The sequence below is a fragment of the Mycolicibacterium sp. HS_4_1 genome (assembly GCF_054515875.1).
In genome coordinates this window covers 3,989,818-4,046,451 of the sequence record NZ_CM137261.1, presented here as the reverse complement: position 1 = coordinate 4,046,451, position 56,634 = coordinate 3,989,818, and the positions used below count along the sequence as shown (strand labels likewise).

Annotated in this window: 54 protein-coding genes (2 of these 54 cut by a window edge); 18 read left to right on the top strand and 36 right to left on the bottom strand. The window is 63.9% G+C overall.

Annotated elements, in window-relative coordinates; translation table 11 throughout:
- The 3 genes in view from ACX12F_RS19525 to ACX12F_RS19515 are tightly spaced (at most 5 nt apart) and all read right to left on the bottom strand, a layout consistent with a single transcriptional unit that may run on beyond the window.
- Positions 1–2,174, bottom strand: the 5' portion of a protein-coding gene (locus ACX12F_RS19525; protein WP_459366135.1) for a CaiB/BaiF CoA-transferase family protein. It extends 226 nt beyond the left edge of the window; the window shows 2,174 of its 2,400 coding nt (coding positions 1–2,174); its start codon is at positions 2,172–2,174; its stop codon lies beyond the left edge, outside the window.
- Between the two features lie 5 nt (positions 2,175–2,179).
- Positions 2,180–3,373, bottom strand: a complete 1,194-nt coding sequence (locus ACX12F_RS19520; RefSeq protein WP_459366134.1) for an acyl-CoA dehydrogenase family protein — start codon at positions 3,371–3,373, stop codon at positions 2,180–2,182.
- Between the two features lies 1 nt (position 3,374).
- A complete protein-coding gene (locus tag ACX12F_RS19515) occupies positions 3,375–4,478 on the bottom strand; it encodes an acyl-CoA dehydrogenase family protein (RefSeq protein ID WP_459366133.1) in 1,104 nt (367 codons plus the stop codon).
- 231 nt (positions 4,479–4,709) lie between these two features.
- Here ACX12F_RS19515 and ACX12F_RS19510 point away from each other — a divergent pair, with 231 nt between their 5' ends.
- Complete coding sequence (locus tag ACX12F_RS19510; protein ID WP_459366132.1) at positions 4,710–6,182, top strand: acetyl-CoA acetyltransferase; 1,473 nt, start codon at positions 4,710–4,712, stop codon at positions 6,180–6,182.
- 19 nt (positions 6,183–6,201) lie between these two features.
- Here the strand turns inward: ACX12F_RS19510 and ACX12F_RS19505 are convergent, their stop codons facing one another.
- Positions 6,202–7,317, bottom strand: coding sequence for an Rv3169 family protein (locus ACX12F_RS19505; protein ID WP_459366131.1), 1,116 nt, complete (start codon positions 7,315–7,317; stop codon positions 6,202–6,204).
- Positions 7,318–8,475, bottom strand: a complete 1,158-nt coding sequence (locus ACX12F_RS19500) for a phosphotransferase family protein (protein ID WP_459366130.1) — start codon at positions 8,473–8,475, stop codon at positions 7,318–7,320. It lies immediately after the preceding gene.
- Between the two features lie 44 nt (positions 8,476–8,519).
- Here ACX12F_RS19500 and ACX12F_RS19495 point away from each other — a divergent pair, with 44 nt between their 5' ends.
- Positions 8,520–9,128, top strand: coding sequence for a TetR/AcrR family transcriptional regulator (locus ACX12F_RS19495; RefSeq protein ID WP_459366129.1), 609 nt, complete (start codon positions 8,520–8,522; stop codon positions 9,126–9,128).
- 327 nt (positions 9,129–9,455) lie between these two features.
- Here ACX12F_RS19495 and ACX12F_RS19490 read toward each other — a convergent pair whose 3' ends face one another.
- The 4 genes from ACX12F_RS19490 to ACX12F_RS19475 all read right to left on the bottom strand — a co-directional run bounded on the left by ACX12F_RS19490 (position 9,456) and on the right by ACX12F_RS19475 (position 13,238).
- Positions 9,456–9,959: a hypothetical protein gene (locus tag ACX12F_RS19490; protein ID WP_459366128.1), complete on the bottom strand. Its 504-nt coding sequence runs from the start codon at positions 9,957–9,959 to the stop codon at positions 9,456–9,458.
- 62 nt (positions 9,960–10,021) lie between these two features.
- Complete coding sequence (locus ACX12F_RS19485) at positions 10,022–11,155, bottom strand: matrixin family metalloprotease (RefSeq protein WP_459366127.1); 1,134 nt, start codon at positions 11,153–11,155, stop codon at positions 10,022–10,024.
- A gap of 218 nt (positions 11,156–11,373) precedes the next feature.
- On the bottom strand, positions 11,374–12,609 hold the full coding sequence (locus ACX12F_RS19480; protein ID WP_459366126.1) for a hypothetical protein: 1,236 nt from the start codon (positions 12,607–12,609) through the stop codon (positions 11,374–11,376).
- Between the two features lie 2 nt (positions 12,610–12,611).
- Positions 12,612–13,238 carry an MspA family porin gene (locus ACX12F_RS19475; protein ID WP_138231645.1) on the bottom strand — a complete coding sequence of 209 codons (627 nt, stop codon included), beginning with the start codon at positions 13,236–13,238 and terminating at the stop codon, positions 12,612–12,614.
- Positions 13,239–13,596: 358 nt separating this feature from the next.
- Between ACX12F_RS19475 and ACX12F_RS19470 the strand changes: the two genes are divergently transcribed.
- The 5 genes from ACX12F_RS19470 (at position 13,597) to ACX12F_RS19450 (ending at position 16,740) form a co-directional block, all read left to right on the top strand.
- The gene (locus ACX12F_RS19470) at positions 13,597–14,268 is read left to right on the top strand and encodes a Crp/Fnr family transcriptional regulator (RefSeq protein WP_459366125.1); all 672 of its coding nucleotides are present in this window, start codon (positions 13,597–13,599) and stop codon (positions 14,266–14,268) included.
- 297 nt (positions 14,269–14,565) lie between these two features.
- The gene (locus tag ACX12F_RS19465; protein WP_459366124.1) at positions 14,566–15,144 is read left to right on the top strand and encodes a hypothetical protein; all 579 of its coding nucleotides are present in this window, start codon (positions 14,566–14,568) and stop codon (positions 15,142–15,144) included.
- A gap of 34 nt (positions 15,145–15,178) precedes the next feature.
- Entirely contained in the window at positions 15,179–15,652 is a 474-nt protein-coding gene (locus ACX12F_RS19460; RefSeq protein WP_459366123.1) for a hypothetical protein, read from the top strand.
- 34 nt (positions 15,653–15,686) lie between these two features.
- A complete protein-coding gene (locus tag ACX12F_RS19455; RefSeq protein WP_459366122.1) occupies positions 15,687–15,971 on the top strand; it encodes a hypothetical protein in 285 nt (94 codons plus the stop codon).
- A gap of 244 nt (positions 15,972–16,215) precedes the next feature.
- Positions 16,216–16,740: a hypothetical protein gene (locus ACX12F_RS19450; protein WP_459366121.1), complete on the top strand. Its 525-nt coding sequence runs from the start codon at positions 16,216–16,218 to the stop codon at positions 16,738–16,740.
- A 155-nt stretch (positions 16,741–16,895) separates the two neighbouring features.
- Here ACX12F_RS19450 and ACX12F_RS19445 read toward each other — a convergent pair whose 3' ends face one another.
- Positions 16,896–17,522, bottom strand: coding sequence for a PaaI family thioesterase (locus ACX12F_RS19445; RefSeq protein WP_459366120.1), 627 nt, complete (start codon positions 17,520–17,522; stop codon positions 16,896–16,898).
- 254 nt (positions 17,523–17,776) lie between these two features.
- Between ACX12F_RS19445 and ACX12F_RS19440 the strand changes: the two genes are divergently transcribed.
- Complete coding sequence (locus ACX12F_RS19440; RefSeq protein ID WP_459366119.1) at positions 17,777–18,445, top strand: helix-turn-helix transcriptional regulator; 669 nt, start codon at positions 17,777–17,779, stop codon at positions 18,443–18,445.
- A gap of 12 nt (positions 18,446–18,457) precedes the next feature.
- Here the strand turns inward: ACX12F_RS19440 and ACX12F_RS19435 are convergent, their stop codons facing one another.
- The gene (locus ACX12F_RS19435) at positions 18,458–20,197 is read right to left on the bottom strand and encodes a 3-ketosteroid-delta-1-dehydrogenase (RefSeq protein ID WP_459366118.1); all 1,740 of its coding nucleotides are present in this window, start codon (positions 20,195–20,197) and stop codon (positions 18,458–18,460) included.
- Positions 20,198–20,329: 132 nt separating this feature from the next.
- Here ACX12F_RS19435 and ACX12F_RS19430 point away from each other — a divergent pair, with 132 nt between their 5' ends.
- The gene (locus ACX12F_RS19430; RefSeq protein WP_459366117.1) at positions 20,330–21,478 is read left to right on the top strand and encodes a 3-ketosteroid-9-alpha-monooxygenase, oxygenase component; all 1,149 of its coding nucleotides are present in this window, start codon (positions 20,330–20,332) and stop codon (positions 21,476–21,478) included.
- Positions 21,479–21,662: 184 nt separating this feature from the next.
- On the opposite strand, the gene ACX12F_RS19425 is transcribed toward ACX12F_RS19430, so the two are convergent.
- On the bottom strand, positions 21,663–22,595 hold the full coding sequence (locus ACX12F_RS19425; RefSeq protein ID WP_459366116.1) for a hypothetical protein: 933 nt from the start codon (positions 22,593–22,595) through the stop codon (positions 21,663–21,665).
- A 260-nt stretch (positions 22,596–22,855) separates the two neighbouring features.
- On the opposite strand from ACX12F_RS19425, the gene ACX12F_RS19420 reads away from it, so the two are divergent.
- Positions 22,856–23,470 (top strand): TetR/AcrR family transcriptional regulator, encoded by a 615-nt coding sequence (locus tag ACX12F_RS19420; protein WP_459366115.1) that lies wholly within the window; start codon positions 22,856–22,858, stop codon positions 23,468–23,470.
- A gap of 113 nt (positions 23,471–23,583) precedes the next feature.
- Here the strand turns inward: ACX12F_RS19420 and ACX12F_RS19415 are convergent, their stop codons facing one another.
- From ACX12F_RS19415 to ACX12F_RS19365, 11 genes are all read right to left on the bottom strand, one after another.
- Entirely contained in the window at positions 23,584–24,366 is a 783-nt protein-coding gene (locus ACX12F_RS19415) for an SDR family NAD(P)-dependent oxidoreductase (protein WP_459366114.1), read from the bottom strand.
- Positions 24,367–24,386: 20 nt separating this feature from the next.
- A complete protein-coding gene (locus tag ACX12F_RS19410; protein ID WP_459366113.1) occupies positions 24,387–25,463 on the bottom strand; it encodes a hypothetical protein in 1,077 nt (358 codons plus the stop codon).
- A complete protein-coding gene (locus ACX12F_RS19405; protein ID WP_459366112.1) occupies positions 25,450–26,487 on the bottom strand; it encodes an alpha/beta hydrolase in 1,038 nt (345 codons plus the stop codon). The genes ACX12F_RS19410 and ACX12F_RS19405 overlap by 14 nt, the downstream gene beginning before the upstream one ends.
- A gap of 1 nt (position 26,488) precedes the next feature.
- The gene (locus ACX12F_RS19400) at positions 26,489–27,352 is read right to left on the bottom strand and encodes an SDR family oxidoreductase (RefSeq protein WP_459366111.1); all 864 of its coding nucleotides are present in this window, start codon (positions 27,350–27,352) and stop codon (positions 26,489–26,491) included.
- On the bottom strand, positions 27,349–27,840 hold the full coding sequence (locus ACX12F_RS19395; RefSeq protein ID WP_459366110.1) for a nuclear transport factor 2 family protein: 492 nt from the start codon (positions 27,838–27,840) through the stop codon (positions 27,349–27,351). The genes ACX12F_RS19400 and ACX12F_RS19395 overlap by 4 nt, the downstream gene beginning before the upstream one ends.
- Before the next feature lie 156 nt (positions 27,841–27,996).
- Positions 27,997–29,058 (bottom strand): acyl-CoA dehydrogenase family protein, encoded by a 1,062-nt coding sequence (locus ACX12F_RS19390; protein ID WP_459366109.1) that lies wholly within the window; start codon positions 29,056–29,058, stop codon positions 27,997–27,999.
- Positions 29,055–30,212, bottom strand: coding sequence for an acyl-CoA dehydrogenase family protein (locus tag ACX12F_RS19385; protein ID WP_459366108.1), 1,158 nt, complete (start codon positions 30,210–30,212; stop codon positions 29,055–29,057). The genes ACX12F_RS19390 and ACX12F_RS19385 overlap by 4 nt, the downstream gene beginning before the upstream one ends.
- Positions 30,209–30,985: a crotonase/enoyl-CoA hydratase family protein gene (locus ACX12F_RS19380; RefSeq protein WP_459366107.1), complete on the bottom strand. Its 777-nt coding sequence runs from the start codon at positions 30,983–30,985 to the stop codon at positions 30,209–30,211. Before ACX12F_RS19380 ends, ACX12F_RS19385 begins: the two co-directional genes overlap by 4 nt.
- Complete coding sequence (locus ACX12F_RS19375) at positions 30,982–32,406, bottom strand: aldehyde dehydrogenase family protein (protein WP_459366106.1); 1,425 nt, start codon at positions 32,404–32,406, stop codon at positions 30,982–30,984. Before ACX12F_RS19375 ends, ACX12F_RS19380 begins: the two co-directional genes overlap by 4 nt.
- Before the next feature lie 16 nt (positions 32,407–32,422).
- Positions 32,423–33,529, bottom strand: coding sequence for a zinc-binding dehydrogenase (locus tag ACX12F_RS19370; RefSeq protein ID WP_459366105.1), 1,107 nt, complete (start codon positions 33,527–33,529; stop codon positions 32,423–32,425).
- Between the two features lie 14 nt (positions 33,530–33,543).
- Complete coding sequence (locus ACX12F_RS19365) at positions 33,544–35,130, bottom strand: fatty acyl-CoA synthetase (protein WP_459366104.1); 1,587 nt, start codon at positions 35,128–35,130, stop codon at positions 33,544–33,546.
- A gap of 103 nt (positions 35,131–35,233) precedes the next feature.
- On the opposite strand from ACX12F_RS19365, the gene ACX12F_RS19360 reads away from it, so the two are divergent.
- Together ACX12F_RS19360 and ACX12F_RS19355 are read left to right on the top strand one after the other, a co-directional pair.
- Positions 35,234–37,156, top strand: a complete 1,923-nt coding sequence (locus ACX12F_RS19360; protein ID WP_459366103.1) for a flavin-containing monooxygenase — start codon at positions 35,234–35,236, stop codon at positions 37,154–37,156.
- Complete coding sequence (locus ACX12F_RS19355) at positions 37,153–38,040, top strand: SDR family NAD(P)-dependent oxidoreductase (RefSeq protein ID WP_459366102.1); 888 nt, start codon at positions 37,153–37,155, stop codon at positions 38,038–38,040. The genes ACX12F_RS19360 and ACX12F_RS19355 overlap by 4 nt, the downstream gene beginning before the upstream one ends.
- 10 nt (positions 38,041–38,050) lie before the next feature.
- On the opposite strand, the gene ACX12F_RS19350 is transcribed toward ACX12F_RS19355, so the two are convergent.
- Positions 38,051–38,656: a Dabb family protein gene (locus ACX12F_RS19350; protein ID WP_459370432.1), complete on the bottom strand. Its 606-nt coding sequence runs from the start codon at positions 38,654–38,656 to the stop codon at positions 38,051–38,053.
- A 483-nt stretch (positions 38,657–39,139) separates the two neighbouring features.
- Here ACX12F_RS19350 and ACX12F_RS19345 point away from each other — a divergent pair, with 483 nt between their 5' ends.
- Entirely contained in the window at positions 39,140–40,363 is a 1,224-nt protein-coding gene (locus tag ACX12F_RS19345; RefSeq protein WP_459366101.1) for an NADH:flavin oxidoreductase, read from the top strand.
- Positions 40,364–40,383: 20 nt separating this feature from the next.
- On the opposite strand, the gene ACX12F_RS19340 is transcribed toward ACX12F_RS19345, so the two are convergent.
- Positions 40,384–41,208: an IclR family transcriptional regulator gene (locus ACX12F_RS19340; protein WP_459366100.1), complete on the bottom strand. Its 825-nt coding sequence runs from the start codon at positions 41,206–41,208 to the stop codon at positions 40,384–40,386.
- A 316-nt stretch (positions 41,209–41,524) separates the two neighbouring features.
- On the opposite strand from ACX12F_RS19340, the gene ACX12F_RS19335 reads away from it, so the two are divergent.
- A complete protein-coding gene (locus ACX12F_RS19335) occupies positions 41,525–41,959 on the top strand; it encodes a hypothetical protein (RefSeq protein WP_459370431.1) in 435 nt (144 codons plus the stop codon).
- A 25-nt stretch (positions 41,960–41,984) separates the two neighbouring features.
- Here the strand turns inward: ACX12F_RS19335 and bphC are convergent, their stop codons facing one another.
- The 3 genes from bphC to ACX12F_RS19320 all read right to left on the bottom strand — a co-directional run bounded on the left by bphC (position 41,985) and on the right by ACX12F_RS19320 (position 45,270).
- Positions 41,985–42,893, bottom strand: a complete 909-nt coding sequence (bphC, locus tag ACX12F_RS19330; RefSeq protein WP_459370430.1) for a biphenyl-2,3-diol 1,2-dioxygenase — start codon at positions 42,891–42,893, stop codon at positions 41,985–41,987.
- 6 nt (positions 42,894–42,899) lie between these two features.
- Complete coding sequence (locus tag ACX12F_RS19325) at positions 42,900–44,081, bottom strand: acyl-CoA dehydrogenase family protein (RefSeq protein WP_459366099.1); 1,182 nt, start codon at positions 44,079–44,081, stop codon at positions 42,900–42,902.
- A gap of 109 nt (positions 44,082–44,190) precedes the next feature.
- Positions 44,191–45,270: a 2Fe-2S iron-sulfur cluster-binding protein gene (locus ACX12F_RS19320; protein ID WP_459366098.1), complete on the bottom strand. Its 1,080-nt coding sequence runs from the start codon at positions 45,268–45,270 to the stop codon at positions 44,191–44,193.
- Positions 45,271–45,501: 231 nt separating this feature from the next.
- Between ACX12F_RS19320 and ACX12F_RS19315 the strand changes: the two genes are divergently transcribed.
- Complete coding sequence (locus ACX12F_RS19315) at positions 45,502–46,338, top strand: mycofactocin-coupled SDR family oxidoreductase (RefSeq protein WP_459366097.1); 837 nt, start codon at positions 45,502–45,504, stop codon at positions 46,336–46,338.
- Positions 46,339–46,422: 84 nt separating this feature from the next.
- Here the strand turns inward: ACX12F_RS19315 and ACX12F_RS19310 are convergent, their stop codons facing one another.
- The gene (locus ACX12F_RS19310; RefSeq protein ID WP_459366096.1) at positions 46,423–46,803 is read right to left on the bottom strand and encodes a hypothetical protein; all 381 of its coding nucleotides are present in this window, start codon (positions 46,801–46,803) and stop codon (positions 46,423–46,425) included.
- Positions 46,804–47,014: 211 nt separating this feature from the next.
- Between ACX12F_RS19310 and ACX12F_RS19305 the strand changes: the two genes are divergently transcribed.
- Positions 47,015–47,854, top strand: coding sequence for an IclR family transcriptional regulator (locus tag ACX12F_RS19305; RefSeq protein WP_459366095.1), 840 nt, complete (start codon positions 47,015–47,017; stop codon positions 47,852–47,854).
- Positions 47,851–48,774: a LipP1 family hormone-sensitive lipase gene (locus ACX12F_RS19300; RefSeq protein WP_459366094.1), complete on the top strand. Its 924-nt coding sequence runs from the start codon at positions 47,851–47,853 to the stop codon at positions 48,772–48,774. The genes ACX12F_RS19305 and ACX12F_RS19300 overlap by 4 nt, the downstream gene beginning before the upstream one ends.
- 144 nt (positions 48,775–48,918) lie before the next feature.
- On the opposite strand, the gene ACX12F_RS19295 is transcribed toward ACX12F_RS19300, so the two are convergent.
- The 3 genes from ACX12F_RS19295 to ACX12F_RS19285 form a co-directional block, all read right to left on the bottom strand.
- Positions 48,919–49,563, bottom strand: coding sequence for a twin-arginine translocation pathway signal (locus tag ACX12F_RS19295; protein WP_459366093.1), 645 nt, complete (start codon positions 49,561–49,563; stop codon positions 48,919–48,921).
- Positions 49,560–50,345, bottom strand: coding sequence for an Rv1363c family protein (locus ACX12F_RS19290; protein ID WP_459366092.1), 786 nt, complete (start codon positions 50,343–50,345; stop codon positions 49,560–49,562). The genes ACX12F_RS19295 and ACX12F_RS19290 overlap by 4 nt, the downstream gene beginning before the upstream one ends.
- Before the next feature lie 153 nt (positions 50,346–50,498).
- Positions 50,499–50,909: an Rv2576c family protein gene (locus tag ACX12F_RS19285; protein WP_459370429.1), complete on the bottom strand. Its 411-nt coding sequence runs from the start codon at positions 50,907–50,909 to the stop codon at positions 50,499–50,501.
- Positions 50,910–51,213: 304 nt separating this feature from the next.
- Here ACX12F_RS19285 and ACX12F_RS19280 point away from each other — a divergent pair, with 304 nt between their 5' ends.
- Positions 51,214–51,726 carry an Rv2253/PknI dimerization domain-containing protein gene (locus ACX12F_RS19280; RefSeq protein WP_459366091.1) on the top strand — a complete coding sequence of 171 codons (513 nt, stop codon included), beginning with the start codon at positions 51,214–51,216 and terminating at the stop codon, positions 51,724–51,726.
- A gap of 64 nt (positions 51,727–51,790) precedes the next feature.
- Here the strand turns inward: ACX12F_RS19280 and ACX12F_RS19275 are convergent, their stop codons facing one another.
- The 4 genes in view from ACX12F_RS19275 to ACX12F_RS19260 are tightly spaced (each overlapping or abutting the next) and all read right to left on the bottom strand, a layout consistent with a single transcriptional unit that may run on beyond the window.
- Positions 51,791–53,347 carry an MCE family protein gene (locus ACX12F_RS19275; protein ID WP_459366090.1) on the bottom strand — a complete coding sequence of 519 codons (1,557 nt, stop codon included), beginning with the start codon at positions 53,345–53,347 and terminating at the stop codon, positions 51,791–51,793.
- The gene (locus ACX12F_RS19270) at positions 53,347–54,531 is read right to left on the bottom strand and encodes an MCE family protein (RefSeq protein WP_459366089.1); all 1,185 of its coding nucleotides are present in this window, start codon (positions 54,529–54,531) and stop codon (positions 53,347–53,349) included. The genes ACX12F_RS19275 and ACX12F_RS19270 overlap by 1 nt, the downstream gene beginning before the upstream one ends.
- The gene (locus ACX12F_RS19265; protein ID WP_459366088.1) at positions 54,528–55,994 is read right to left on the bottom strand and encodes an MCE family protein; all 1,467 of its coding nucleotides are present in this window, start codon (positions 55,992–55,994) and stop codon (positions 54,528–54,530) included. The genes ACX12F_RS19270 and ACX12F_RS19265 overlap by 4 nt, the downstream gene beginning before the upstream one ends.
- A protein-coding gene (locus tag ACX12F_RS19260; protein WP_459366087.1) for an MCE family protein crosses the window boundary here: on the bottom strand, positions 55,994–56,634 show its 3' portion. The gene runs 439 nt beyond the window's last position; only the last 641 of its 1,080 coding nucleotides appear in the window; its start codon lies beyond the right edge, outside the window — the gene reads right to left on this strand; it ends in the stop codon at positions 55,994–55,996. The genes ACX12F_RS19265 and ACX12F_RS19260 overlap by 1 nt, the downstream gene beginning before the upstream one ends.

The following is a 56,634-nucleotide window of genomic DNA, read 5'->3' as shown; positions in this document are numbered from 1 at the left end:
AACGCGCGGCGCTCCACGTAGTAATCCCAGGTGGGGACCTCGACGGCGTGCAGCACGGCCCCGGCAGGCACGCCCGCGGCCTGTAGCTGCGTCATCGCGTCCACCGGGGTGCGCTGAGAGGTCCATGTGCGCAGTGCCTCATCGATCCGTGCGCGCTGGCGGTCTCGCCCGACGCGCGATCCCAGCTCGGCATCGGCGCCGAGGTCGGGCCGGTCGATCACCGCGCACAGGGCTGACCAGTCGGCGTCATCGCGGACCGTCACGGCGATCCAGGTGTCGTCACTCGCGCCCGGAAACAGGCCCCATGGCGCGTCGTGGGCCGGCTGGTCGTCGGGAACATGACCACGCCTTGTCAGCACCTCGCCGGCGATGTCGTCGGCGAGGTGACTGAGCATCACTTCGGCCTGGGCAATGCTCGCCGCGCCACCGCCGCCGCTACGTTCGCGGCGCAGCAGCAGCGCAAGCGCACTCAGCGCGCCGATGCGCGCAGCCACGTGATCGGGGTACACGGTGACGGTGTCGCAGAAGGCATCCGGATCGTCAGGGTACGTCCACAACTTGGTGAAGCCTGCTGCGGCGCGGACCAACGGTCCGTAGCCGAGTCGTTTGGCCCACGGCCCGGTGGGTCCGTACGCCGAGCTGTCGACGACCACGATGGCCGGATTGATCTGCTGCAGCGTGGCGAAGTCCATGCCGAGTGCTGCCGCCACGCCGGGTTTGAAGTTGCTCAAGACGAGGTCGGACTGCGCGACCAGTCGGTGCGCCAACGCCCGGCCTTCGTCGGACCGCAGGTCGATGCCGATCGACCGCTTGTTCCGGTGGCCGGCGGCGTAGGCCTGTGTCATGCGGGTGAGGCTGATCCGCAGCCCGTCCGGAAAGGCAGAATTCTCGATTTTGACCACGTCCGCGCCGAGATCGGCGAACAGACGACCGGTGTCACTGCCGACGACGATGACGCCGAGGTCCAGCACGCGTAGCCCCTCCAGGGGCAGGCCCAGGCCGGCGCGGCCGCGCGCGGTGAGTGTGGGTGCGTCACGAAGGGGGTGGTACGACGGCGCGCCGCTGGTCAAACTGCGGGCGGTCAGGCTGCTGGCCCGGTGCCCGTCGATCTCGACCACGCCGACCGGTACCGGTGCGCTCAGACCAGGGGAGAGCTCTGTCTCGCGGAAGAAGCCGCGCGCTGCAACCTGTTCCGTGGACAGCGACTCGGCCAGGCTCAGTACCGCCGCCGTCGGCACACCGTGCCGTTGGCCGGCGAGTTCCAGTTCCGCGCGGGTCTTGTCGGAACAGAACTGCTCGATGGCCCCGAGCAAAGTCGCGGATGCGAAACGCTCGCGGAGACTGTTGAATTTCGGATCGGCGAATTCTTCTGGGCGCCCCATCCATTCGAACATGCCCTGCCACTGGCGCTTTGCTAGGACACAGATGCGGACGTGGCCGTCCTTGCATTTGATGATCGGGTAGCGCTGCTGCTCGGCGATCCAGTCCCGTTTCTGTTCGCTGATCGGTACCCCGGCGGCGGCGCTGCCCGCCGTACCGAAGGGCGGGTCGAGGGTCTGCATTGCTCCTTCGATTACCGAGAAATCGATGAGATCGCCTGTGCCCGTGTGCAATCGGTCCAGAAACACGCAGAGTGTGAAGAAGGCGGCCTGGGCTGCGGCGACGTGATAGGGCAGGTCCGCGCTCGGCGGCACCAGCGGTGCCTGTCCCGGGATGCCCGAGCGGGACAGCTCGCTGGTCAACGCGTGCAGCACGGGCGTGGTGGCCTGCCAGGCGCGATAGCGTGTGTCGCGCCCGAAGTCGCTGATGGACAGGATGACCAAGGACGGATGGTCGGCATGGATCTGCTTGACCGACAACGACTCTTCGGCCGCCGACCCGGGACGCGTGTTCTCGATGAGGACGTCCGCGGTCGCCAACAGCTCCGCCCATGACTGCTGTCCGGCCGGTGTCGATGGATCGATCTCGATCGTGGGGATGCCGTGACGGTTGATGGCGGTGCCGATGGGCACCCCATCGATGCACGGTCCGGTGGTGTCTGCCGCGGTCACGCCGGCCAGATGAACTGACGTCACGTGGGCGCCGAGATCGGCCAGCAACCGGCCGACGGCTGTGATGGGTCCGGCGGTCAGATCGACAATCTCGATCCCCGACAGCGGTGGGTCGTAGGGCATGTTGGTCAACTGCGTCGCGCCTGCCGGAACGGGATGTCTCGGTCGGGTTCGGGTTCCTTCGCCAGTCCCAGTACGCGTTCGCCGATGATGGTGCGCTGAATCTGGTCGGTGCCGCCGCCGATCGAGGTGAAGAACGCGTTGAGGGACAGGAAGTTGACGTCGTCGGCCTCAGGATTGTCGGGGCCCGCCAACAGCGATTCGGTGCCGATGATTTCGGTCTTCAACGCCGCCTCGGAATGCAGGATTCGCGACATCGCGAGTTTGCCCAGCGACATGATCGAACTCGACGTGCCCTGGCTGGTGGCCGCTTTGGCGCGAAGGTTGTTGAGCCGGTTGAGTTCCCGAAGTGCCAGGACGTTCGCCAGCTTCTCCCGCAGGGCGGCGTCATCGAGGCAGCCGTGTTCCCGTGCCAGTTCGACCAGGCTGTCGGCCTTGGACTTGTTGCGTGACCCGCGGCCGCCGTCGCCCATGATGGAGCGTTCGTAAGCGAGAGCGGTCTGCAGAACGCGCCAGCCGTTGCCCTCTCCGCCGATGAGATTGGCGTGCCGCACCGTCGCGTCAGAGATGAAAACCTCGTTGAAGTGCGCCTCGCCGGTGATCTGGACCAGTGGCCGCACCTCGATGCCGGGCTGGCGCATCGGGATGATGAAGTAACTCATGCCCTTGTGCTTGGGCACATCCCAGTCGGTGCGCGCGATCAGCAGACCGTACTCGGATGTCGCCGCGCCCGAGGTCCACACCTTCTGGCCGTTGACCACCCAGCGGTTACCGTCGCGCACCGCGGTGGTGCTCACCCCGGCCAGGTCGGATCCGGCGCCGGGCTCGCTGTAGAGCAGGCAGGTGCGAGCCGCTCCGGTCAGAAAGTCGCGCAGCAGTTCGTGTTTCAGCTCGTCAGACCCGAACGTGAACAGCGTATTGGCCGGGATGTTGTGCTTGTCCTGGCAGGCGCCGGGCGCCTTGACGGCGCGAAACTCCTGGTGGATGACGGCTGCCAACTTGCTCGGGTAGCCGCGCCCGAACCATTCGGCCGGGTATGTGGGTACGGCGTAGCCGGCATCCAGAACCTTTTCCCGCCAGGCGATTTCCTCGGGAGAACTGACCCAGGGATCGTCCGATGGCGGCAGTGCGGTCCAGTTCTGCGCGAGCCAGTCACGCACCTCGCTGCGCAGGGTGTCGGACGTTGGTGCGGTGAGAGTCATGTCAGGCACCCTTCGAGGCGAGGTAGCGCTCACGATGATCACGAGAGCTGCCGAACAGTTGACGGCCGGTGCGCGCCCGGCGCAGGAACAGGTGGGCGGGGTGCTCCCAGGTGAAGCCGATGCCGCCGTGCATCTGGATCGATTGCATGGCTGTGGTGTGATAGGCCTCCGCGCAAGCGAATCCGGCAAGCGCGACGGGACCGTCGGCGCCCGCCGGGTCGGCATCGAATTGCGCGGCGGCGTACTGCGCGGCCGAGGTGGCGGATTCGACTTCGAGCAGCAGGTCGGCCGCCGTGTGCTTGATCGACTGGAAGCTGCCGATGGGCCGGCCGAATTGGATACGGGTCTTGAGGTATTCGACGGTGATGTCGAACAGCCGGCGAGTGCCGCCGACCTGCTCCCCGGCGAGCGCAATGACCGCAAGTGACAAGGCGTGTTCGACGGAGGCCCAACCGCCCCTGCCGATGCGACGTGCCGGAGTTTGACTGAAGACATAGGTCGACAGGCGGACCGTGGGATCGAAAGCCGTTGCGGCGGTCCGGTCGAATCCGGCTGCATCGGCGGCAACTTCGAAGAGCGCGATGCCGTCATCTGCCTTTGCGACGACGATGACAACATCGGCAATCTGCCCGTCCAGCACGTAATGCGCGCTGCCGGTGAGCCGGTATTCCGCAGCGTGCTGGACCGCCTGCACCGCGACACCATCGGGCGCCCACGTGCCACGGGGCCCGGTGGTCGCCACGGTTCCGATCGAGGACCCGTCGGCCAACCCAGGCAGGAGTCGCGCCTTGTCGTCGTCACTGCCGGCGGCCTGAATCAGTGCTGTGGTGAAGACTGCACTCGATAGGAACGGGGCCGGCAGCAAGGCTGCGCCGGTCACCTCGGCGACAGCCTCCAACTCCTGCGCGCCCAACCCCACGCCGCCGTATTCGGGGTCGACGATCAACCCTGCCACGCCCTGGGCGGCCAGTTTGTGCCAGAGATCGCGATCGAACCCCTCGTCAGTGCGCATGACGCGGCGGACATCGGCTTCGGTGCAATGTTCACTGAGCAGGTCTTTCACGGCCGCGGCGAGTTCGGCGCGTTCGGCCACGCTCATCGTCATGTGTTCACCCTTCTGCATGTCTGGTCTATGCAATGTCGTCGCCGCCGCCCTGTAAATCGCATTGTGCGACACCTGTACGTTTCCGTTGGGGACATCTGCGACACCGGACGGCCACTCGATGTCCCGAACGCTCATGTGTGGGTTTCCGGGCTGGTCGTTTACAGCGCCGCCCGGATGCCGCCATGGTGGATATATCCCGGAGAAGGTCCGGCGGCAGAAGAGGAAGTATCAGTGTCACTTGATCCCAAAACCCCGGTGCTCGTCGGCTATGGCCAGGTCAACCAGCACGACGAGAACCCGGGTAGTGAGCCGGTCGACCTGATGGAGGCGGCGGCCCGTGCCGCCGCGGATCCGCGCGTGCTCGAGGCGGTCGACGCCGTCCGGATCGTCAACCTGCTGTCGGTGCGCTACCGGGATCCCGGTCTGCTGCTGGCTCAGCGCATCGGCGCACCAAACGCTGTCACGCGGTACACCCCGGTCGGTGGCAACATTCCGCAGTCGCTGGTGAACCAGGCCTGCCTGGACATCCAGCAGGGCCGCACCGACGTGGTGCTGATCGCCGGTGGCGAAACCTGGCGTACCCGCACCCGCCTGAAGACCCGCGGCGAGCGACTGACCGGCACCGAGCAGCCCGAGTCCGTCCCGCCGGCACCTAGCGACCCGGAGTTCACCATGGCCGGCCCCGCCGAACTGCGGATCGGGCTGGTGGCGCCGTCGCACGTGTACCCCATGTTCGAGCAGGCCCTGCGGATCGCCGCGGGGGAGGCCCCAGACGAGCATCGCCGCCGGATCGGCGAGCTGTGGTCGCGGTTCAGCCAAGTGGCCCAAGGCAATCCGCATGCTTGGAGCCGGGACGCGGTTTCCGCGGAAGAGATCTGGCAGGCCGGCCCGGCCAACCGGATGATCAGCTGGCCGTACACCAAGCTGATGAACTCCAACAACATGGTCGACCAAGGGGCGGCTCTGGTCCTCACTTCCGTGGGCAAGGCCGAGGAACTGCAGATACCGAAGGACCGCTGGGTGTTCCCGCACGCCGGCACTGACGCTCATGACACCTATCTGATCGGGGAGCGCGCGAGTTTCTCGGGATCACCGGCTATTCGCATCGCGGGCCGTCGGGCGCTGGAACTGGCCGGGCTCGGCATCGACGACATCGACGCGGTGGACGTGTACTCGTGCTTCCCGTCGGCGGTGCAGGTGGCGGCCGGCGAGCTTGGCCTGGCGCTCGACGATCCGGCACGTCCGCTGACCGTGACCGGCGGTCTGACCTTTGCCGGCGGGCCGTGGAACAACTACGTCTCGCATTCCATCGCCACCATGGCCGAACGGCTCGTCGCCAATCCGGGCCAGGTCGGGCTCATCACCGCCAATGGCGGGTACCTTACCAAGCACAGCTTCGGCGTTTACAGCACCGAGCCGCCTGCGCGCGAATTCCGTTGGGAGGACGTGCAATCGGAGGTCGATGCGGAGCCGACGGTGATGGCAGAGGCCGACTGGTCAGGTACCGGGACCATCGAAACGTGGACGACGCCGGTGACGCGCGAGGGCGCGCCCGAGAAGGTGTTCGTCGCCGTCCGCACCCCGAGTGGCGGCCGCGCGCTGGCCGTCATCACCGATGCGTCGCAGGCCGAGGCCAGCACCCGTGAGGACCTCGCCGGCGCCGCCGTGACGGTCAAGCCGGACGGCACCGCCGGGCTGGAGTAAGCCGAGGCGGACTCCAAAGCTAGGGGGCCATGGTCAGCCAGTCCGGGAAGCCTGACGGATCGTGCCGGCCCAGCGCGCCGTGCTCGAACAGACCCCAGCCTTCGGCCGGTGGCTTTGTGCCCTCATGGCACACCGCGCGGCCGACATGGTCGATGACGCCGAAGCCGGAGCGGGCGATGATCCCGGGGTCGGTCATGTCGTAGGTGAGCCGTTCGGTGAACTTGCCGCCCTTCCACGTGCCATGCAGCCAGTCGGAGTCGCCGCCGTAGCCGCCGCCCACGTGAATCGGCACAGGCAGCTTGGATTCCACATCGAAGCGGACAGGCGTGCCGTCCAGCGCCGTCGCCTCGATGGTGGCCCCGGTGGGGATGCGGGTACCGGAGACGTAGTGGATCTTCACGCGCGGCCAGCCCAGCTGCTCAACCCGGCCGTCCTTCCAGACGCGGGTGCAGTCGTTGAGCGAGCGGAAGCCGTCGGGGGCCTCCTGGATGATCATCACGAGCGAGAACTCCTCGAACGCGAGCGGCACGTACAGCCACCACATGCCCTCGAACGGCGGATCGGCCGGCCGGCCGGCGGGCTCGGCCTCACCGACCGGGCGGATACCCCAAGAGCGGTCCCTCGAGCCGATCCACGTGTCGGGGCTGACCTTGATCTCTTGGCCATCGATGGCGAGAGAGCCACTCCAGGAACCCAATTGGGCGAAGCGCTGAGCATTCAGTGTCACTCGGTTGCCCTGGCGCATGAGGTGCGGCTGCTCCTGCACGACATCGAACAGGCCGTTCCAGGTCAGGTCGGCAGCGATGCCCTCGGTCTCGTCGAGCACGATGCGTACCTTGTGCAGCGGCTCGGTGACCTCGATGCGGTAGCCCACGACGTGCTGGTTCAGCCGGTCCTGGTCGATGGCGTCGGACAGGTGCACGGCGGTCTGGGTATCACCGCGGCGGACCAGGAAGTAGGCGTCCTTGACCCCGAGGTTGGGGTAGTAGCCCATGCCGGTAATGACGAAGATGTCGCCGGTGCGGTCGTGGGCGTTGAAGTAACAGCGGTCGTAGAAGTTCCGGTCGCTGGTTCCCGGCCAGGCGATGGGCTGGGGGACCTGGTGGATCGGATATTCGTCCATGGGGCCGAGCATTTAGGCGGTTCCTTCCAGGAGCTTCTCCAGCAGTGACTTGTGGTAAAAGAGCGACTCGATGTCGTCGGGCGGTTCCATCTCGCCGAAGTGCACCCGTCGCGCACCGGTGCGCATGAACACGCAACACCAGACCGCGGCGGAGTAGATGTAAAACCAGTGCAGGTCGCCGACCTCGACGCCGGTGAGGCCCTCGTAGGTGGCGCGCACGTCCTCTTCGCGCAGCACGTCCGGCAGGCCGGGCAGCCCGGCCAGGCCGCACAGTTCCTGGAACACCTTGTGTGCGAAGATGATCCACGACACGTCGAACTCGCGCGGGCCGACCGTCGCCATCTCCCAGTCCAGTACCGCGGACGGCCGGAAGTCCTGGTACATCACGTTGCCGATGCGCGAATCACCCCACACCAGAACCGATTCCGACGCCGCCACGTCCTCGGGGAAGTTCTCCTCCAGCCAGACGAGAGCACGCTCGACCAACGGCGACCGGCCGAGGCCCGACGCCGCGAACTGGTACCAGTCCTTCAGCCAGCCGAAGTGGCGGCGCAGTGCGGTGTCGCCGGGTGGGTCGATCTCTTGGAGGAAACCGAAGGTCTTGTCGGCGTCGGGGATCGCGTGCAGCTTGGCGATGGCCTCGACGGTGCTGTCCTGCAGCGTGCGCTGCTGCTGCGGGGTGGCGTCGGCGAACCAGTTGCCGCCGAAGGTGTACGGCATCACGTCCGGCGGGACCACGCCGTCGACGCAGTCCATCAGGAAGAACGGGGAACCGAGCACCTCACCGGTGTTCTCCAGCCAGCGGACGCGGGGGACCGGGACGTCGGTGAGCTCGGCGGCCAGGCGCATGACATCGAACTGGTGGTCCAGACGGTAGGACGAGAAGACGGGCACATCCTCGGTGGTCGGCGCGACCCGAGCGACCCACTTCTGCTCCACCGGCGTGCCGTCCTCGGTCCAGCGGCCCGTGAGAATGATTGTCTCGGAGGACATTCCGTTGGAGTCCACACCGCTCTCGACCGTGATGTCAGGTTTGATGCCGCCTTCCATCACGGTGGACAGCCACTGTGACAGGATGTCCGGAACTGTTGTCACGTCGCGGCTGGAGCGCTGAATATGATCGACGTTCGTTTCGACCGTGACGGAGCCTTCCGCCGGTTGGTTCGGCACTGAACCTTCCTTCCCGAGGTAATTACGATACGATGCGTAGCGTTATGAAATCAGACCTGCAACCGCTTGACAAGCCCTCTGGCGCAGGGCGTCCTCGTGATCCGCGGATCGATGCCGCGGTGCTGGCTGCCGCCGCCGCACTGCTGCCTGAGGTGGGCTACGCCAACCTCACGATGGCGGCGATCGCCGAACGCGCGGGAACCACGAAGACGGCGCTGTACCGCCGCTGGTCGAGCAAGGCCGAGTTGGTGCACGAAGCGGCGTTCCCGACGACCCCGACCGCGCTCGCCACCCCGGAAGGGGACATCGTCGGCGACATCCGCGCCATGATCGCGGCAGCGCGCGACGTGTTCACCAGCCCCGCCGTCCGGGCCGCGCTTCCGGGGCTGATGGCGGACATGAGCGCCGACGAGGAGCTCAACGCGCGGGTCGTCGCACGCTTCCACGGGCTGTTCGACGTGGTGCGGGTCCGGCTGGAGCACGGCATCGAGCGCGGCGAGGTCCAGGCTGACGTCAAGCCCGAGCGGCTAATCGAAATCATCGGTGGCGCAACGATGTTGCGGATGCTGCTGCATCCGGAGAGCGAACTCGACGAGTTGTGGGTCGATGAGACGGCGGCCATCGTGACGCACGGTGTGATCAACGGAGATTGACGGTTCGCCTGGAAGTCTCGTATCGAATCCCAGGCCGCGCAGTGGAGTCCAGCCGAGAAGGCGCTGTGGCGATCTTAACGGGGCGAGTGGTCCGATCGCGGCCAGACCGGAGGCGCACCCGAACACTGCGGCGGTGCCCTCGCTACGAGGGTGCCGAGCGAGACGAAGTAGCCAATCGTGATGTGCCGTCGATCGAGACTCGTTGCCACCTGGCCTTCCTACTTCGGATTTCAGGCTGTCTCGATGTTGGCCAATTCGCCGACGTCTCGCTATCAACCGCGGCAAATGGGAATCGATCTGTTGCGCTGCGGACCTAGACGATCCGCGTCACGCCTTGCCGATGGCGGTGCGAAACTCAGCAACGATGGGTGGTTCTTGCCCACCTGAGGTGAGCGCGGCGGCCTCGGCATCGCTTAGGCGGATATCGCCCAATCGTGCCGCGAGGATGAAATGGATGTTGAGGTCTTTCGAGTACTGCGTCGTGAATATATAGGTAGCATTCTCCGACAAAATGGGATCGCTGTTCATCAGGCATTGCTTGCCGAACACAGACCCGCCGATTTGGCTTACTGTTACAGTGCCGGCCAGGTTCCCCTTGAGGTTCTGAATAACCTTAACGTCGAACAGTGAGTAGAGTTCCCTGTCTTCGACGTGCTGGCCCGTCTTTCTGTCAACATGACCGACGAAAACGTTGTCGGCGATGTTGACAAACGACTTCCGGTCTAGCATTTCCGGCTTGTACATCGCTTCGCGGGTGCATTTAGCGGTGACTTCCGCTGCCGTCTCACGTACCGTATCGCAGCCAGCCGCCAGGGCAGCGAGCACGGTCATGCTCGCGACCATGTAAGGAAGCTTTCGTCTGTTGCGTGTCATCGCGTCCTTCTGGGTTTAGCCTACGGCCAGATGAGGTTAAACATCTTGACGTCCATCGGTTCGGGCCCAATGCTCACGAACGGCTTGTTCAGACCGTAGTTCATCAGAGCGCCCCTGCAACTGTGGTCGAGTCCGAGGGCATGGCCGATTTCGTGAGCGAATACCGAAACACGCTGCACCGACGTCATGCTATCCAAGGCCTTGGCGTTGGTCGTGATGGAGTCTTGGAAGCCGAGCCAATCAAAGGCCTGGTCCCAAGTCGCCAAAGAGGAGCTGTTTCCCCCCACCCAACCTTTGTCACTGGGATGCCACTGGTCTACGACCGTCAAATTTGCACCTTTGTTCTCGCCGACCTCTACGAACTGGACTTTCGATTCTCCGACCATGTATTTCCAGTTGCTGATGGCCGTTCGAAAGTCATCAGTCCACTTTGTGTGCACCTCGTAGATCAGCTTCCTATCCTTTACGGAGTTCGTCCCGCTTCCATGTAGTCGGAATGGCTCAGGGTCCTTGATGGTTACGTCTCCGGCACCGTCGGTAGACACGTTGCCCTGACAATACTTGTCGTTGTCCTGGTCCGACTCACTCGAATCCCGAGAATTGTGAGTCTGGTTGCTGTCCTGGTTGCTCTGGGTATTGCCTTGATTGCCCTGGCTGGGTTCTTGCGATTGTTGGTTCGGGCTCGACTGCGATGGGGGCTGCTGTTGTGGAGCTTGACCGTTGGCGGGCTGCTGTCCCGCTGCCTGGTTATCACTCTGCACTAGCTGTGACGGCGCTTGCTGTGGGGCCGTTGGCGCCGGCTGCGGGGTTTGCAACGTGGCGTCATAGTCCGGGGGCTGGGTCCCGTTGGCGGGTTGGAGTTGTTGCGGATAGTTGGGGGCCTGGTTGTATCCGCCCTGATTGCCGCCCGGGGCTTGCGCTCCGGTTTGGTAGATATCGATTCCCCAGGACTGGTCCGGCGCAGGATACGAGCCACTGTTGTAAGCGCCTGGGCCGCTGGGCATTTCGGGTGGCTGCATGGGGAACGGCGGTTCACCCATACCGCCACCGGAGCCGCCGCCGGTGGGACCAGTCGGTGCTGGCTGGGCAGCAGCCTGCGGAATCGTATCGAGCGAGTTTGGCGAAGTGACCGTGACCGTGACGCCGGCGGCCACGACGGCGCACACCGCCCCGATCGCCGACCAACGCCGCCACTGACCCAAGATCAGTGGCCGCGCGCTCGGTACTGCCGGCAGCAGTAGCTCGTTCCCGGCCCGTCGCCGTCGTGGCTTGCCCCGGTCACAATGTTAGTCACTGTCTGGCCGTCCTTCCGGCGAGCAGGTCATCCAGTTGGAAACTGGCCAATGCTGTTGCGTTAGGGCGCGTGATCCGGTCATTCCGGTCCGCCGGCCATGGTGGCCTTGGCCCAGTCGACTTCGTCGGACGCGGAGCGGATGCAGGCGTCGTAGTCGTCGCCGGTTTGGCCGAACACCGTCACGCAGGAGATGGACATATGCGCGAGTAGGCGGTCGTTGCAGGAGTCCACCGACGTCCGGGTGGGAGTGCTTGCGAGACAAAGCTGTTGGGTTTGGCAGGCGGCCACGAAGTTCGCCGCACGTCCGTCGCTGCTGGTGTAGGTGTCGGGGCCGCCTTGGCAGTGCCCGGAGTGGCGCTGCGCATAGACGGTGGGGTCAACGCCGTCGGGTCGGTGCGCGCCGGTCGGGTCGGTCACGTACCCGCTGGGAACTGGGGGAGTGACCGCGGCGGCGGGTGTTCCGGGCGGCAGACCGGCCCAGTTCGGGGCCGGCGCGCCCGTGGTTGCGGCGTCGGAGGCTCGGTACGAAAGGGTGATGGTGACGGGGAACGCGAAAATGCTTGTCGGGCCGAGATCGATGGTGAGGTTGGATTGTCCGGGTGGGAAGCCCGGTCCGAGCGTGGGTGTGACCCCGACCAGGGCTTGGTTGGCGTCGGTGGCGGCAGGGATGCTGAAAGTGCCGATGACGCGGGCCGGATTGCCTGGTGCGGCATCGGTTTCCACCAGCACCACGTTGTTACCTTGCCGAAGATGCGTGGCTGCGGGCATCTTCACACCAAAGGGGATCATGGACGCGGAGAACACCGACTTGCGGGTGACAGTGATGTCGACCCCACCGCCGGCGTACGGGATAACCTGGTAGTCAACGTCGCCCGAGCCGTAGACGGCGCCGCCGCCGGGTAGCCAGGCGGCCGGGCCAAGGGTCACCTCGCCGGGAAGGTGGATCGCGATCTGCCGGTTGGGGTGGGCGGTGGGTGCGAAGATGCCGTCTTTGGCCCACATTGGCACCGTCGCCGCGCCGCGTTCGACCTGGGCGGCCAGGGGGCGTTCCATACCGGCGGTTTCGCCTTGGGGAGTGGTGGACGAAACCCTGGCGCCGCCAATCGGATTCACCCGTGCGGGGTCTTCGGGCATGGGCCGCGGCACCGGCACCGGTACGGGGGGCGGTGCCGGTGCCACGGGGTCCGCGCCGGCGGTGCCGGCGACGCTGACGGCACCACCGACGCTGGTCATGGTGAGCAACACCGCCACGGTGACCGCTGCCCGACGACTACCGGACCGCCGCTGGTGTCCCGAACGCATTGCGGTTGCCACGATCACAGGTCCTTGGGTTCGCCGTAGAGGGTTTGGGTGTCGTTGCCGTTGTCGGTGCGCACCCGGATGGTGGTGTAGGACTGGATTTTCACCTGGCCACCACAGCCGTCGGCTTCGATGTTCTGATCCCGCAGGTTGGACACCGCGTGCATGCTGCGCAAGCTGATCCGGTCCATCGGAACTTGAGCCAGTCCACCGGGTTTGAGGAGCACCCGGATGTAGCCGCCGAGGTGTTCTTGTACCCCGAGGGTGGCGCCGGCCGAGGCGCCGGCGAAACCACCTCCGCCGCCGCCTCCGCCACCGGCGCCGCCTTGGCCCTGCCCGTAGCCGCCGCCGTACACCTGGCCGTTGATCTGCTGATACGGGTTGATGCCGATATCGGCACCGACCTCCACTCCGGGAGAGGAGTCGGTGCGGCACCCCACGAAGTACCCGGATTCGAGTTGGGCGTCCTGAATCACCGCGCCGCCGGTACCGGTGATGCGGGCTTCGGAGCGTAGCGTCACGCGTGCCTGCCAGGAGTTCGATGCCCCGGCCAGGTTGTCGATGTGGTTGATCACCTCGTTGGTGGTGTTCACGTCCACCACCCAGCCGTCATCGGTGACGAACTGCGTCCACCGATCCGGCATCGGTTGCGGGTCGGCGGCCGCAGTGCCGGCCGCCCACACGCACGAGGTTACCGATACAGCGAACACTATGGCCGTCGCGGCATTACGCCGCGACGGCCCTTGACGGCCGAGCATGCACAAATCCCCCCCTGTGACGACCAGTTTTAAGCCCCCCGGCTTGCATGGTCTTTCACCGATGTTGCGAACTGTGGCATATGCGGACTGATACGTCAACCGGTAGCTTGGGTGGGGATGGCGAGCAAACCACCTACGTCAGCTAAAGAACGGTGGGGTGTGCTACTGCTAGCTGGGAAATGGTGACCGAGGCGTTGGGGGTGTCGATGGCAGGCGGATCGATTTCTGGGTCGGCGGGTATGGGATGAATGAAATCTTGGCGCGAGCCGGCATGTTCCAAGACGTGGGGCCAGACGCTCTGGCCGCAGCGATCGCGCAACTTGAGTGGGTTTCGTTTCCCCAACGGCACAACGTGTTTCGCGAAGGAGATGCCGGGGACCGGCTGTATATCATCACCGCCGGCCGAGTGAAAGTCGCCTGCACAACGCGACACTCGGATAGCCTGATCGCCGTCCTTGGACCCTCCGAGGTTTTCGGTGAACTCGCCCTGCTCGACCCGGGTCCGCGCACATCCACCGTCACCACAATTACCGCTGTGCGCGCCGCGACGATGACCCGTGCCGCACTGCTGGCCTGGATACACCAGGAGCCCCACGCTGCCGAACAGATGCTTCGCGTGCTGGCACGGCGGCTGCGCCGAACCAACAACAAGCTGTGCGATCAGACGTTCAACGACGTCCCCGGGCGCCTGGCCACGTTGCTACTGGACCTGGCGAACCGATTCGGCGAATCGGACAACGGGACACTGCGCATCGACCATCAGCTCAACCAGAACGAACTTGCTCAGCTCGCCGGCTCAACCCGCGAATCAGCCAACAAGGCTCTTGCTTCGTTCGTCGATCGAGGCTGGATCCGTGTGCAAGGCAAGACGATCAGCATTGTCGATCCCGCGGCACTGGCCAAGCGCGCGAGATGATCTCCCGCGGATAATCACCAAACGGAGGACCCCTGCCTGCGGGGAAGGCGGATCCCATTGCCTGAGTGCCTTCGCTATTGACGCCTTCGCGCAGATGTTCTTTCGGACCTATCGCGTTTTGTGGGCCAGATCACCGTTCGGTTCTGCCGCTGATTCCCGACTACACCTTGCACAGACTCGTCATCGGTGACGAGTGTGGTCGGTCTTTTGGACAGGGGGATGTGGTCATGGGTGGTTTCTTGCCGGCAAAGGTGACGCCCGCGCTGCGGGCCGTGGGACCGTGCGAGAGCTGACCTCATGGCCGAAGTATCACCCGATCGACCCGCCGGGCCGGACACTCATCAGGATTGGGCGCCATACTCCGACATGGCACAAGCGGCGGAGGCGTACCTGCGAGACCCTGGGATCGCGGTGGACGCGTTGTACCGCGTGATGGATCCGACGGCGATCAAGGCATTCGTCATGGAACGCACGCTCGAACACGAGGATTCACGCGAATCGTTGTACCAGGAAGTCGCTGTGACCGACGGCCGGACATTGCTGCTGTGGATGGGTGACGACGAACTCACCGACGACGACGATCCCGAGCCCGGCGCACCCTTGCTGACATCCACGCTGCGCTCGATTCCCTTGTCCGCGTTGACCGACCGCAATCTCAAGGTTGGGTATCGCATCGATCACAGTGGCGGACGGTCCCTGCACAGTGTCGAACTGCGGCTGGTGACCACGACGGCCGACTACACGCTCGCCAAGACCCCTTCGAAGACCGAGGCCTTCAGTGAAGAACTGCTATTCACGAAGTCTGTCACGGACGGCGGACGAGCACAGATGGAACGGCTGATTCAATTCGGAAGGGCGATCGCCGCACATGGCTGATTGGGCATCGCACAGGCATCTTGAGCATGCGGTAATGCTCGGCATCCGCAACCCCGAAGCGGCACTGAACAATTTGCGCCCTTTCATCAACTTCGACGCCGCCTACTCATTCGTGCTTACGGAGCGTCCGACGTGGCAAGAGGTTGCGGCGACCGACGGTCGGCGTTTGATCTTGTGGCACGGCTCTGACACAGAATGCGCCGGTCACGACGATCGGTTGCCGCACCCGATGTTCCAGTCCTCAGTGCGGACCGTACTGCTCTCGCGGCTCAGCGATCAGGCCTTGCACACCGACTACGACGTCCTGCCCGACGGTTCTCACGAGTTGGTATCGGTGCGCCTGCGGCTGTATACGCCGACAGTCAACAGCACAACCCGAACCACTCCAGAGGACAGTCAGCACTACGTTGAGTGCTATCTCTTCGATAAGACCGCAGACGACGGTCAGGACGAAATGGGCCGACTTCTCGAATTTGCGGCCGCGCTATCGATTTCGACCAATGTGTGACTGGTCTTCAGACGTGAGAGGAACCGCCGGCGCGATGATCGATCCCAATACACAACATGGTGACCTCGCGGAGTTCATCCGGGAGCAGCTCGTCACCTACCACTCGCAATTGCCAAGAGAATTGGTGGACGCGGCCGCGCGCGGTGAGGAAACCGCCGCGCGGGAAGGCTTTGAGCGCACCGAAGTTCTCTTGGGTGAACAGATCGTGGCCGCAGCCAGAAACAGTGGCCTCACGGCGCAATGGTCCGGTTCACGACACGAACGCGTCTGCTTGCAGATTCGCGATTGGCGAAAGCCGCTGTCGTCAAGAGCTGCGTGATGCTACCGACTTCATCTGAGTGGAATAGGGGGACAAAGTGTTTCGTGACGTGCCGCGGGTTCTGCGGTGTTTCGCATCAATACCAATGCTGTTCTGGGCGACAATCACGGATGCCGCCGGTAAACCGGCAGGAAAAACAGGTGACCGGCGAAGTCTTCAGGATCCTGGGCAGTACTACGCCGACGATCCATGGGTGGATTGAGCGGCATTGACCATCGGCCGGCATAAGGCGGAAAGTGGAGACATGGCCGTGCGGACGGCAACGAACAAGCTGCTGTGCGACGTCTTGATCGCACCTGATGGCTACATGGTTGTCATCGAAGATGCTGGGGCAAAGGGGATTACAGGTACCTACGTACACCCCGATATCGATCCCGAGCCCGCGACGGTGCAGCGGGCACTGTGGGTGCGGACGATGAGTGCCCACGAGTGTGACGTCGTCGGCCGGAAGATTCGGGTTCGCGTGCTCTCTGGTTCGGACACCGGCGGACTCGGTATCCGAGCATTTGATGGCCACCTCAACATCGCCAGCGGACTGTTGGCCATCGGCGAGCGCCGTAACCCCGACCGTCAATTGCTGGTCGGCCCATCGGCTGTCATTGGCGTGAGCGTGTTCGTGGGCAACGACATCGACGCCATCTGTTTCGACGACTCCGGCGTCAGCTACCCAACGTCGGGCCCTAGCGAGGTCACCCTGCTGCTGCACGGAGATAGCTGGCACACCTACACATTGCGCAACACGGTCGACCGGTGGCGACTGCGGTGCTAGCAGTTCTGTGACACGTGAGCCTGATAGTGATGCAGGGCGATGGTGACAGCCATGGCTGAGTTTGGCGTCTTGCTGCGGTCGGTGGTGACAGCGGACGTTCACCGTGGCTGGACCGGGCTGCCCCGGGGACGGGGCCGGTACTTACTGGCTGCCGTTCACCTTGACGCCCATGTAGTCGCGGCTGGCGTGGACCTACGGGGGTGGATGAAGACTCCTTCTGCACGGACCGTCGTACCGCCCGGCGTCGCGATATGCCCCACCGCAAAGGTTTTCGCTCCCTCCACGCGGTCGACGTGAGCTGCGATCCGCACAGGTCCCAGTGCCGTACCCTTCTCGTAGCGGATCGTCAGCGTGCCGGTGACTGCAGGCTGGCCGGGTTTATGCGCGGTAGCACCCAAGACGTGGTCGAGTAACAAGGCACAGACACCCCCATGGACCTGGCCACTGGGTCCTTCGTACGCTGCGCCCAAAGTGGTTTCGGCCCAGACCGTTCCGTCGTCGTCATGATGAACGTCCAACGGGGGAGCGAGGGCGTTCCGCAATCCGATAACCGCGTTGCCCCAAGCGAGTGTTGCTCCACTGATCTCCTGCTGGACGCCGAATGACCCCGGAATTAGCGCGCGGCCGAGTTCAGCTGCGGCAGCGTCGATTTTGGCACGGGCCGATTCGATGGTCGCGGCATCACATTGGCTGCGAATAGTGAAATCGACCAGTCGACGGACCGAGTCCGTGAGCGACTTGTAGAGCGCCTCGGGGACGTGGGTTCCAATAGTCTCGGCCATCCGGGCTAGCTCGCCGGTTCCGGCTGCGCAGCATGGATGCCAGTGCAGGCATGGCCGAGGTCACCGTCCAGCTGCTGAAATCGTCGTGGCCGGTTCGTGCCTGGCAGCAGGGCTGCGCCGAGTCCCATGGCTCTCCTTCGTCCGCTTCTGGCCTCGGAACCACTGTCGGTCGGCCTGGATTCGTCGGCAAGGCAAAATCCCGGTTAGCGGTCGAGGTGCGGCGTCTGGGCAGGACCGATTGTTAACCTAAGGGTGTGGGAGAACCCGAGACGTCAGACATACCTTCGCTGCCCGCGATCAATTGGGCCTTGCTGGGCATGCTGTCGTACGAGCGGGAACTGTCGGGGTATGACATCCGTAAGTGGATTCACTGGAGCATGCGCTTCTTTTTCGGAAGCCCCGCCTACAGCCAGATTTATGCAGAGCTGAAGAAGCTCGAAAAGCTCGGGTTGCTGAGTTCGCGAGTCGAGGGCAAAGGCGCTCGTTACCGGCGACTCTACAAAATCACCGACCAAGGGTTGGATGCGGTTTCCCGGTGGGCCAAGGAAGCGCCGATTGAGCCGCCAACCTTGAAACATCCAGCGATCCTGCGCGTGATGTTGGGGCACCTCAGCGATCCGGCCGCGCTCAAACAGCTTCTGCACGAACACGTGGCGCAGATCGACCAGTTGCAGCGCGAAGCCGCCGCGGAAGCAAAGTGGGCCGGCGCTGATCCCTCGTGGGGGTACGCCAAACTTGCCTTGATTTGGGCGGACCGTTACTACACGTCGGAGCGGGAGCTTGCCCTGAACCTGATCAAGGATCTGGAGGAGGCGGAGGCGACCCTGCCGAACACGAGCAAGGGCGCCGCAATCGCGTGGCCCGATCTCAGCTTTTGGTACGAGATCGAACGCAGGGCGGCCGCCGAAGACGCAGGCGACTGAGGTACGGGCACTTCACCGCTTCGGTGCCGCGAGTCTCCTCTGCGCGGCGTGCTGAGCGGCGATATGGCCGAAAACCAGGCCTTGTGCGATGGTCGCGCCGGCACCCGGATACGTGCGGCCGAACGCGTTGGCGGCGGTGTTCCCGATTGCGTACAGGCCATCGATAACGGTGCCGTCCTCACGTAGCACCCGCGCGTGGCTGTCGGCGAGCAGGCCGCCGCAGGTGCCGAGATCGCTGAGCACCATTTTCACGGCATAGAACGGACCGTTGATCAGTGGACGCAGATTGGGGCTCGGCGTGATCGTCGGGTCGCCGTAGTAGCGGTCGTAGGCACTGCGGCCGCGACCGAAATCGGGGTCCTCGCCCGCGAACGCGTTCTCGTTGAACCGGTCCACCGCCGTACGGAAGTTGCCGGCCGGAACGTTGATTTGGCTGGCGAGATCGGTGAGATTCTCTGCACGAAAGGCGATTCCGGCGTCATACCAGCGCTGGGGGATTGGCATCCGGGGAAACAGCTCCGCGGCGAAGACGTAACTGTTGCGGTACTGCTGGTCGAACACGATCCACATCGACTCAACCGGGGTGCCCGCAGCCTCCAGCTCCAGCACCCGCTGACCGAAGCTCATGTAGTCCGCCGATTCATTGGCGAAACGGCGACCGGTCTGATCGACGATGAATGATCCGGGCAGAGAGCGTTCAGCCAGCATCACCGCGGGAGTCGCTCCAGGTAGCGGAGCCACAGCGGGAAACCACCACGATTGATCCATCAAGGCGATGCCGGCGCCGACCTCCTGGCCTATCCGGATGGCGTCGCCGGTGTTGGACCGTGCACCCAGACTGAGATTGTGGCCAAGGGATTCGGACTGGAACTTCCACCGCATGTCCATGTCATGGTCAAATCCGCCCGCAGCAAGCACGACGCCGTGCCGCGCGGTGATCGTGAACGCGGCATCTGCATGCGCGACTGTCGCGCCGACCACCCGGCCGGCGTCATCGGTGACGAGACCGGTCAGCGAGGTGTCCAGCCAGATGGGAATGCCGGCGCGAATTGCTCCTGTGAACAGGGCCGCGGCCAAGGCCTGCCCGCCCGCGGCGTAGCGGCGACCCAACGCGAGTCCGCCGAGTCCCTGAGCGAGTCGCTTGATGACGGTGGGTAGCCCTTTGCGTGGAATCCTGCTCATCAGGTTCAACCAGCGGTAGTCCGCCCCGGTTGTCGGCATCGGAATGCTGACTTCCATCACCCCAGGCCGCAGGTCCGCCAGGTACTCACCCAGAAGCGCGGTGTTCAGCGGGCGGCATTCGCACGTGCGGCCGGCGGCTGAACCTCCCGGTGCCTCGGGGTGGTAGTCGGAGTACTCCTTGGCCCAGAACAGCTTCATCGGAGTGGTCCGGCGCAGCATGTCGACCGTCGCCGGCAGTTGGCTTAGATAGGCGGTCGAACGGTCCTGTGGGGCTGACTCACCAACCACCGCATCGAGGTAGGTGCTCGCCCGATGTGCTGTGTCGACGCCGCCGCACTCTTCGATGACGGGGCTCGCGGGCAACCACAGGGCACCGCCGGAGCGGGCCGTTGAACCGCCTACGTATGACGACTTTTCGATCACGAGTACCGACAAGCCCTGCTCATGCGCGGCGAGAGCGGCGCCGAGGCCGGTGCCGGACCCCACAACAAGAAGGTCGACCTCGGTGTCCGCGATGGTCAGACCAGCGGGGATTGTCGTGTGCGTCGAGTCGGTCACGGTCAACGACATTAAAACTACAGGGACACATTTCTCGCCGGGAAATTCCTGTCAGCGGGAAGGACGATCTCGCTGCGTGCGGCTGGCACAGTTCAATGATGTTGTCACGATGGCGATTTCACCAATTGAAGGACGGACCGAAAGATGACAGCCCAACCTGAAACCGACGATGTCCGGTTGATCGAAGCTGGCTCGGTGCCGACCAGGTTTGCCAGAGGCTGGCACTGCCTGGGACTCATCCGTGATTTCGCCGACGGAGAACCGCACCAGATCAACGCCTTTGGGCAGAAGCTGGTGGTGTTCAGTGGCCAGGACGGCGCCATCAATGTGTTGGACGGATACTGCCGGCACATGGGTGGCGATCTGTCGCAGGGCAGCGTGAAGGGCAATGAGATCGCGTGCCCGTTCCACGATTGGCGCTGGGGCGGGGACGGTCGGTGCAAGCTGGTTCCCTACGCCAAGCGCACACCGCGGCTGGCCCGAACCGCAGCTTGGCCCACGTTGCAGCAGGACGGCATGCTGTTCGTCTGGAATGACCCGGAGCACAACGAGCCGCCACAGGATGTGACCATCCCCCGCATCGAGGGCGCCACCAGCGACAGTTGGACCGACTGGCACTGGTACACCACGGTGGTGCATACCAACTGCCGCGAGATCATCGACAACGTGGTCGACATGGCGCATTTCTTCTACATCCACGGCTCGATGCCCACGCACTTCAAGAACATTTTTGAAGGTCACGTCGCGACCCAATACATGAGAAGCGCTGGACGGCCCGATCTTGGCGACCCTGACGGGGGCGTGAAGATTCTCGGGACGACCTCCCTGGCTGCCTATCACGGACCGTCATTCATGGTCGATGACCTCACCTACCACTACGAAGACTTCGATCAGCGCACGGTGTTGATCAACTGCCACTATCCGATCGACGAGAATTCCTTTGCGCTGCAGTACGGCATCGTTGTGGAGAAGAATCCGTCGCTGCCGGACGAACTCGCCGTCCAGACTGCTGTTGCCCTGGGCGATTTCGTCAAGATGGGGTTTGAGCAGGACGTCGAAATCTGGCGCAGCAAGACCCGCATCGACAATCCACTGCTGGTTGAAGAAGACGGCCCGGTGTACCAGCTGCGGCGCTGGTACGAACAGTTCTATGTCGATGCCGCCGATGTCACGCCGGACATGGTCGACCGGTTCGAGTTCGAGCTGGACACGGCTCGGCCCCGGGAAGCGTGGATGAAAGAGGTCGAGGCCAATGTGGCTGCGCGGGCCGCGACGGCCGATTCGATGAAGTGACGACGGCGGTCCGGTACGGCAACCGCGTCGACGAGACTCCGATGGTGCCGGTGAACTGCCGGCGGTGCGGAGCTGCCGTGCGCGCAGGAACACTGCCGGTCGTCGACGGCACCGACTCCGACTATGGAGGAATTGGGCTGCGCCGTAAGTCACGGCGCAGCCCAACGGTTCCTATTTGGACTTCCTATTTGGACACTGTCACGTCCATGAGCGGGATCCGTTCCATCGCGGTAACCCGTGGATCTGGCGCAGCCGCCGCAGCCGAGTGGTTCTCTTCGCCTCGGGTGTACGTCCACACGCAGAACGGTTCACCCTGGGCGAATTTGAAGTCCTTGGGTGGCAAGTTGATCGCCAGCTTGCAGCCGGGAAAGAACGGTGCCGAGATACGTTGCTCGAACGTGCAGTTCATCCATGCGCGCGCCGGGGGGTAGAGGCCCTCGTCGGTGTACTTCTGCAGCACTTCACAGCGGCGCATGTTGAGCACGACGTGATCCGGGTTGTAGACGATGTATTCGCCGCCGTAGCCCAGGGTGCCATCGATGCTCAACACCGCCAGTTTCAGGAAGTCGACCACATGCACTGGCTCGATCTTGAGGACCTTTGCCAGTTTTGGGTACTGGTAGTCGATGATGAGCTGGTACATGTCGGGCAGCCCGAGCCATACCTCTTCCTCGGGAATGATCTTCGTCCATTGGTCGATGAGGTAGTTGTGCCCCTTGAGGTACTGATCCCAGTAGGTCTTGATCAGGCGGATCAGAGCCGGCTTCGTGAGGTCTTCGGTCTGGACGTCGAACGGAATCACTTGGTATTGCGCTTCTTTCCAATCCCAACCGGGAGGAGCGATGAAACGTCCCATGGGCATGACCTGGCGCATCCCAGCCCGCGAGACCTCGGCGGTCACGTCCATCGCGGCATTGATACCAACCTTTTCCGAATAGATCTTCACATGCGCATACGGCATGAAGTTCAGAACATCCTCAAAAACGCGTGCCAGACCGAGCAGGAAGTCGCGAGAGAAGTCCTGGATGTTGCCGACCTTGCCCATGAAGTCGTGGGTGTAGTCGTCATAGTTCAATTCCTCGGTCTCCGTGGTGGTTTCCTCGGGTTCGGCGGTCATGGTTCCTCCTCAGTGGGCTGTGCTGCGTGAGCATCAATAGGCGCGGGACGAGCCAACTGTTTCGCGGCTGGTGACGCGGCGGTATCCCGCTGTCAGATTCAGCAGGAATGGCAGAATCTGACACGTTTAACGGTAATGTTTGGGAGAGGTACGTCACTACCGGATTCCCTGTCACCGGGATGGCAATGACGTTGGCTGTGGGCTGACCCGGTGGATAGCGAATGCGATGAACTGGCTGTTCAGAGAGGGGATGAGGATTCATGCGAGCTGAGCGCAGGCCGGCGACGCTGACGGAGCGACGTGCCGAAGAGCTCCGATTGGATATCGCCATTGCCGCGCGTGACATCTTCCTCGCGGATGGGTCGACGTCTGCAACGGTGGAGCGCATCTGCCGGGCCGTCGGTATCGCGCCGAGGACTTTTCATCGGCATTTTCCGGTCAAAGAAGACGTCGTGATGCCGCTGTTCCGTCAGTTCGGCACGCTCAGCGTCGAGGTTTTGGCCGGCGCTCCACCAGACGGCGATGTCGTGGACATCCTCGTGGAGGCATTCAGCACCGAGGTGCCCAGACGCGGACAAGTCGAGTTCGACCGCACGTTCATGGCGCTGGTGGTCAGTGCACCTCAGTATCGGTTGCGCTGGCTGGACTGGGGGCAAGAACTGGTGGGGCCGATCACCGAGTTTCTCGATACTCGGGTCGGGCTGGCTGATGATCCGTTGACGCGAGAGTTACCGGCGCAGTTGATCATTCAGGCGTGCCGCCACGCATACCTGCAATGGGTGGCCCATGGTGACTTCGGTAGCCTGCATTCGGTGTTGCGGACCGGAATGAGCATGGTGGTAGGGGCCTTGCCGGGAGCTGACCCGATATCTTGACCGACTCGTTCGGTTGGCACAGACGCAGCACGCCGGGTCTGCACAGAATCCTGTGCAGACCCGGCGTGCAACTACTTGTCGAAGACGGTGTGCCTGAGGGTTAGTCAGGGCGACTACGCGTGCGCGCCTCCGTCGACGCGGATTTCGGTGCCGGTGATGAATGCGCCGTCGTCGGACGCGACCATGGCGATCACCGAAGCAACCGCACTCGGATCGCCGAGGACAGCGTTGTCGCGGCCGTGCAACAGCGGTGTCTGTTTGGTCCACAGTCCCAAGTCGTAGCCTTCGGGCATCTTCTCGAGTGTGCTGTTGGCCAATGCCGTGGAGACACCGCCTGGCTGGATGTTCACCGCGCGCAGGCCCTGTTTCGAGTACTCCAGAGCGAGCGAGTGGGTGAAGCTGAGGACCGCGCCCTTACTGGCGGCGTAAGCAGCCATATGGGGGTGGGCGAACGTCGCCGCGGTGGAGGTGAAATTCACCACCACGCCTCTGCCCGATTCCAGTAGTGACGGTAGGGCCTGACGCGTCATCAGAAAGGTGCCGGTGAGATTGACTGCGAGCGTGCGGTTCCAGTCCGCCAGCGTGGTCTCGTGGGTGTGCGAGCAGGTCTGTATTGCTGCGACGTTGACCAATACGTCGAGCCCACCCAACTCGGCCACCGCACTGTCGACGGCGGCGATGACGGTGTCCTCGTCCGAGATGTCGACTGTTGTGGTTGTCAGGCGCTTTGCCGTGCCGGCATTTTCAGCGGCGGCAGCCGTGGCAGCCAGTCCGCCGGCAGAGATGTCGTAGGCCACCACGGTGGCACCCTCATCGAGTAGCCGCGCGGTCGTGGCCGCGCCAATACCTGATCCCGCGCCTGTCACGATGACGCGACGGTCAGTGAAACGATTCATTTTGCAGTGCCTTTCGCGGTCTATGCGAGTTGGAACGCGCTGACCGGCGCTTCTTCCGGGTAGGTCGTCGGGGCGCCCAAGTCGTAGGCTGCGTTGAGTGCGCCGATGAATGCGGCGTCGTGGAGGGGTTCGCTGGGGACATCGATTTTGATGCCCTTGCCCTTGAGATCATCGACCATCATGCCGATCGCGCGTTCGATCGTGATGTCGTCGGAGCCGTCCATGTTCTTCTTGAGTTCGTCGTAGTCCGAGAACACTTCGGCGGACCAGTGCACCAGGAACCTCAGCTCGTCGGTGTGATGACGACCGATGACATCCTCACCGTTCTTCAGCAGCCATTGATCACGGTCGGCGGGGTCTCCGGTGAACACTGTGTCGAAGGAGAGCCCGGCGGGAACCTGTTGCGCCAGCGGTCCGTTGGCCTCTCCACGGTGCATCATCATTTCGTTCTGAACAACCACACCCCGGTTGTTGATCGGCGGCAGTACCCGTCCGGGCGCCTTGAGCGGTCCGTCGGGCCAATACGTGAATCCCGATTGCGTGTCGAGGGAGAACCAGGTGATGACCTGCGCCATTTTGATGAGGTAGTCGGTGAACAGCCCTGATTTGCCCATCACGCTGCACAGCCAGGTGGGTGCGTTCTCGTAGCGCACGCCACGGAAACTCGGGGAGTCCAGATGGCCGGGGTCGCGGTTGGCGCACGGCCCATTGATGTTGAACAACATCATCTGCGGTTTGGCGTATTCAGCGTTCCAGTAGCTCTTGGCCTGTTCGATGAAGGCGCTGTTGTAGAAGCAGTCGTGCAGTTCCGGGTACAGGACGGCACCGTAGTTGGCGAGATAGCCCCGGAACGTCGGAGTGAGAAACAGGTCCAATGAGGGGGTGAAACCTTCCGGGAACGCCCCGCTCATGGTCGCTATCAATTCGTCCGCGGAAGCGAAGTGCTGCGCGATGATCAGCTTCCACGGACCCTGGTCGTGAACAACGTCGAGCAGTCGCCGCCGCTGGTCGGGGGTGTAGACATCGGTGATTTCGCGCGGGGGAGCGGCGGGACGTAGGACGTCGGACAGCTCGCGTCGACGCTCATCGGTCAGCATGGTGTTCTCCTTCGGTGGTGAGTGTGTCGACTGTCGACGTTGGGACAGAAGCGCTTTGAATGAGGGGCCCGTTGGTGGATCGGCCGGTGACGCACGGGTGAGCGAACTTTGCGCGCACCAGTGCGCCGACCTCAGCCATGGCGAGCCGGCCGCGTGCGGTCGCATCCGATCGCATCAAGAACCCGTGGTACATCCCGGGATACCGGGTGTGGGTGGTCTGCACTCCGGCCTGGCGTAGTCGATCGGCGTAGCGCTCGCCCCAGTCTCGGATGGGGTCGCATTCGCCGGTGACCACTATTGCCTGCGGCAGGTCGCTCAGGTCGGTTGCATAGGCCGGCACCTGATAGTGCGAATGCGGCCAATCGCCACTGCGGTCCACCAGCTCGTGCATGTAGGCGATGTCGTCGTGGCGCAGCAACGGTGCGTCGGGCATCGCGGTGATCGATGGTGCGCCCATGTCGCGATCCAGGCCAGGGTAGAGGAGGACCTGCACGGATATCTGCGGCCCGGCATGGTCCCGCGCCGCCAAAGCCACTGCGGCGGCCAGGGATCCGCCCGCACTGTCGCCGGCCACCCCCAACCTTTCGGCGTCCAGATCGAGATCGTTGGCGTTGGCCGCGATCCATTCCGTCGCGGCATAGGCGTCGTCGAACTGAGCGGGTGGTGGTGACTCCGGCGCCAGGCGGTACTCGACGGCTGCGACGGCGGCTCCGCTGGCGTAGGCCAGTTCTCGCGCCAACGGCTCGAACGAGTGGTTGGAGCCCATGACGAGTCCGCCGCCGTGGAAGTAGACCAGGACGGGCAGACGTTCCTCGGTGCTGGGCCGGTACAGGCGGACCGAAAGGGAGCCGGCAGGGCCCGGTGCCGTGAGGTTCTCTGTGCTGGCCATGGCCGGCATGTCAGGCAGTGGTGCGGATTCGATACCGGCGCGGACGGCCGGCAGGCCGCGGGTGCGCATCGGTGCGATGTCTCCGAATGATGCGACCCTGGCCGCAGCATCGTGATCGAGTTGTGGTGTGGGCATCTCAGTTGTGGGTGGGATCGAACCGGCGATGTTCGCGCAGTTGAGGCGCCTGCTGGCTGGTCAGTACTCGGGCACGTTCGGACATCGCCGCGCCGACGTAGTCCGGTTGGGTGATGAGATAGAAGCGGCCCTCGGCCGCTTGGTCAAAGATCACCTGTGCAGCGGCGAGGGGGGCCATTGCGGCTGCTTTGATATCGAGCATCGCTGCGCGTTGCCCTTCGGCAGCGTCCGTATTTCCGGTGTCCACCCCGCCTGCGGATTCGAAGATGTTCGAGACAACGGCTCCAGGCAGGACGGCCTGGACGTGGATGTGATGAGCATGTCCTGCCGCCTGTACCTCCAAGCTCAGGCATTCGGTCAGCGCCAGCACGGCATGCTTGCTCATGATGTATGGCGCCTGCAGGGGAACCACTGCAACCCCGCCGATCGATGACAGATTCCACACCCACGCGGGCGCGTCGCTAGACATCATTCGCGGAAGAAACGCACGAATGCCGTGGAAGACGCCGTTGATGTTGACGTCGACGATCCGGTGCCAGTTCGCCAGCGGCGTGTCCCACAGATAGCCGAATTGCTCCACTCCTGCGTTGTTGACCAGCAGCCGTACGGCACCGAATTCGTCAAAGACCCTGTCGGCCAGCCGCTTTACTGCCGCGGCATCACGAACGTCGCAGACTGCGTCGACGGCAGTTCCCCCCGCGGCGCAGATCTCGTCACGCAAGGCTGCAATGGCGGCGATGTCGATGTCAGCCAACACCACCGTCATACCCAACTGACTGGCGTGACGCGCCAGGCCGGCGCCGATGCCGGCGCCGGCGCCGGTGATGACGGCAACTCCACCTCCGAAGGTTGAGCTGGCAGTCATGCCGATTGCCCGCTGCTGGCAGCGACCTCAGCCGCGTGCTCGGCGAACGGGACCGAGTCCTCTGCGTCGAGCACCACCTTCATGGATGCGAACACCAAGCCAGCACCTTCGCGCCGGATGCCGGCATCGACGACACCGCTGGATACCGCGAACGGGACGTTATTGGTGATCTGGTTGACGTACAGGTAGAACCGCACCATGGTGACCTCACCCTCGGTGCCGGTCCGGAAAATGTTGGTCGCGTGGTGCCGGCACGGGTAGGGGTTCTCATTGCGATGCGCGGTCATCCAGGCCATAGTCTCTGCGCCACCGTGTAATTCAGCTGCCAACAGATGTTCGAACGGGCAGTTACCCGAATCCGAACGACTCAGGTACTCCATCTCGTCGCCGAAACGCGCGGCCACCTCGGCGAAGTTTCCCTGGTCGTAGTGAAACCAAAATTCGGCGATGAATTCTTGGGCCTCAGGCAGGCTGATCAGGATGCTCATAGCGGTCAAGTCAACTCGTCGGAGTTGTTCGTCACAGCGCCCGTGACCGGTCACCGGAATAATGGCTCTGCCCGAAGTACGATCAGTGCCGACGAGCAATGTTCAGTCGTTTCTCCGTTGTCTTTCAGTCGGTTTGAGGCGTTGGTGGGTGATGAGCTAGTCGGTACCGGTGATCAACGCCCACAGGCCTGCGCTACCCGCCTCCGCCGCCGCGGCCGCGACCTTTCGGTCCCAGAAATGCACAGAACCGCTTTCTGACCGCCAGGCCAGCGCCGCGCGGGTCCACTCGTGCAGGCGGTGTTCACGTGTCGTCCCGATCGCGCCGTGCACCTGGTGGGCATTGCGGGTCACGACCGAGGCTGCATGCCCGGCGCAGGATCGTGCGACTGCGATCTGAAAGTCCAGATGGCCTGTTCGCCATCCGGTTTCGAGCGCATTGTGCAGTGCCGCTTCGGTGGCCGAGCGGGCGACGGCTGCCTCGGCGGCAGCATCGGCGATCAGGTTCTGGATCGCCTGGAACTTGGCGAGCGGACGGCCGAATTGGACGCGCGACGTCACGTGCTCAACCGATGCCGCGATCGCGCAATCCAATGCGGCACAAACCTGAATGGCCCGGACCAACGCAGCCTTGCGCGTCAGTTCGGCAACCAATCCTGGCTCTACAGCGTGTCCGGGCCAGCTGGACAAATCAATGCTGACGGTGTCACGCGGTTCGCCGATCAGGTTCTGTCCTGGGGCGATGGCGATCTCCGCGGCATCGATGTCGGCGACGCGGTAGCCGTCGTCACTGCGCCAGACGGTGACGATCCGGTCGGCCGAGCCGGCCCACGGTGTCAGCGCCTGGGGCCGGCCGGGGCTTGGCACCATGTGGACGGTGCGGACAGCGTCATCGACTTCCTGCCCGACGGCTTCCAACAGCCAGCACGCCAAGAGATCATGTTCAGCCAACGGCAGCCGTACCCCGTGACGTACTGCGGCGGTGACTAATTCGGTCGATTCGCGCCAGCTCGCGCCACTGCCGCCGAATTGTTCCGATCCGGTCAGCCGCACCAGCCCGAGCTCATCGAGCCGATGCCACAACGTGCGGTCACACTCGACTCGTGCATCCGCCGGCCCGGAATCGTGCGATGACCGATAGTCGGCGAAGACGGCTTCCATCATGTCGATCAGATCGCGATCCACCGTCGGCGTATTCGTCCGCACTCCGGTTCCGTTCATCGCAGCCCCAATCCCCGCGCAATGACTCCGCGCAGTACCTCGTTTGTTCCGCCGCGCAGGGTGAATCCCGGGCGTTGGTCGACCGCATGGGTGACCAGATCGGCCCACGACGATTCGACTGCGCTCTCATCACCGGTGCGCAGGTCGGCGTAGTCGGCGATGTCGCCCTCGACCGTGGTGCCGAGAACCTTGACCACGGCCGCAGATACATCGGCGGCTTCGCCGCGTTGTAGCGCTTCTGCCACTGCCGTCGAGGTGTGATGCAGACCAGCGATACGTGCCACCAACCGGCCCATCTCGACGTCGCGCGAAACACTTTGTGGAGCATGCTGTTCGAGCGTCGCGGCCAGGAGGGGAAAGGTCGACAGGAACCGTTCAGGGCCACTTCGTTCGAAACTCAATTCCGAGGTAACCTGCGTCCAGCCCTGCCCGATTTCACCGAAGACCATCGAGTCGGGCACAAACACCTCGTCGAGGATGACCTCGTTGAAGTGATGCCCACCGTTCATCGAGATGATGGGCCGAACGTCCACACCCCCGGCAGCCAAGTCGACGATGAACTGACTGAGCCCCGCGTGCCGATGCGCCGAGTCCACCGGTGCGGTGCGGGCCAATACGATGAACGCGTGCGCGTGGTGCGCTCCCGAGGTCCATACCTTGGTCCCGGTTACCGACCAGCCTCCGTCGACACGGACCGCTCGGGTGCGAACGCTCGCGAGATCGGATCCTGAGTCGGGCTCGCTCATTCCGATGCCGCAGAAACACTCACCGCTGACGATGCGGGGCAGGAACTCGTGCTTCTGCTCTTCGGTGCCGTACTTGAGAAGCGAAGGCACAATCTGGCGGTCGGCGATCCAATGTGCGGCCACCGGCGCACCGGCGGCCAGCAGTTCCTCGGTGACCACGAATCGGTCGTGAAACGAACGGCCGTGCCCGCCATAGCATTCGGGAACCGTCATGCCCAACCAGCCTTGTCGTGCCAGCGAGCGGGTGAAGTTCTCGTCCCGGCCGCACAACCACGCGTCGACCGACGGCGTGTAGGCGCCCGCAGCCAATTGCTCGGCCAGGAACGCCCGGACCTGGGTGCGCAACGCATCAGCCACCGGGTTTGAGCTGCTCGCCGGCGGCACCAGTCGCCTCAGCGCGGTAGTCATGAGGTCTTCCACTTTGCGATGCGATCTTGGTGCGCGGTGTCGTGGTGAGCCAACGGCTGCATGGCTGCGGCCATACTGAGAGTTGATTCCAATGTGCCGGTGATGGATTCCTGCAGCAGCCGTTTGGCCATGCGCAGCGCATGCGGGGGATTGGCGGCGATGCGTTCGGCCAGCACGTGCGCGTCGGCAAGAAGATCGTCATGGGCCACAACGCGGCTGACCAGGCCCCACTCCAGCGCGGTTGCGGCATTGATGCGATCACCGGTGAAGGTGAGCTCGGCGGCGCGGGAGTACCCGATGGCCCGCGGCAGAAACCAGGTGCCGCCGTCGCCGGGAATCAAGCCGAGTTGCACGAAACTCTCTGCGAATGATGCCCGCTCCGATGCGATACGGATGTCACACATCATCGCCAGGTCGCAGCCGGCGCCGATCGCGGCACCGTTCACCGCCGCGATGATGGGGACTTCGAGCCGGCTCATCGCGCGTGGGATGCGTTGGATGCCGTCGATGTAGGCCCGACGCTGGTCGATGGGATCGAGGCCGAACATGCCGCGGCGGTCGGCCATCTCCTTGACGTTGCCGCCGGCGGAAAAGATCTTGCCGCTGCCCGTGAGGATGATTGCCCGAACTGCGTTGTCGCGGTTGGCGGCGTCGATATTCGCTTCGAACTCGGCGACCACATCCGGGCCGGATATGGCGTTACCTGCCTCCGGGAGATTGATCGTCCAGAGCTGGATCGAGCCGTTGGTACTGACGTCGACAGGCGCTTTCACGGCCGCTCCTTGAGCTGAAGGGACTTCGTTTGCAGATACTCCTCGAAACCGAATCGCCCGAGCTCACGGCCGATTCCCGACCTCTTGTAGCCACCGAATGGCGCTGCGGGGTTGTACGGGCCGCCGTTGATGTCGACCTGTCCGGTCTGAATCTGGCGGGCGAACGCGATCGCGGTGTCGTCGTCAGCGGCCCATACCGCCCCCGACAGACCGTAGGGGGTGCCATTGGCGATGCGCAGCGCGTCGTCTGTGTCGGTGTAGGGGATGACGGCCAGCACGGGTCCGAAAACTTCTTCTTGTCCGAGTTCGGATTCCGGGTCCACGTTGGCGAATACCGTTGGTGCGAGGAAGAACCCGACGTCACGCACCCGCTCGGAGCCGCCGGTCAGCAACCGCGCGCCATCACGCTGCGCACGGTCGATGAATCCACGCACTGTCTCGAACTGGGATTGTGAGGCGGACGGGCCGATCCGGGTGCCCGGGTCCCATGGATCGCCGACGGTGTAGCGACTCACTGCGGATTCGATCAATTCGAGCGCTTCGCTGTAGCGCGTCTGCGGCACAAGCATTCGGGTCCACGCCATGCAGGTCTGGCCGCCGTTCAGGAACGCATTGCCGACCCCAACTTTCACGGCGGTGGCCAGGTCGGCGCCGTCGAGGATCACGTTGGCCGATTTTCCGCCCAGTTCGAGGGCCACCTTCTTGACAGACTGGCCCGCCAATTCGCCGACGCGGGACCCGACCCCCGTGGACCCGGTGAACGACACGAAATCGACATCCGGGTGGCTGGCGAGGCGCTCACCGATCACCTGTCCAGGACCGGAGACGATGTTGATCACCCCGGGAGGCAGGCCTGCCTCCTCGCAAGCTTCGATGAAGGCGAACACCGACAGCGGTGCCTCATTGCTCGGTTTGAGCACGACGGTGCAGCCCGCAGCGATGGCCGGAAGCACTTTGGCGACCACCTGATACAGCGGATAGTTCCACGGGGTGATGGCGCCGACGACTCCGTACGGTTCGCGCAGCACAAGTGAATTGCCCACGCGCTCTTCGAATTCGAAGGTTTCCAGGACGTCGGCAAAACCGTTGGCGACGGCGAGCGGCACCTGGGTTTGCACTGTCTGCGCGATGCGTGCCGGGGCGCCCATCTCGGCGGTGATGAGGTTGGCGATGTCCGGCAGGCGCTTTTCCATTGCGTCGATCACCCGGCGCAGCCGCTGCCGTCGCTCTTGGACAGTGATCGCCGGGTCGAACGCGCGGCGTGCTGCCGCGACCGCCGCGTCGACATCGGCTTCATCACCGCTCGGGACATGGCCGATCACCGCCTCGGTGGCCGGGTCGACGACATCGATGACACCGCTTCCGGAGGGTGCTACCCAGTGGCCGTCGATGAACAGCTCGGAACGTTGATGAGTGTGCATATTCGTCCTTTGTGAACTACGGGGTGATGCTGGCACGGATGTCGCGCTTGCCGTCCGCCGCGGCGAAGGCGTCATTGATGTCGTCGAGCGAGTAGGTTGTCGCCGCGAGCCGGTCGAAGGGCAGCGCGTGTTGGTGCCGGTCGAGGAAGGTCAGAGCACGTGAGAGCACCGCGGGGTCGTACAGCGAAACGCCGACCATGGTCTTGTTGCTGAAGACGAATCGTGATGGGTCGAAGGCGAAGGTCTGGCCCGCGTTGATGTTGCCGATCTCGACGTAGCGACCGAACTGTCCCAGCATCTGCAAGCCCTCTTCGATGGCCGAGGGGTGCCCGACGACTTCGACGACGACGTCGGCGCCGTGGCCGTCGGTCAGGGCGCGAACGGCTTTGGCTCGATCCTTGGGGGTCGCGACCTGGTTGAGATCCAGCACGGTGTCGGCGCCGAAGGCGGCCGCCAACTCCAGCCGTTCGGCTATCCCGTCGATCGCGATCACGTTCGCGGCGCCGCGGGCTTTGGCCACCGCGATCGCATAGAGTCCCAGGGCTCCGGCCCCTTGCACCACGACGTGTTCACCGAGTTGAAGGTCGACGCGTTCGAGCCCGTACATCACTTGGGACAGAGCGCAGTTGGCACCTGCCGCGATATCGTCGCCGACACTGTCCGGGACGGTGTAGACAACGGCGCCCGCCGGCAGCAGGTAGTAATCGCCGTAGCCGCCGACGAAATACGGCGGCGCGTCGGCACGGCCCAGCATGGCCATCTTCAACTTGAGGCAGGCATTTCGTCGCCCGGCCAGGCAATTGCGGCAGCTGTGGCAGCTGTAGAAGTAGGGGAACACCACTCGAGTGCCGGCCTGCAACGGCTTGCCGTTGGAGTCGGTGGCAACACCGTCACCCAGTGCCTCGACAGCCCCGACCATCTCGTGGCCGAGCACGGTCGGCAGGTGTCCGCCGAGACCTCGGGTCGCAAACGTACCGTGCCAGGCGTGCACGTCCGACCCGCAGATGTTGGCGCGGGTCACCCGTACCAGGATATCGCCCGGACCAACCTCTGGCAGAGAGACGGTTTCGATCTGAAATGGCTTACCGGGCTCATCAAATCGTGCGATGCGGCCTGTGTACATGTGGTTGTGTTCCTTCAGTTCTGTGCGAATTCGGGGCTGAATTCCTCACGCAGCCGGCGTTTGAGCAATTTGCCACTGGGGTTCTTCGGCAGGGAATCGACGAAGAACACCCGTTTGGGGGTCTTGAAGCCGGCGAGATGATCGCGACAATGCGTGAGGACTTCGTCTTCGGTCAGCGTCACACCGACGCGAGGAACCACCGCGGCTACCACGGCCTCTACCCACAGCGGGTGTGCCAGCCCGAACACGGCGGCTTCCTCGACGCCGCTGTGCAGGTACAGGATCTCTTCGACCTCGCGACTGGCGACGTTCTCCCCGCCGGTCTTGATCATGTCCTTTTTGCGGTCCACGACGTGCAAAAGGCCGTGCTCGTCGTAGTAGCCGAGGTCACCGGAGTGGAACCATCCGCCGGCAAATGCTTCGGCGGTCTTGTCCGCGTCGTTCAGATACCCCAGCATCAAATGCGCACTGCGGTGGGCGATCTCGCCGACGGTTCCGGGTACCACGGGAGTGTTGGTGTCGTCGAGGATGGTCGTTTCGACATTGACCACCGGCCGGCCCGCAGATCCGGCGTGACTGTCCTGTTCTTCGGGGCCCAGTGCCGAGGCCAGGGGCGCCATCTCGGTTTGGCCGTAGAAATTCCACAGGCGCAGACGCGGGAGCCGGCGGCGCAACTCGTGCAGGATTTCGGTGGGCATCGGTGATGCGCCGTAGTACCCCTTGCACAGGCTGGACAGGTCCACCTGGTCGAAGACGAGGCTGCGCAGCAGGCTGATCCAAACAGTCGGCGGCGCAAAGTAACTGGTGGCGTGGTAACGCTCGATGGTGCGCAACACCATTTCCGGTTCCGGGCGCGGCAGGATGATGCTTGTCGCGCCGAGGTAGATGGCGGTGGCCAAGAAGTTGTCCAGCTGTGCACAGTGGTACAGCGGTAGGGACTGGATGACGACGTCGTCGCCAGACATCGAGCCGGCGACGATGGTGCTGATGTACTGCCACATCAGTCCGCGGCTGCTGTGCATCGCCCCCTTGGGCCGCGATTCGGTGCCACTGGTGTACATCACCCGGACAATCTCGTCGTCGCCGAGAAGATGGTCGGGGGCAGCGCTGTCCGTGGTCAGCCAATCAGCGAAATCTGGCCAATCGGCGGGACACGGCTGCCCAGGCAGCACGAGTGCCGCGGTGGAGTTCACGGCGGTGCCGAAGCGCATCGCGTCCTCGGCCACCGGTACGAGGGCAGCTTCGACGATGAGCCCGGCGGCATGGCTGTGCGCCAAGATGTAGGCGATTTCCTCGGCAGTGAGCATGAAATTGATCGGGACCAGAACAACGCCGGCACGGGCAGTGGCGAATGCCAATACCGCGTACTGCCAGCAGTTCCGCGACAACAACGCGAGCCGGTCTCCAGGCCGAAGGCCGTTGTCGCACAACGCTGCTGCGGCGCGGTCGACCAGGTCGTCGAACTCCGCGAAACTCAGCGTCACGTCTCCGTCGACGATCGCCGTCTTGTTTGGCTGTTTGCGCGCCGATCGTCGGGGAATGTCGGCGAGGCTGTGGCTGCGGGCCCGGGCGATGACGGTGTCCAGGTCATCAGAATCCATGCCGTGAAACGTATGTAGTGCACCGGGTTGGTCGCAGGATCGTATCCCGCTCAGAGGTTAAAGCAGCGGCGGCGTAGGGAAGATCCCTTCGATACTCGGTTGCATGACCGCCGCGACCGAATCGTCCTCACCAGTAGCCAGCGCTCCTGACCCCGATGCCTTGCGGGCACATCTGATGCAGGCAGATCCGGGTGTCCTGGTCGCTGTGCTGGCACAGATGACCGGCGACGCATCGGTCATCGATCGGTATGCACCCAAGATCGATCACGTTCCGGACCCGCCGGAGCGGGCGGGACGAACCGATCCCGAGACAATGCAGGCGCTTGTCGACGAGATCAGCAATGCGCTTACCTACTTCCGGCCCGCCGATGATCCCGTCGTTGACCGCGAACTGTTCGCGAGGTTGCTACCGGTCGCGCTGGGTACGCAGGTCGACGACGAAAACGTCGACCTGCTGATCGAACAGGGTGGCTTCCGCCCGTCTCAACCGACTCTGCCGCGTTCGGTGCCCATTCCGCAGACCACCACAATGGCCATCATCGGAGCGGGCTTGGCCGGCATCGCGGTGGCGTTGGCGGCTGCCGAGGAGGGCGTGCAATTTCAGATTTTCGAACGCAACACAGAAGTAGGGGGTACCTGGCTGACCACCACGTACCCCGGGATCGGCGTAGATACCCCGTCGGCCTACTACTCGTTGTCTCGTGAAGTGAACCCCGAGTGGTCCAGCTACTACCCGCAGGGCGCTGAGTACCAGGCCTACCTCGTAGCGCTCGCGGACAAACACGAGCTGCGCAGCCACATCAGGTTCGGCACCGAGGTCGAGGCGCTGCGGTGGGATGAACGGCGTCAACAGTGGCGGATTCATTCGCGCAGCGCCGACGGAACCGCGACGGTCGACCATGCCAGCGTCGTCGTCACCGCGGCAGGCTACCTGAATCGCCCGCGCTTTCCCGACATCGAGGGCCGGGAGACCTTTGGCGGCATCAGTATTCACTCGGCCCAATGGGATCCCACACTGGACCTGACGGGCAAGAAGGTAGCGATCATCGGAGCCGGCTGCACGGCAGTGCAGATCGTCGATGCCTGCGTCGACCAGGTCGAGCACCTCACCGTGTTCCAAAGGCAGCCTCATTGGGTCGCCCCACGCAAGCGGCTCTCCGACGACGTGCCGGAACATCGTCGCTATCTGGGGCGGGTGCTGCCGTTCTACGCCATGTGGAATCGAGTCAAGTCGTACTGGGGTACCGCAGACAACAACTACCCGGTCATCCTGCAGGACCCAGAGTGGTCGAAGAGCCATCTGTCGATCTCGCCTGCCAACGACGTGCTGTTGCAGATGTGTACGGACTACATCAATCGGATGTTCGGCGCCGGGACGGAATTGGCGCGCAAAGTCACTCCGGACTTCGCCCCCTACGGTAAGCGCATCATCCGTGACCCCGGCGGCTACTACGCGGCGTTGACCCGTGATCACGTCGACGTCGAGGCCAGCGAACCAGCTGCCGTGAACGCCAACGGCATTGTCACTCAAGATGGTCGGCAGATCGACCTCGACGTCATCATCTACGCCACGGGCTACCACCTCGACTTCCTGTCGACGATCGACATCCGCGGTCGCGACTCCCGGGCGCTGTCCGACGAATGGGGCGACAGCCCACGCGCCTACCGAGGGGGCACCGTGCCGGGTTTCCCCAACCTGTTCATCACTTCCGCTCCCAACTACAGCCCGGGACACGGCGCGGGAGCCAACTTCTCGATGGAGGTGATGGCGCACTACATCATTGAGTGCCTGCAGCTGATGGCGATACGCGACGTGCACACCATGGAGGTCACGCGCGGTGCTTACGACCAGTACGTCGAGGGCATCGACGAGACGATGCGCGGCACCGTGTGGTGCCACACTCCCAACGCCCACACCTACTATCGCTCCGATTCGGGACGCGTTGTCGTGGCGACACCGTATCGACTGGTCGACTTATGGCGTCAGCACCGGGCCCCCATCGAGGAAGACTTCGTCCTGCAATGACACAGCTGTTGGCAGGCAAGACCGCACTCGTGACGGGCAGTAGCCGAGGGATCGGACGAGCTATCGCTCAGCGCCTGGCGGCCGAAGGAGCCACAGTCGCGGTAACCGCGCGCGGCAATTTTCCTTCGACGTCGGTGCGCGCGGGGGTGCGCGAGGTGATACCGGGCAGCATTCAGGAAACCGTCCAGCTCATCGAAGACGCAGGTGGTTCGGCTTTCGGGGTGCCGGCGGATCTGGAAGACCCCGAGGCTCGCGACAGTCTTGTCGAGGCGGTCCTGCACCGCACGGGCCGCGTCGACATCGTGGTCAACAACGCCGGTTTCGCCGACTACGCCGTGGTCGAGCAGATGCCGATGACAACCTTCGACCGAACAATCGACCACTACCTGCGCATTCCGTTCGCGCTGACGAAAGCCGTTGTGCCGCACATGAAGGATCAGGGTGCGGGTTGGATCGTCAACATCGGTTCGGTTACCGGGGTGGCTCCGACACGGCCGTATCGGGACTACAACAAGACCGCCGGCGATGTCATCTACGCCTCGTGTAAAGCAGCGCTGCACCGTTTCACCCAGGGAGTGGCCGCCGAGCTGCTCGATGCGAACATCGCGGTCAACTGTGTCGGTCCGTCAACGGCGGTCCGGACACCGGGCGCTACCGCACTCATCCCCGATTCCTTTCCCACCGAGCCGGTGGAATACCTGGCGGAGACGGTACTGGCCATGTGCCATGCTCCTGCCGCGGAGCGTACGGGTCTGGTGGCGTTCAGCCTGCACTATCCATGGTCCCAAGAACTGACGGTGCACTCGCTGGACGGCCGCACGGTCCTGCCGCCGCTGCCACCGCCTGCGGCGGCGAATCCGAATATCCTGCCCGCCGGCGTCTAGCTTTCGGCCGTTACCAGAGCACCGGCGTGGTCAGTTCGCAGAAACTGTGGCACAAGCGATCTCGGATGATCACGTCGGTGGTTTCCGGATCGAACCAGCGATCGACGACCGCCCAATGGATGGGGTGCATCAGGTAGGGCCCCATCAAACCGTCGACGTCGGTGAATTCCTGTTCGAACACGTGCGTCCACGGACTGGTGCCCAGTGCGGAGTCGACGCGACTGAGCTGCCACGCCGCGATGGTGTTTACATACCTTGGCATCGAGGCCAATTCGCGTTCGAAGTCGGCGATGGTGGTGGCGTCGACGCCGGGCTCGACCCGCAGCAGTAGCGCTCGGTACACGCTGCCGCGGCCGATGCGTGTCGGGGCGCCGCGGTAGGTCGCGCCGTTGACGTGGGTAATGGCCGGATCAGCCAGGGCGCGGTCGAAAGTGCTCTGTTCCCAGGCAGTCTGGTTCCAGAAGCGTAGATGGGCCAGGATGTCGCCGCCATTGCGTGACCCCGGAAGTGTCGGTTGCACGACATACGCCAACGCGCCGCTGTTGCGGGCTGCCTCGCGCAGGTTCTCCAGTATTCGTGTGCGGTCGGATTCGGCGACATCGATCAGCCGGGTCACGCCGACGGTGGTGCCCTCCGCGGATCCTTGTGGTGCCGGCGCGGCGACATCACCTGCGGGGGCGACGTTGTCGGGGGATGCGGCGACACTGCGGTTGCGTTCGACGATGAGACCTGCGACGCTGTCCCACCACTGCGCCAGTGTTGGATCACCACGGCCTTGCCATGTCATCTCCCACCACGCCTGCGGGCTGGGCAGTGACCAGGTGATGGTGACGACGTTGGTTTGGTCATCGAACCAGATCGGCGGACTGACCAGAATGTCCCACATGGTCATGCCCCGTTCAATCGCGCCAGGTGCGTAGTCGGCGAGATAGGCGTCGATGAACTTCTGGGCGCACCCGGGAGCGGTAACCACCCGGTCGATGACGAACACTTCGTCCATGAGTAGAGGCTATGGGCCGGCGGCAGTCGGCGGTCCGCCCGTTCCCGGTTACCGGGAACGCATCTTTGCTCACCGACAGTGGGCGACGAGGGTGATCCCATGGGCGACAATCCGTTTGAACCTGCGCAGCTGGGTCCGGTAATACTGCGGAACCGGATCATCAAAGCGGCGACATCTGAGGGACGCTCGCCCGACGGCGCGGTCACCGAGGAACTGATCGCATTTCACCGGGCATTCGCTGACGGCGGCGTGGGGATGACCACCGTCGCCTACTGCTGCGTCGCTCCCGAAGCTGCTAGTGCACCGGGGCAGATCGTCATGAGCGCGACCACATTGCCTGGCCTGCGCCGGCTCACCGATGCCGTGCATGAGACTGGAGCGGCGATTTCGGCCCAGCTCGGTCACGCCGGAGTGGTAGCGCCCAAGAAGCTCACCGGGGTCACCGCAATGGCGCCGAGCAAGTTCGTCAACCCGACGTCTTTCGCATACTGCCGCGCCATCAGCGTCGAGGAAATCCAGGCAGTCATCAGGCAATTCGGAATGGCCGCCCGTATTGCGGTGGATGCCGGATTCGACGCGGTCGAGCTTCACTTCGGACACCTGTACCTACCCAGCTCATTCCTGAGCCCGCTCATCAACCGCCGCCGAGATGGCTACGGCGGGTCGATCGATAATCGGTCGCGACTGGTTCGCGAGATCGCTCAACATGTACGGACGGTTGTCGGCGGCCAGATCGCGGTGATCGCCAAGCTCGACATGGATGACGGTCTGCCCGGCAGCATCTGGATCGATGAAGCGCTGCGAACGGCACAACTCCTCGATGCCGACGCCACCCTTGACGCCCTCGAGCTGACCCAAGGTTCCTCGGTGTACAAGCCGATGTATCTGTTCCGCGGCGACGTACCGGCCAAGGAGTTCTCGAAAGTAATGCCGGTGGCCTTACGTCCTGCGATCCGGCTCTTCGGCAAGCAGGCGATGGGCATGTACCCCTACCGGGACTTGTACATGCTCGACGCCGCCCGCCAATTCGTCCCGCTGATGAAGAACACCAAACTCGTTCTGTTGGGCGGCATTACCAACCGCGAGCATATCGAGACCGGGATGCGAGAGGGTTTTGATTTCTTCGCCATGGGGCGGGCCCTGCTTCGTGAACCGGATCGCGTGAACACCATGATTGCCGAGCCAGGCTCACGCAGCCGTTGCACCCACAACAACAAGTGCATGGTGACGGTGTTCGGTCGGACCCACTGCGTCCTGGACCCTGAGCAACGCTACGGGATTGCTCAGGGGCTCCCTGACGACCGGAGGCCCGCCACGAATTGACGGGCCGATGGATCACATACCTACGCTCGCGCCCAGGAGTTCGGCGGTCCCACTCGTCGCAGTGCTGGGTGGGTAACCGCCTTCGGGGTGGGCCGGTGCGGTCCGTATTCGATATTGCGCCAGATGCGCGATGCGGTGATCCGCACGGGCGCGGCGAGTCGTTGATCCAGAGTGATCCGGTCGATCGGGCCGCACACCGATACGGCTGCGAGCGGCTGTCCCGGCAGTCCGATGGCTGCAGCGACGCAGCCGATCCCAAGCAGGGATTCCTCCCGGTCGAACGCCACGCCACGTTCGCGGGTCTTGGTCAGTTCAGCCGTCAATTGCTGGGTGCTGGCAATCGAGAATCGAGTTTGCCGGGCACTGAGATCGACATCGTTGCAGTCACTTTCGGCAAGAATGGCCTTTCCGACCGCGGTACAGTGCGCAGGTACGCGATTGCCGACCGAGGTATGGACGAGATCGGACAGTTGATCACCGATTCTCTCGAGGCAGATGATGTCGGAGCCGTCGACGACAGCCAGGTGTACCACCAATCCGGTGGCCCGCTGCAGACTGCGCAGTAGGGGAAGAGCGGCCTGGTGAATGCGACCCTGATGCAGGGCGAGCGACCCCAACTCGACCAAGCGGGTCCCGAGTTCATAGTCAAAACCTTCGCGTCGGAGCCAGCGAAGATGAACGAGTCGCTCCAGCATGCGGTGCACAGACGACCTTGGCAGACCGGTGCGATGCACGATCTGCACCATTGTCAGCGGTGTCTTGCCGTCAAAGGCGTCCAGTACCAAGGACATCCGATCAATGGCGGCGATCGGCGTTTCGCCGCGGCTCACGACTGCCGTTGTCATGAAGTGCTCCCAGTGTCGATAGTCAAAAAAGTACTATTGCTATTTTTACCATACGATGTGTGCGGTGTCACACCATGCCTGCTGTCGGCAGTAGCTTCGGGATGGGTCGGTGCGGTGTGCAGTCGTCCGTCGTGCCGCTGCGGCGTCCACAGATGACGCTCTGCTGAGGTACGAGCGCGAGGATGCCCGCTCAGCGGATATTCGGCACCGTCCTGGCCTTGTGCGCCGTAACTTCTTGCTAGTAAACGGATCACAGCCACTTCGGCCGGCGTTGCCGGTGGCGTTCGACCTGGTAGGCACGTTGGCGAGGGCAGGTATGAAATCAATCGTTTCGGCCATGGCGTTGGTCGCCGCTAGGTGGATGTCGACGCCATTGGCGCACGCGGATATCCGCCACGGGAATTTCGAACTGAGAATCTCTGGCCGGCACGACTTTCACAACTGGCTCTGGGCACTGTCGAGTTGTCAGGGCGACTGTGTTCATGTCCAGGCGATTCCACAACCGGTGGCAAGAGCATTTCCGTACCAGGGCGACGCGCAACTGCACGACGGACGGTTGACGCTGACCGTTGATGTTCCGGATGGATTACGTTGTGGGGATGTCTATTACGGCCCAGTGATACCGACCCGGGATACCTACTCGTGGGATCCGAGCACGATGTCCGGGACGCTCTCGTCGTCGTTCGCCACCGGCTGCGACGGATCGCCCGCCGGGACGTTGACCTATCCGTTCGACCTCGTACAGATGTAGGTTCGCTTGACGCGGGGCTCACGTGTCATGGGCGCATGGCCGCCGGCAGGTCCGACACCCACTGGTGGCCCCAGTAGCTGTCGGCGGTGATTTCCTCTGCGGTGTAATAGGTTTCGTCGACCTTCATGCCCTCGGTACCGAACTCGATGTCCCAGTCGCCGGGAGCACGCACATAGAAGGACACCATCTTGTCGTTGGTGTGGCGGCCCAGGGTGGACGAGAGTTGGAAGCCTTCGGCATTGACCCGGTCGAGGGCCTGGCCCACCGCGTCGAGGCTGTCGACCTCGACCATGAGGTGAATGAGGCCGGGATCGCGCAGATTCTGCGCGGGGCAGATCGCCAGGCTGTGATGGCGCTGGTTGACGCCCATGAATCGAACCCGGACGGGTCCGAACTCCGGTGGCACCGGGACACGGAATGCGCCGCGGGACTTGAAACCGAGGACCTCCGTGTAGAACTCGAGCAAGCCGTTGACATCGAGCGCGGGGAGCACCACGTGTCCCAGGCCCTGGTTGCCGGTGACGAACTTTGCTCCGTGCGGGGTGATGACGGGTGAGTGGTCTAGGACGGGCCCGTGAAACACCTCGAGTAGCGTGCCGGCCGGATCCTCGAAAGCGATGACTTCTTCGACGCGTCGTGCATCGGCTTCCGCCAGCGACAGCTGCTTGAACGGCACGCCAGCGGCTTCGAGTGCGCTCTTCACCTGCTCGAGGTCGGCATGGTCGCGGACCTCCCAGCCGACGGTCATGATCTTGTCGGACTCGCCGGGCACCACGATGATGCGCGCAGCACGTTCGTCCATCCGCAGGTACAGCGCGGATTGGTCGGGTCCGGTACCGGTCGCGAAGCCGAGGACGTTGCGGGCGAAGTGCCGCCAGCGTTCGATGTCGGAGGCGGCGACGGTGACGTAGTCGAGGCTCTTGATCAATCCCACGGTCACTCAGATCATCGCCCGTAGCGGACCCTGCGGATCCACGCCAAGCGAGCTCAGGGCCGAAGCGTGGTAGACCGTGCCCGGAACGTGAATGGCATGCGCCTGGCCGACGTGTACATCACGCCAATAGCGCTGCAGCGGTTTGTCCATTCGCGCGGCGTTGCCGCCGCAGCGCGCGAACAGCTCGTCGACCGCTGAGACCGCGCGCCACACCGCCCGCACCTGGGTGCGCCGACCGGCCGCGCGATCCTCGAAGGACACCTCCCTGCGCGAGTCGACCAGGTCGAAAATTCGGTCGGCGTTGGCCAACAGCTCTTGCCGGGCCGCGTTGATGTCCGCGGCGGCCTCACCGATGGCGTACATGACGTACGGGTCGTCCTTGATCGAGATTCCGCTGGAGCTCACCCGCTCGCGCTGGTAGTCGAGTGCAGCGGCCAGCGCGCCCTCGGCGATGCCGATGGTCGCCGAGCTGATGCCGAGCGGGAACATCGTCGACCACGGCATCAAGTACAGCGTCTCGGTCATCCCGGCTTCGCGCTGGGCGGTGCCGTCCATGACCTTCATCGCGTCCATCGTGCGGTACGACGGCACGAAGGCATCCTTGACAATGACGTCCTTTGAGCCGGTGCCGCGTAGCCCCACGACGTTCCACGAGTCCTCAACGATTTCGTAGTCGCCGCGCGGCAAGATCATGTGCAGCATCTGCGGCGGCATCAGCGGCTTGCCCTCGGCGTCACCGATCATCGCGCCCAGGAAGATCCAGTCGCAGTGATCGGTGCCCGAACTGAACTGCCAGCGGCCGTTGAAGATGTAGCCGCCATCGACCGGCTTCGCCACGCCTTGTGGCGCGTAGGGGGAGGCGACCCAGGTGTCGACGTCGTCAGCCCAGATTTCGGATGCCACCCGTGGGTCTGCGTAAGCGAGCTGGTAAGGGTGAACGCCGACGACGCCGTTGATCCAGCCCGCGGACGGGTCGAGTGCGGCAGTGGCCATCACGGTTTCGGCGAACTCGCGCGGGTGGACTTGCAGGCCGCCGTGGGCCTTCGGCTGCAACAGCCGAATGTTGCCGGCCGACTTCATCAACTTGACCGTCTCGTCGGTGAGCTGTCCGGCCTTTTCTGCCTTGGGCCCCTGCGTGCGTAGTTGGTCGGCGATCGCGCGCACCCGGTCGATTACCCGGTCGGTCATCTTCTCGTCCTATCGGTCAATGGCTGCCACTGATGGTCCAACAGTGGGCTTCCCGCCGCTGAGAACCGTTCCCGGTGAGCGGAAAAATGTTGTCGTGTAACGATGTTCTTCAGAATTTGATGTGCAGGTCGTCTGAGACCGGTGTGGCCTGGCAGGCCAAGATCAGGCCGTCGGCAATGTCCTCTGGTTGCAGTACCTCGGAGGTGGCCATGTCGACGTGGCCGCGGAGCACGGTGGCCGCGCATGACCCGCATTGGCCCTCCCGGCACGAGTACGGCACATCAAGGTCTGCCGCGAGCATCGTGTCGACCAGTGTGGCGCGCCGCGGCCATCGCAACTGGTGGCAGTCGCCGTCGATGTCGACCTGAACCGTCGCAGCGTCTCCATCATCGGAATGATCGGCCGTGGAATCGATCTCATCGGCGAACGGATCGCCCGATAATGACTGGAACACCTCGAGATGAATGCGTTCGCGCGGTACCCCGGCCTCGGCCAGCGCTTCCTTGATCACGGTCATGAACGAGGCCGGGCCGCAGATGAACGATTCGAAGGTGTTCGACCCGGCAAAAACAGTGTGCGCAAACCCGGCCATCTGGGCACGCGTCGGCAATCCCTGTACCGATTCCAGCCAGTGCAGCACCGTCAAGCGGCCGGCGTAACGCGCAGCCAGCTCGCGTAGTTCGGCGGCGAAAATGACCGAGTGCTCGTCACGGTTGGCGTAACACAGAATTGCCCGCCCAGAACCTGACGCCATCGCTGACTTGAGGATTGACATCACCGGAGTGATACCACTTCCGGCCGCCCACAACAGGAAGTCGCTGTCGAGCGAATCGGGCGTGAACACACCGGCAGGTGGCAGCACTTCGATGGTGTCCCCGACAGAAACGTTGTCACACAACCAGTTCGACCCGTAACCGCCCGCAGTCCGCTTGATCGTCACCTTCGGCGCGGGATCGGTGTGCGGTGAACTCGCCAGCGAGTAGCACCGCGCCACCGAGCCGGTCTGATCGCTCGGAACGCGAAAGGTCAGGAATTGCCCCGGCCGATAGGCGAAGCGGTCCCGCAGCTGTTCGGGGACGCTGAATACCAATGACCGTGTGTCAGGGCTCTCCGCGATGACATCGGCCACCGTCAGCAGCACGCCACGACGGGCACCAACGATTTCGGTGTCGGTTTCGACAGCGGTCATGTGCTGAAATTCTGGGACGCCGAGGGCGCGGACCCAACCGGTCTCTCCGATCAGCGGGATCCGGGCACGGGTTTCCGATCACCGGGAATCGACGCCGATTTGGCTGCCCCGGCTCCCTACCGTTGGTGTAGTGCGCGGGGGATCGAACACCGACGTGGACGTCGGGGTCGTCCTGGCCTCCGACGAGGGTCGCTACATCACCTGCAACGCGGGATTGACGGGGAGAACCACATGAGTGCGCTGCGGCTGGCCGGCAAGGTCGCGTTGATCACCGGCGCGGCCCGCGGAATCGGCCGCGCCCAAGCGGTCCGGTTCGCCCAGGAAGGCGCCGACATCATCGGGCTGGACCTCTGCGGGCCGGTCGAGACCGTCTCGGTCCCGTCAAGTACTCCAGCAGATCTTGAGGAAACCGGCAGGCTGGTCAGGCAGGCCGGTCGCCGGATCTACACCGACATCGTCGACGTCCGCGACCTCGAAGGCATGCAGGCAGCGACCGATCGGGGTGTCGACGAGTTCGGAGGACTTGACGTCGTCTGCGCGACGGCCGGAATCACGTCACGTGCGATGACCGTCGATCTCAGCGAAAACGCCTGGCACACAATGGTTGACATCAACCTGACCGGGGTGTGGCACACGTGCAGAGCTGGCGCAGAGCATCTGATCGCGCGCGGCGGCGGCTCCATGGTGCTGACCAGCTCCATTGCGGGTCTGCGCGGCCTCGTCGGGGTAGGCCATTACACCGCAGCCAAGCACGGGGTGATTGGACTGATGCGCAGCCTCGCGCACGACCTGGCGCCGCACGACGTCCGCGTGAACTGCATCCTGCCCACCAACGTCGACACTCCGCTCATCCAGAACGACGTGGTCCGAGTCGCCTTCCGGCCGGACCTGGACCGGCCACCTACGCGCGATGAGTTCGCCGCAGCCGCGCGCCGGATGAACCTCCTGTCGATCCCGTGGGTTGAGGCGATCGACGTCGCGAACGCGGCGCTGTTCCTGGCCTCCGGCGAGGCGCGATACATCACCGCGATCACGTTGCCCGTTGACGCGGGCGCCACGCAAAAATAATTCCGACAGAGGAATTCACGTTGGATCCCAGGCGAGATCATGAATGTGTCTGTAGTGCACGAAGATTGGTCGATCCGGTCCTGGTCACTGGTCGCCCGGCACCCAGCGAGTGGTGTCGTCGACCGCAACACAACTCAAGAACACACCGTCGGGGCTCTGGGCCACGTCATTCACGAATTGAGGACAGGGTGAGCCCTCGACCTTGATGCCCCTCATCGGTGGCGAACGAAAATAGCGCGGCTCATACCGACGCGGAGAGCCGCAGAACACGAGGCGTCCCCATGACGTGGTGCCGAAGACGAAATGCGACGTGTCGGCGCACGGGGCTCCCAGCACGACGCCGCCGGAGATGGCGGGTGTGCAGTAGGCATCCTCGCACGGGGCAGGAGCGTCCGCAGCCGCCGCGGCCGCAGGGCCGAAGCTGAGCGCGCCGACGGCGATGGCCAGCAGCAGGTGATTGCGCATTCGTCTCCCGAGGTCATTGATGGGGTCGTCGGATTCAGCTGTACCGACTTCCGGGAACGGGCGATAGGTGGCCGACCGGTGAGCGGAAACCCGCCCGAGGCGGTGTGGCCGCCGGTGGCTTGACATCGATATGTGACAGCGACCACAGCATATGGTAAAAAAAGTACTATTCCTATTTTGACTATTCCTGTGATGAGCCTGGAGGGTTTCGATGACGCTGACCGTCGATATGGCTGCCGAGACGCCTAGCAATGTGATCGATCGGGTTTCCCTGGTGCTGGAGGCGTTCGACGGGTCGGGAAGTCTCACCTTGGCGCAGATCGTTCGTCGCACCGGGCTGCCACGCTCGTCCGCGCACCGGATGCTCGAGCGCCTGGTGAGCCTGCGGTGGCTGAGCCGCGATGGGTTCGATTACGAGCTCGGCGTGCGCTTGGTGGAGTTGGGCAACCTTGCGCTCCAACAGGACCGAATTCATCGAGCGGCCATGCCGCTCTTGCGCGACCTGCACCGGGCCACTGGACTGGTGGTGCACCTCGCCGTCCTCGACGGCCCTGATGTCGTGTACCTGGAAAAGATCGGCGACGAGGTGGTTGCCGCCATCCCGACGCGCGTAGGTGGGCGCCAACCCGCTCAATGCACCGCCGTCGGCAAAGCGATCCTGGCCTATCACGACTCTGCTCACGTTGACCTTGCGAATCGGCGGACGCGGTACTCGGTAGCTACGAGTTCCCAGCTCGCCGGCGAACTGGACCGAGTCCGGGCCCACGGCGTGGCCACTGAGAGGGAAGAGTCTCTTCGTGGATTCGGCTGCGTAGCGGCACCGATCGGGCCGGTAGGCGAAGCCGTGGCCGCAGTCTCGGTGTGTGGTCCCATGACACAGATGACGTTCGACCGACGGTTGGTCACGCCGGTGCGGATGACCGCGACGGCAATCTGGCGTAATGCCGAAAGCGTCCGCGAACATGCGAGTCCCACGCTCCTGCGTCCCCTGCGGGGCGGTATTGCGGCACATAACGCGGAGCTGCGTGCGTCGGCGATGCGACCCGCATGAGCCTCGACCCGCAAGTGGCGGACCTCATCGAGGCCCTCGATACCGGATTTCCCAAGGTGTCCACGATGACCGGCGCACAGGCCAGGGCCGCGATTCGCGCACGGTTCGTGCCGAACCCGCAGCCCGAGCCGGTCGCCGGCGTATGGGATGACCAGGTGCCGGTCGACGGTGGGCACGTGGCCATCCGGATATACCGCCCGGCAGCATCCGGACCTTTGCCGGTGCTGGTGTACGCGCACGGTGGCGGTTTCGTCTTCTGTGATCTGGACAGCCATGATGGCCTGTGCCGGAATATGGCGAATCTCATTCCGGCGGTGGTCGTTTCGGTCGCATACCGACTGGCCCCGGAGCATCGGTGGCCCACAGCCGCGGAGGATTTGTATGCAGTGACCTGCTGGGTGTCCGAACACGCGGATGACTTCGGTGCCGACGCGCAACGAATCGCAATCGGGGGCGACAGTGCGGGTGGAAACCTCGCCGCCGTGACCGCTTTGATGGCCCGCGACCGAGGCGAGTTGTCCATTGCTGCGCAGATGCTGCTGTATCCGGTGATCGCCGCGGATTTCGACACCGACTCCTACCGCCGATTCGGCGCGGGCTACTACAACCCGCGCGAAGCACTGCAATGGTATTGGGATCAATACGTTCCGGAGCCCGGTGATCGCCGCCATCCGTACGCGTCCCCGCTGTGTGGTCTTCTCGAGGGATTGCCTCCGGCAGTTATGGTGCTCGCCGGTTGCGACCCACTCAAAGATGAGGGCCTGGCGTATGCCAACGCGCTGCGGCAAGCGGGCGGTACCGTGCAGCAGCTGTATTTCGCCGGCGGAATACACGGCTTCATGACGATGCCCATGTTCGATATCGCGCATGCCGCCCGCCGGCAGGCAAGCCGCGCGCTGGGCGAGTTGCTGCGTCGGTAGCGACGTCGCGTCGCCCGCGCGCTGATCGCAACCGTTCAGCGCCCAGATGTGCAAATGCGCTGATGTACAAGGCCCGGGTGCTCCCATTGTGAGGGCGCCCGGGCCTTGTACATCTTTGATGCCTCCGCCGCGAGGCTCAGCCGACTAGATCGGATCAAACGACGAAATCCGCCACCCGCCATCAATTTTCGTGAGGCCGACATTCACGCTGCTCGCCGACTGTGTCGGTTCAGGGTTTTCGCGACTGGTGGTGGTTTGGTTCAGGAAGATCAGTACGTGTGCGCTGTCTGCGTGTGCATCGATCGTGGCGGCACGGACGACCGACGCAACGGCGTGAATGTCCTTCTGCTTGGCGGCAGGCGCGACGAACTGGTCGGCGAACTGGCTGTAGTACGTCAAGAATCCGCCGGTCAGATGTGAACGCGCAGCCGCCAGATCATGGTCCAAAGTCGCAGGCGCATAGGACAGTAACGCCACGGCACCTTCGGATGCGGCCTTGGCGACCTGGGTTGTGGCTTCGGCGCCGGCGAGGTCACTGCGATACGTGGTGAAGTACAGCGCACCTGCGGTGCCGGCGCACGCCAGCACGAGGCTTGTAACGGCGATGGGCCGCCGCCCCGCGAGCCGTCGAGTCAGTCGCTTCGGCCGGTCGGGTTCCGAAGTGGTTTGTTCTGATACGTCGACGCATTGATCCTCAATGACCGCGCGGTCGTCGTCGGGCTGAGCACTGTCGGCATCCTCGGGAGTGGCGTCCTCAGCGGTGTGGGGTACTGCCGTGTCTGTGGTCATGGCACGAACTCGACTTTCGACATCTTGAGCTGCGCTCCGTCCCTGATCATGGTGACACTGAGGCGCCAATTGCGTGGTTGTTGGTTGGTCCCCGCCGTATTGCTCACCGTTGTCGCGGCGGTCACCAGTACCACAGCAGAATCCGGCGTCATCGATTCGACGGCCGCGCTGCGTACCGTCGCCTTCGTTGCTGCCTTGGACTCGCGGGCAACCTGCACGAAATCCTTTGCATCGGCTTGAAAGTCGTCACGAAACTGTCCGGTGGAATTGGCAATGATCTGCTTGACGTTGTCCTCGGCCTTGGTGCCGTCTATCGACATCAGCGTGACGACTGCTTGCGACGCAGAGGCGGCGAATTCGGCCTTTCGCTGCAGCTCGCTGTCGAACTGGCGGTCGTAGTGGAGCATGTAGCCGGTTGCGGCGAGAAGTGCGGCGCTTGCCAGGACGGCGACGGTGGCCAATGCCGCCCCCAACTTCGGGCGCTGTAACCGCCGCCGTACCTTCGTCGACGACGCTTGCGCAGCAGCGGTTTCGACGTCAGCGAGATCTGATGTCGACTCGGTGGGTTCGCCGTCGCCCGGCGAACCGTCGACCTCGACTGCCCGTGCACGAAGCCCGTCGGCTCGTGCGCGCGCGGCTGCTGCCAGCTGTTCTGCGGCAAGGGCCTCTGCCTCCGCTTGGCTGATGACCGCCAGGTCGAAGGCCTGCGAACGGTCGTTGTCCTCGGTCGCGCCCGGGGCGTTCACCTGCGTTGCGGTATCGGAGCGGCTGAGTAACCGCATGATCCACCTCCGGTTCCCTGCTGGTCTTGGGTGCTGATGCCCGTGGGTGCCAGGCCCGTTCTGGCCGTCACGTTTTCGACGCTAATGCGGTCCGGAACCGAATGGCGAAGAATTCCCGCCCAGCGGTTGATCGACGCCTGGGATGATTGATGGTCACCAATTTCGCAATGAGCACAGAGCGCCGCTGGGGCCGTCAGCGCGGTTGACCACCCTGCCGTCGACGGTGAGCGTGCAGCGCAGCGTTTGCCCGAGCTGCGATGGCTGACCGGCACTGGTGACAGTGACCATCGCCCATTGGCCGGGGTCGTCAAGGGTGGCTTCGTGGACCCACGGTTTTCCGGGTTCGAGATGCACATCGTCTCGTGGGCTGAATTCATAAGGGTTGTGGCTGTATTCGGCCCAAGTGGGCGGTTCGACGTCGCGGTAGTAGATGCCCGCATTGGTGGGCAGATCGGCGGTGACGGTGTATGTCACATGGTGCGGCGCCGGGTCGCTGTCTGCGGATGCGGACGGTGCCGTCGCTGTACCGAAGGTGATCACCAATGCTGAGCCTGCCGCCAGCATCCACCGCGCCATTGCGGCAGGAGTTGCCGTTGTGCCTCGACCGGTGACACGCCGTCTGATGTCGCCGAGCGGGTGGAGGTGGTTGGGTACGACTGGCACTGCCCAACTGTGGCACACCGTCGACCCACCGAGGGCACGATGACCGCTTGGCGGGATTTTGTCTGTCACCCGATGCGGAAAGCTGGACAGTAGTAGCTGTTCCGGCTGTGTGGCAGCATCTTTCGATGAACCGATGTGGTCGGACTCGCGCCGTGTGGTGGCCGCCAGCGGACGTCAAAGGGGTTCGGTGCAAAAGGAGCGGGTCATGCGGATATCAACGACATCGGTCGCGGCGACGGCGGTGGCCGTTGGGCTGTTGAGTGGGTGGGGTTGCGGCAACGCCAACGCGTCGAACGACTGGGGTCTCAATGGCACCTATGCCGCGACGTCCAATGGTGAGTGGGCGAAGACCAACGACATCTATCACGACGAGGCGAGCATCCGCAGCACGTGGACGATCACGACCAAGTGCAGCTACCCGACCGAATGCACCGGCAAAGTCGCCAGCGACTGGGGATGGACGGCGCCCATCTATATGAAAAGCGGTGTCTGGTATGTCAAGAAGACGGTGGACAACTGGCAGCCGTGCGGCGATGGCAGTGCAGGGCCGGGACTTCAGGTGTTCAGGTTCTATCCGGCTACCTCCGATGGGGCCGGTGCGGATTCGACGTCGACGACACTGATGGGCGAGGACTCCACCACCGGCGTCAGTGGCTCGTGCGGCAGTAGCCGGGTCGTGTTCATCACGATGCCCTTCAAGCTGGTCAAAGTCGCTTGACCCAGTGCTGAGTTTTTTGGGGCCGGCACATTCTGAGATTGTGCCGGCCCCAAGGTCATACACGTCAGGCTGTGAACAGGTCCCGCCACGTTCGTTGACCACTCTGCGGAGCCAGATCTTTCTGACGGTAGACCCCGCCGTCGGGAGCGGCATAACGGCCGGTGGCGGGATCATAGGTGGCGATGGCGACCGACGGCCCCGCCGAATTCTTGGAGCTGAAGGCGCTCGGCGCTACTGGCGCAGGCGTGGCGCCCGGGGGCGGTGGGGGAGCGTCCGGCGCGGGCTCGCCGGTTGGCGGCTGAGCGGTTGCCGGTCCCGGCGTTCCGTTGATGGGCCCGTAGATCGTGCTGTCGTGATCAACCCGAGAATCCGGCGGGATCCCCTGGGCGAGCAGGTTCGGGTCGATCGGGTACGGCCCCAGCGCATGCTGACGCATCGCCAACGGCTCGAAAGGCTTGTCACTGTCGCAGATTTCAACTGTGGGAGCGCGCTTTCCGGGATTCCCCATGCACGGATAGTTACGTGCCCCACGCACGCCGATCGGCGAATCCTGCGGCAGCTTGCAGTACAACCCGTCGGGGGTGTCGATGTCACTGGTGTCTTCCGGTGAGCGCCATGACGACGGCGGCAGAAAGCCGACTGTGCAGGCCGGCGGATCGCTGATGTTCAGGGTGAAGTCGCCCATCGCCATGCCCGTCGGATTGTTCTTGGGTGCGCCGTACGACTGGGTGGACGACACCACAGGTGGCAGGAGCACCAACAGCTGTTCGAGGGACGGGTGGTAGGTCACGGCCACCTGGCCGAGGCTTGTCAGGTTGGCCAAGAGCAGCGGCAGAGTAGGCTTCACCTGGTTGAACAGGCGGGAGCCCTCGTCCGCTGCGCCTGGCCCCTCCTTGAGGAGCGTTCTCACCTGCGGGTCGTTCTGGACCAGTTGCCGGCTGATTCCAGCGACGCCGTGGGCCCAGGTGCGGATGGCATCGACCGATCGGGCCTGTCCATCCAGCAAGGGTCTGCTGTCATCGATGAGCGCTCGGGACTGGTCGCTGACGCTGTTCGCGTCTGCGATCAACTTCGACGAGGAATCCAACAGGGACCCGGCGTCGTAACCAGAGCCGTTGAACGCCTTGAATGTTTCGTCGAGCAGTGGACTGATCTTGTCTTTCGGGATGCTGTTGATGAGCGCGCTGGCTTGATCGAGCATCGGTCCGACGGCTTGGGGGATCGATGTTTTCGCCGCAGGAATGACCGATCCGTCGTGCAGGTAGGGGCCTGCCTCGTTATGGGGTTGCAGGTCGACATATTGCTCGCCGACGGCGGACACGCTCAGGACTGCGGCGTGCAAATCCGCGGGGATCTTGGACGCTTGGTCGAGTGACAGGGTGGCGACGGCACCGTCACGGGTGGGCCGGACATCTGTGACCTTGCCGATCTGCACGCCGCGGTAGGTGACGTTGGAGAACCGGTACAGCCCTCCGGTCGCCGGCAGCTGCAGGCTGACCGTCATGCGCCCGAGTCCCAGCAAGGTGGGGGCCTGTAGGTAGACGACCAGCATCACCGCCAAACCGACGATCGAGGCGGCGGCGAAGAGGCCCAGCTGAATGCGTACGAAGCGAGTCAGCATCAGTTGCCGCCTCCGTTCAGATTTGCGGGGCCGGCGGGTGACGGAGCCGGCAGCGTTGCAACGGCTTTCGGCGGAGCGGTCAGCAATGTGCCCAGCGGATCCTTGGTGTAGTTGGCGTACCAGGGGTCGCCGGGAGCGGGAACCAAGGGGGCTCCTTCCTGGCCCCAGCGGGTGCCCAGCAGCAATCCGCGCTTGAGCCGGGGGATCGTGAAATCGAAGGTGATGAATTCGTTGAGGTAGTCGCCACGAATACCGCGGTCGATGAAGTTCTGCGGGTAGGGATACGTTGGCGCAAATGCCAGGACGGTACCCAGATTCGGCCCGACGTCGGCCAGTGCGCGCAGGGTCGGTTCAAGGTTGCGCAGGTTGGTGACCAAGTCGTCTTGGGTGGCTTTGATCAGCTTGGTCGCGGTGCTGCTGAACACACCGAACTTCTCCATGGCGGTTGTGATGCGGGGCTGTTCTCTGATCAGGACATCCAGTGCGGGCGGGATCCGTTGCAGGGCTTGGGTGATTACGTCGCTCTGCCCGGCCATGGTCCCGGCCAGGCGAGTGAGCGCGGTGATGGAGGCATTGATGTCGTCTCGCTGATCGGCGAAGATGCCGACCACATTGTTGAGTCGGGTGAGCAGGTCGCGGATCTGGTCTTGCCTACCGTTCAGCGCTTTGTTGGTCTCGGCGACCAGTTCACCGATCCGGCCGAGCCCGCCGCCGTTGACGAGGACTGCCAGCGACGACAACGTCTGTTCCGTCGACGGGTATGTCGATGTCCGGTTCAGCTCCAGGGTGGCGCCGGGCGACAGCCGACCGGAGGATGGCTGTCCCGGGGGCGGGTCCAGGGCCAGATGCATGGACCCGAGCAGACTGGTTTGTCCTACTGTGGCAACCGCGTTCGCGGGGACTACGGTGCCAGGTTTGACCGACACCTCGACGTCGGCATGCATGTTGCGCACTGCCATCTTGGCCACGCTGCCCACGATGACGTCGCTGATCATGACGGGCGAATTTGCTTCCAGCGTCCCCACATTGGCGAGCTCCACGTGATAGGTCGTGGCGTCGGAGCCCCGTCCCACCGTACCCGGCAACGGCAGCGAATTCAGTCCGTGGAACGCGCAGCCGGTGATCGACACCAGGGAACAGGCCGATATCGCAGTAAGGCGGGTCAGGGCCCGTCGGGTCATCACGGGGTGCCTCCTGGGTTCGGCGCTGCGGGCGCGGGCGCGGCTTCTGCGGGAAGGAGCAGGTCCCGCACAGTGGGTGTCTGTGGCGAGGGCGCGGCGCCGGCCGATGGTTGGGGGATCGGCGCGCCGGGGAACAATGCGGGTGCTGGATCTGCCGGTAATCCGTTGGGCACGTATGCACCTGGAGGCCCGGGTGGCGCGCCCCACCCGGCAGGGGGTGCCACGTCGTTGGCGCCGGTGTATGCCGATACTGCCGGGGGCTCGGTTTGGGACTCGGCACGGGCGCCGCTTCCGCCTGGGGCGAGTTTGGGATCGGTGTATACGAGATTCTCCGGGCTCGGTGCCTTGCGCAGATAGACATTCGTCGGCAGCGGGAGGTAGTTGAAGTTGATCAGAGACAATGCCGGGCCGAGATACTGTGCGCACAACTTCGATGATTCTGCTGCCGTGGCATTCTTGACGGCCGCGATGGCTGAGCACACCACCGACACTGGATCGGCGAAGTTCGACATCGCGAAAGCGCCGACGGCTGTGCCACTGTCAGGGTTGTAGATGTTGTAGCCGTTCGCGATGGCGTTGGGCGCCACGTGCAGCACATTTTCCAGCTTGAGTTTGTTGTCGACGAGGTTCTGGGTGACGTTCGTCAACCGCTGCAACTGTTCCACGGTCTGATCGCGGGTACCTGCGACGAAGCGCCGGACCTCCCCGACGGCGGACGCCAGATTGGTCAGGGCGGCATCGAGATCGGACCGCGCACCGTCGACGACACTGGTGACACTCGCGAGGCGGTTCTGGAACTCGACGATCTGGGCGTTGCTGTCGCGCAGCGCGGTGACGAACGTCTGCAGATTCTTGATGATCTCGACGACGTTGCCGCTGCCGTGCGCCAATATTCGTCCGATCCCCGAAAGTTGGCTGATCGCTTGGTGCAGCTTCTCGCCGTTGCCATCCATCGCGGTAGCGGCGCTGTCGATGAAACGGCTCAGCGAAGTGGCAGAGGAACCACTGACTGGCCCCAAGTCGGTGGCCAACCGCATGAGCTGGTCTTTGACCTGGTCCCATTCCACCGGCACCGCGGTCCGGTCAACGCCAATCTGTGCACCGTCGGCCATTGTGGGACCGGCATCCTCGTACGCGGGCGCCAACTGCACGTATCGGGCGGCCACCAAGTTCTGCGCCATGATGATCGCCTTCGCGTCTGCTCGGATCGGTACTCCGTGATCGATCGCAAGCGTCAGCCGCGCCTGGCTGCCGGCCGGTTCGATGCCGGTGATCGTTCCCACTTTGACGCCGGCGACGCGGACTTCGTCGCCAGGATAAATCGCTGTGGCGGAGGTGAAGTACGCGGTGATGGTGGTGGGACGGAAGACGGTTTGCCGCACCAGCAGCACGCCGCCGGCGAGCGCCAGCACCACCAGCAGGGCGGCCGCGACGCGGGTCAATGGTTTGCGATGGCGGATGATCATCAGTGGCCTCCCGGAATACCGTTGTGGGGCCAGGGGAACTCGGCGCGCGGACCTGCGTTGTCGGCGGGCTGGCCGGTGTTGGTGCCGCGGCGGAATCCGAAGGCGTAGTCGAGGAATGGTTGGATGGTCTGTGAGGGGATGAGGTTGCCGACGAAGGCGTTGTAATACCAACCGTTGTTCACCGATTCGCCCTGCGTGACTTGATATTTGGCCAGCCCGGCAAGGGCCTTGGCGATGTTGTCGCGGTTCTTTTCGAGAATCGCGGTGACGGAGTTGACTTTCTGCAGGGTCGGCGCGAGGACCTTTTCGTTGTCGTGGACGAGTCCGGACAGTTGCTGAGAAAGTGCCGACGTGTTGGCCAGCAGATTGACAATCGCGTGGCGCCGTTGGTCGAGCACTCCGGTGAGCACGTTGGCATCGAGCAGCAGGGTGTTCACCTGCGCGCTGCGTTGCGACAGAATGCCGGTTACGTCGGCCGCATTTTTGAGTAGCGCGGCCAGGGATTCGTTGCGGCTGTTGAGCGTTCGGGACAGGCGGGTGAGTCCATCGAATGTCGGTCCCAGCTGTGGGGCCATGCGGTCGATGGTGTCGGAAAGCGTGTCCAGCGAGTGGGTGAGTGCTGCGGTGTCGGTGTCGGCCG

Coding starts and splice junctions, on each gene's coding strand:
- ACX12F_RS19520 (WP_459366134.1), bottom strand. CDS start 3,373: ATGACTCTCACCGCACCAACGTCCGACACCCTGCGCAGCGAGGTGCGT.
- ACX12F_RS19515 (WP_459366133.1), bottom strand. CDS start 4,478: ATGACGATGAGCGTGGCCGAACGCGCCGAACTCGCCGCGGCCGTGAAA.
- ACX12F_RS19505 (WP_459366131.1), bottom strand. CDS start 7,317: ATGCTCGGCCCCATGGACGAATATCCGATCCACCAGGTCCCCCAGCCC.
- ACX12F_RS19495 (WP_459366129.1), top strand. CDS start 8,520: ATGAAATCAGACCTGCAACCGCTTGACAAGCCCTCTGGCGCAGGGCGT.
- ACX12F_RS19490 (WP_459366128.1), bottom strand. CDS start 9,959: ATGACCGTGCTCGCTGCCCTGGCGGCTGGCTGCGATACGGTACGTGAG.
- ACX12F_RS19475 (WP_138231645.1), bottom strand. CDS start 13,238: ATGCCGGATCGGTGGACGCAGTTCGTCACCGATGACGGCTGGGTGGTG.
- ACX12F_RS19470 (WP_459366125.1), top strand. CDS start 13,597: ATGAATGAAATCTTGGCGCGAGCCGGCATGTTCCAAGACGTGGGGCCA.
- ACX12F_RS19465 (WP_459366124.1), top strand. CDS start 14,566: ATGGCCGAAGTATCACCCGATCGACCCGCCGGGCCGGACACTCATCAG.
- ACX12F_RS19460 (WP_459366123.1), top strand. CDS start 15,179: ATGCTCGGCATCCGCAACCCCGAAGCGGCACTGAACAATTTGCGCCCT.
- ACX12F_RS19455 (WP_459366122.1), top strand. CDS start 15,687: ATGATCGATCCCAATACACAACATGGTGACCTCGCGGAGTTCATCCGG.
- ACX12F_RS19450 (WP_459366121.1), top strand. CDS start 16,216: ATGGCCGTGCGGACGGCAACGAACAAGCTGCTGTGCGACGTCTTGATC.
- ACX12F_RS19445 (WP_459366120.1), bottom strand. CDS start 17,522: ATGGCCGAGACTATTGGAACCCACGTCCCCGAGGCGCTCTACAAGTCG.
- ACX12F_RS19435 (WP_459366118.1), bottom strand. CDS start 20,197: ATGTCGTTGACCGTGACCGACTCGACGCACACGACAATCCCCGCTGGT.
- ACX12F_RS19430 (WP_459366117.1), top strand. CDS start 20,330: ATGACAGCCCAACCTGAAACCGACGATGTCCGGTTGATCGAAGCTGGC.
- ACX12F_RS19425 (WP_459366116.1), bottom strand. CDS start 22,595: ATGACCGCCGAACCCGAGGAAACCACCACGGAGACCGAGGAATTGAAC.
- ACX12F_RS19420 (WP_459366115.1), top strand. CDS start 22,856: ATGCGAGCTGAGCGCAGGCCGGCGACGCTGACGGAGCGACGTGCCGAA.
- ACX12F_RS19415 (WP_459366114.1), bottom strand. CDS start 24,366: ATGAATCGTTTCACTGACCGTCGCGTCATCGTGACAGGCGCGGGATCA.
- ACX12F_RS19410 (WP_459366113.1), bottom strand. CDS start 25,463: ATGCTGACCGATGAGCGTCGACGCGAGCTGTCCGACGTCCTACGTCCC.
- ACX12F_RS19405 (WP_459366112.1), bottom strand. CDS start 26,487: ATGCCCACACCACAACTCGATCACGATGCTGCGGCCAGGGTCGCATCA.
- ACX12F_RS19400 (WP_459366111.1), bottom strand. CDS start 27,352: ATGACTGCCAGCTCAACCTTCGGAGGTGGAGTTGCCGTCATCACCGGC.
- ACX12F_RS19395 (WP_459366110.1), bottom strand. CDS start 27,840: ATGAGCATCCTGATCAGCCTGCCTGAGGCCCAAGAATTCATCGCCGAA.
- ACX12F_RS19390 (WP_459366109.1), bottom strand. CDS start 29,058: ATGAACGGAACCGGAGTGCGGACGAATACGCCGACGGTGGATCGCGAT.
- ACX12F_RS19385 (WP_459366108.1), bottom strand. CDS start 30,212: ATGACTACCGCGCTGAGGCGACTGGTGCCGCCGGCGAGCAGCTCAAAC.
- ACX12F_RS19375 (WP_459366106.1), bottom strand. CDS start 32,406: ATGCACACTCATCAACGTTCCGAGCTGTTCATCGACGGCCACTGGGTA.
- ACX12F_RS19370 (WP_459366105.1), bottom strand. CDS start 33,529: ATGTACACAGGCCGCATCGCACGATTTGATGAGCCCGGTAAGCCATTT.
- ACX12F_RS19365 (WP_459366104.1), bottom strand. CDS start 35,130: ATGGATTCTGATGACCTGGACACCGTCATCGCCCGGGCCCGCAGCCAC.
- ACX12F_RS19360 (WP_459366103.1), top strand. CDS start 35,234: ATGACCGCCGCGACCGAATCGTCCTCACCAGTAGCCAGCGCTCCTGAC.
- ACX12F_RS19355 (WP_459366102.1), top strand. CDS start 37,153: ATGACACAGCTGTTGGCAGGCAAGACCGCACTCGTGACGGGCAGTAGC.
- ACX12F_RS19345 (WP_459366101.1), top strand. CDS start 39,140: ATGGGCGACAATCCGTTTGAACCTGCGCAGCTGGGTCCGGTAATACTG.
- ACX12F_RS19340 (WP_459366100.1), bottom strand. CDS start 41,208: ATGACAACGGCAGTCGTGAGCCGCGGCGAAACGCCGATCGCCGCCATT.
- ACX12F_RS19335 (WP_459370431.1), top strand. CDS start 41,525: ATGAAATCAATCGTTTCGGCCATGGCGTTGGTCGCCGCTAGGTGGATG.
- ACX12F_RS19325 (WP_459366099.1), bottom strand. CDS start 44,081: ATGACCGACCGGGTAATCGACCGGGTGCGCGCGATCGCCGACCAACTA.
- ACX12F_RS19320 (WP_459366098.1), bottom strand. CDS start 45,270: ATGACCGCTGTCGAAACCGACACCGAAATCGTTGGTGCCCGTCGTGGC.
- ACX12F_RS19315 (WP_459366097.1), top strand. CDS start 45,502: ATGAGTGCGCTGCGGCTGGCCGGCAAGGTCGCGTTGATCACCGGCGCG.
- ACX12F_RS19310 (WP_459366096.1), bottom strand. CDS start 46,803: ATGCGCAATCACCTGCTGCTGGCCATCGCCGTCGGCGCGCTCAGCTTC.
- ACX12F_RS19305 (WP_459366095.1), top strand. CDS start 47,015: ATGACGCTGACCGTCGATATGGCTGCCGAGACGCCTAGCAATGTGATC.
- ACX12F_RS19300 (WP_459366094.1), top strand. CDS start 47,851: ATGAGCCTCGACCCGCAAGTGGCGGACCTCATCGAGGCCCTCGATACC.
- ACX12F_RS19295 (WP_459366093.1), bottom strand. CDS start 49,563: ATGACCACAGACACGGCAGTACCCCACACCGCTGAGGACGCCACTCCC.
- ACX12F_RS19290 (WP_459366092.1), bottom strand. CDS start 50,345: ATGCGGTTACTCAGCCGCTCCGATACCGCAACGCAGGTGAACGCCCCG.
- ACX12F_RS19285 (WP_459370429.1), bottom strand. CDS start 50,909: ATGCTGGCGGCAGGCTCAGCATTGGTGATCACCTTCGGTACAGCGACG.
- ACX12F_RS19280 (WP_459366091.1), top strand. CDS start 51,214: ATGCGGATATCAACGACATCGGTCGCGGCGACGGCGGTGGCCGTTGGG.
- ACX12F_RS19275 (WP_459366090.1), bottom strand. CDS start 53,347: ATGCTGACTCGCTTCGTACGCATTCAGCTGGGCCTCTTCGCCGCCGCC.
- ACX12F_RS19265 (WP_459366088.1), bottom strand. CDS start 55,994: ATGATCATCCGCCATCGCAAACCATTGACCCGCGTCGCGGCCGCCCTG.